Genomic DNA, 56,872 nt, shown 5'->3' on the forward strand with positions numbered 1-56,872 from the left:
TAACCGCATGCATGAGCAGGATGTTGCGGCAGCCGTGGTGCATTTATATCAGCAGGTGGCAGATGGCAAGGCCTTACCCGGCCATTGCATACTGACCGATGGCATACCTGCGACGCAACATGAGGTATTGCAGTGGCTGGCTGCGCAGCAGCAATTGCCAGCACCAGCGACGCCGCCGTTACAGCCGCAATCCGGCAAGCGCATCCGTAACCGTTTTTTACAACACACAGGGTTCAAGCCGCAATTTGCCGATTATCAGGCGGGCTACGCATCCATTTTATCCAGCCTGAAGTAATGTCTATGACCAACCTAAAAAAAACACGGACGTGGCAATCGGTATGGGGCAGCTTGCTGGTGGCCGGGCTTGCGGTTTCTGGGCACCTGAGCAGTGCTGAGGATGCGGACGGCTTTCAGATGTGGGTCGCCGCCATGCGCCAGGAGGCGCTGGCGTTGCATGTGGCGCCAGCGGCGGTGGATGCAACGCTCAATCAGGTGACTTTTTTGCCGCGCTTGATTGAACTAGACCGCAAACAGCCGGAATTTGTCACCAGTTTTTCTGCCTATGTAAACCGCCGCATCAACCCGCGTGTGGTGGCTAAAGGCAAGCAGATGGCGGAGGACTACCAGGGTGTACTTTATGTGGTCGAAGAGTTGTATCAAGTGCCGCGCGAGGTGCTGGTGGCTTTTTGGGGGCTGGAAACCAACTTTGGCGGTTTTATGGGCGATATCCCATTGGCTTCTGCCTTGGCTACGCTTTCTTATGAAGGGCGACGAGCCGAGTTTTTCAAGCGCGAGCTATTAAATCTGATGCGCGTGGTCGAGCGCGAACAGCGCTATGATAGCCCGGTGGTGGGTTCATGGGCGGGTGCAACCGGGCATATGCAATTTATGCCATCGACCTTGCTCAAATATGGTGTGGATGCAGATGCTGATGGCAAAATCGATATCTGGAATTCTTACCCGGATGTGTTCAGTTCGGCGGCAAACTATCTGTCACAGGCAGGTTGGCAGCCAGGCAAGCCGATCAGTATCCAGGTGGCGTTGCCAGCCGGGTTTGATTACAGCCAGGCGCAATGGCAGCTGAACAAGCCAGTCAGTGAGTGGGTAAAAGCGGGTGTTACGGGTGTGCCCGATAGCGCGCTGGGCTTGCCGCAGGCCGCTATTTTGTTGCCGCAAGGCTATGATGGCCCGGCGTATATGGTGTTCCCGAATTTTGATGTGATCATGCAGTGGAACCGCTCCATTAATTATGCGCTCAGTGTCAGTTTACTGAGTCAGCAGCTGCGTCAGGACACCTACACGCTGATGATGCCGCCGGAACCACCTGCCCTGAGTTACCAGCAGATGTGGTCTTTGCAGGAGGCGCTGAATGCCAAAGGCTTTGATTGTGGGGCGCCAGATGGCTTCCCGGGCGCGAAAACACAAGCGGCTATCCGGCGCTATCAGGCCAGCAAGGGTTTGCCGCAAGATGGCTATGCCGGCGCGGATATTTTTAGCCGTTTGACTGCGCAAGTGCAGTCAGCGCAGTAACCACCTGTTTAGAAAGCTACAAGCTTTTAAAACGCTAGCGGGTTTTAAACCAGCCGGTGACGCTGACACGTGGCAAACTAGCTGGTAATACCTCGTGCCAGAATCTGGCAGATAAGAACAACACCAGTCTGCCCGCGGTCGGCAATATATCAATGTGTCTGGCGTCCTTTGATGGTGTTTGTGCGTGTTCATCCAGGTATAAGCGCAACGCGCCGCCAGCATCTGCTGGCCAGTCATTATTTAAATAAATAATCGAGGTCAGTGTTCTAGCGCCAGGTGTTGCCTGCGCGCGGTGTTGGTGAAACTGGTCTATATGCGTGGCATAACCGCATGAGCCTGCCGGATAAATGGCAAAGTGCGTTTCAAAACTGTTCAGCCCCATCATTAGTTGCCGGTTGACGGCTTGTTGCACTTCGGCCAGCAGTGCCAGGTAGTCCTGGATGGCAGCGTGTGGGTCGCTGGCTTCCAGCCAGGCAATCTGGTCGCCACGCAGCCTGGGGTTGCTGATGGCTGACTGGCTGGTGCCCGCCTGGTGCATTAGGCCTTGTTGTTGCTGATCAAGGGCGATGGTGCGCAGGTTTTGAGTCAGCTCGGCAGGTAAAAACTGGTCGATCACACAATAGTGCTGCTCAGCCAAGGTGTTAATGATGGTTTCCAGCATGCTGTCAGTGAGCATGGCAGGGTAGTGGGTCGTGCTTGTCATGCACATATTATAAGCGCGATACCATTGCCTAACCGATGGCTTTCGGATAGAATGCGCAACCTTATTGATTCGCAGCAACTGCTGCGCAATACAATAGTCGCGTAGCTCAGCTGGTTAGAGCACCACCTTGACATGGTGGGGGTCGATGGTTCGAGTCCATTCGCGACTACCAACATTTAAAAAAGCCACCAGAATCTCTGGTGGCTTTTTGTTTTTTCTGGACTGTTACGCTGAGGCGGTCAAATAGCTGCTGGAGGTGTCCTGATCCAGCCCATAGGTTTTAATCAACTTGGCCACTTGTTCCAGGGCATTGTTTTGCTGGGTGCTGCTGGACTGATTGCTACTATCGCTGTTTTGGCTTTGTTGATATTCCATTGCTTCTTGCTGGGTGACCTTGCCATCGCCATTCGTATCGGCAGCCTCAAAATTACTGGCGACATTGTTCAGCAGTTCAGACAATTTGCTGTCGTCGGTGGAAGAAGCCATTTCCTGCATCTGGTCCTGCGTGAGGCCTGTATCTTCCTCGTCTCCGCCACGAGGTGGCGGCGGGCCGCCTGCACCACCGGGTGGTGGCGGCATGCCTTGGGCGCCACCAGCCTGGTTGCTGGCACTTTGCAATTGTTTGAACAGATTTTCAATGCCTTGTGACAGCTCGCTTTTGGTAATTTTACTGTCACCATCCGTGTCCATACTGCTCACCAGGTCGCTGACCTCGCTACTGGTTTGATCGTCGGTCGAGCCGCCCAATGCTTTACTTAAGGTTGTGGCGTCTATCGAGCCCTGGTTTGAGGTGTCCAGTTTGCTGAAAATGTTGCTGCTGATCTGGCTGCTTACGCTGCTTAAACTGATGCTTGTCATGCTGATTCTCCCTTTGTTTTGAGCCTTAACATGTGTCCTGGCAGGCGCATGTGCCAGTCAACTGGTTTAACGTCAGGGCGGCGCGTGACTGAATGCAGGTTTTGTATCGGAGTGTATCGCTTTGTATCAGCATCTTTAATGCGGCTGCGTTCGGTTTCTGATTGCGGAATTTTCGTGCGCTGTGAGATAATCGAGGTTTGACCAAAATCAGGTGCCATGTGCTTGTTTTATTTGGTTGTTTAATGTTTAAGAGAGAGAGTCATGCCTGTAATCCGCTTGCCTGATGGGTCGTCCAGAAGTTTTGAACAGCCGGTGACCGTGGCCGATGTTGCGTTGAATATTGGTGCTGGCCTGGCGAAAGCCGCGCTGGCGGGTAAGGTCACGTATTCAGGTCAGGAAGCTAAACTGGTCGATACCAGTCATCTGATTGAGCAGGATGTGGACCTCGCCATCATTACCGATAAGAACGATGAAGGTCTGGAAGTGATTCGTCACTCCACCGCTCACTTGCTGGCTTATGCGGTGAAAGAGCTGTTCCCGGATGCGCAAGTGACCATCGGCCCTGTCATCGATAATGGCTTTTACTACGACTTTAGCTACAAGCGCCCCTTTACGCCAGACGACCTGGCGGCCATTGAAAAGAAAATGGCCGAGCTGGCAAAAAAAGACGAGAAAGTCGAGCGCAAGGTGTTGCCGCGTGATGAAGCCGTAGCTTACTTCAAGAGCATTAACGAACATTATAAAGCCGAAATTATTGCCAGCATTCCGAGCAATGAAGACGTGTCTTTATACTCTGAAGGTAATTTCACCGACTTGTGCCGTGGCCCGCACGTGCCGAATACTGGCAAGCTCAAGGCCTTTAAATTAATGAAACTGGCGGGTGCTTACTGGCGCGGTGACAGCAATAACGAAATGTTGCAGCGTGTCTATGGCACGGCTTGGCGCAATAAAGATGAGCTAGAAGCTTACCTGCATATGCTGGAAGAGGCTGAGAAGCGCGACCACCGCAAATTGGGCAAGCAACTCGATTTTTACCATATGCAGGAAGATGCGCCTGGGATGGTGTTCTGGCATCCGCGCGGTTGGGTGATCTGGCAAGAAGTTGAGCAGTACATGCGTGCCAAATTTAAAGAGTACGATTACCAGGAAGTGCGCACACCGACTGTACTCGATAAAACCCTGTGGGAAAAATCTGGCCACTGGCAAAACTACCGTGACAATATGTTTGTCACCCAGTCGGAAAGCCGTGATTACGCGGTGAAGCCGATGAACTGTCCTGGTCATATCCAGATTTTTAATAGCAGTCTGCACAGCTATCGCGACTTGCCATTGCGTTTGGCGGAGTTTGGCTCTTGCCACCGTAATGAGCCGTCCGGCTCTTTGCATGGTTTGATGCGCGTGCGCGGTTTTACCCAGGATGATGCCCATATTTTCTGTATGGAGTCACAAGTCGAGGCTGAAGTGGCCGACTTTATCAAGATGCTGTATGAAGTGTACAAAGACTTTGGTTTTGACGATGTGATCGTCAAATTATCTACCCGCCCGGAAAAGCGCGTGGGCACGGAAGAAGCCTGGGATATGGCGGAAACCGCCTTGGCCAACGCCATTAAAGCCAATGGCCTGGAGTTTGAATACCAGCCGGGTGAGGGTGCGTTTTATGGCCCGAAAATCGAGTTTACGCTCAAAGATTCGCTGGGGCGTATGTGGCAGTGCGGTACTATTCAGCTCGATCCTAACCTGCCTGAGCGCCTGGGTGCGGAGTATGTCGCTGAAGACAATACGCGTCAGCGCCCAATTATGTTGCACCGCGCCATTGTCGGTTCGATGGAGCGTTTTTTGGGTATTTTGATCGAAAACTTTGCCGGTGCGATGCCGGTCTGGTTGTCACCTGTGCAGGTCATGGTGCTCAATATTTCTGATGGCCAAGCCGATTATGTGCGCCAAGTGGTTGAAAAATTGAAGAAAAATGGCATTCGATGCGATTTTGACTTGAGAAATGAGAAGATTACCTATAAAATACGCGAACATAGTTTGCAAAAGTTGCCATACCTGATCGTGGTGGGCGACAAAGAAATGCAAAATGGTCATGTGGCCGTACGTACCAGAAAAGGTGAAGATCTGGGTGTGATGTCGGTAGAAGCGTTTGTAGCGCACATACAGCAAGACATCCAAAACCGGGTCTAATTTCGGGTATTCGTGCGGCTTTGTTTATTGTTAGGGGATTGTTATAGCTCAAGATAAAGATACACGCATCAATGGCGACATTACTGCGCCACAAGTGCGTTTGATTGGTGTAGATGGCGAACCGTTAGGTGTGATGACTCTGAGAGAGGCCTTTGCCAAAGCGGAAGAAGCTGATATTGATATTGTTGAAATTGCACCAAATGCCGCACCGCCAGTGTGCCGTTTGATGGATTATGGCAAGTTCAAATACGCCGAGAGCAAGCGTCTGCATGAGCAAAAACTGAAACAAAAACAGGTGCAGATTAAAGAGGTCAAATTCAGACCTGGCACCGATGACGGCGATTACAATATTAAATTGCGCAACATCATCCGCTTTTTGGGTGATGGCGATAAAGCAAAGATTACCTTGCGCTTCCGTGGTCGCGAGATTACGCACCAGGAATTTGGTTTGGCTTTGTTAAAACGTCTTGAGGCAGATTTAACAGAGCATGCATTGGTGGAGCAATATCCTAAAATGGAAGGCCGCCAGATGGTGATGGTCTTGGCGCCAGCGAAGAAAGCTGTGCCGGTGGCCAAAAAGGCTGAAAAAGCAGCACCAAGCGAAGAATAAGGTTTTAAGTAGTACAACAGTTTTTTTGGAGTAATACGGCTAAATTGGCTGCCTAGTTACTCTTTATTTAACCTCTAAGGAGAAAAAAATGCCAAAGATGAAGACAAAGAGCAGCGCGAAAAAGCGCTTCAAGTTCTTGGGTAACGGTAAAGTGAAGCGTACACACTCTCACTTACGCCACATCCTGACCAAGAAAACCACCAAGCAAAAGCGTAAGCTGCGCGGTACTTCCATTATTTCTGCGACTGACGTGAAACGCGTCCGCGCAATGATGCCAACACAATAAGGAGACCGACATGCCTAGAGTAAAACGTGGTGTCATCGCACGCGCTAAACACAAAAAAGTTTTAAATGCTGCTAAGGGTTACCGTGGTCGTCGTAAGAACGTCTACCGTGTTGCCAAACAGGCGGTAATGAAAGCCGGTCAATACGCATACCGTGACCGTCGTCAGAAAAAACGTCAATTCCGCGCACTGTGGATTGCCCGTATCAACGCGGCAGCCCGTGAAGCTGGTTTGACATACAGCCGTTTCATGAACGGTCTGAAAAAATCTGCGGTTGAAGTTGACCGTAAAGTACTGGCTGATCTGGCCGTGTTCGACAAAGCTGCTTTTGCCAAATTCGTAGAATTGGCTAAAACAGGTTTAAGCGCCTAATCAGACCTACCAAAAAAAGAGGCTGCGGCCTCTTTTTTTATTTTAATGTTACTTAAAACTTGAAGAATACGCACGATGGCTGATCTCAATCACTTAATCGCAGAAGCTGCACAAGACTTTGCGGCTTGTCATGATGTTCCTGCACTGGAAAATGCCAAGGCCAAATACCTGGGCAAATCTGGCGCGCTGACCGAAGCCTTGAAAGGGCTGGGTAAATTGACTGCTGAAGAGCGTCCTGCAGCCGGAGCGGCGATTAATGTGGTTAAACAAGCCGTTGAGCAGGCCTTGAATGACCGTCGTGACAGTATTTTGGCTGCTGCGCAGGCCAAACAACTGGCAAGTGAAACCATTGATGTGACCTTGCCCGCGCGTGCCCAATCCGCCGGTGGTTTGCATCCGGTGACATTGACCTTACGCCGTGTAGAAGAGCTGTTTCATTCGATTGGTTTCAGTGTGGCGGATGGCCCTGAAATCGAAACCGATTTTTATAACTTCACGGCGCTGAATATTCCGGATAACCATCCGGCGCGTGCGATGCACGATACCTTTTACATTGATAGCGGTAATGACAGCATGGAGCACGTATTGCGTACCCATACCTCGCCGGTGCAAGTGCATTACATGGAAAATAATACGCCACCGCTCAAAATTATTGCGCCAGGTCGCGTGTACCGTGTCGACTCCGATGCCACACACTCGCCGATGTTCCACCAGGTAGAAGGCTTGTGGGTAGACGAGCAAATCAGCTTTGCCAACCTTAAAGGCGTAGTGCAGGACTTTTTACAGAAATTCTTTGAGCGTGATGATCTTACCGTGCGTTTCCGCCCGTCGTTCTTCCCGTTTACCGAACCTTCAGCTGAAATGGATATGAGCTGGAATGGCGGCTGGCTGGAGATTGGCGGCTGTGGCATGGTGCACCCTGAGGTGCTCAAGCACGTGAATATCGATAGCGAAAAATACCGAGGCTTTGCCTTTGGCCTGGGGGTGGAACGCCTGGCCATGTTGCGCTACGGGGTGAATGACCTGCGTCATTTCTTTAATAATGACCTGCGCTTTTTGCAGCAGTTTATTAAATAATTCAATCGCCAGATCACTTTAAATACCGAATTTATACAGGGTTAGACACATATGCAGTTCTCCGAACAATGGTTACGTTCCATGGTGAATCCATCACTGGATACCGCGCAACTTGGTCACGCATTGACCATGGCCGGTCTGGAAGTGGAAGAGTTAACCCCGGTTGCGCCGGCGTTTAGCCATGTAGTGGTGGCCGAGATTCTGGAAGCAGCCAAACACCCGGATGCAGATCGCTTGCAAGTGTGCAAAGTGAAGGTGGGTGAAGAGGTGCTGCAAATTGTCTGTGGCGCTTCTAATGCACGCGTGGGTATCAAAATACCATGTGCGCTGGTAGGCGCTGAGCTGCCTGGCATTCAGATCAAACAGGCCAAAGTACGTGGTGTAGAGTCTTTTGGTATGTTGTGTTCTGCCAAAGAGCTGGGCATTGCGCCCGAAGCCAATGGCATTCTGGAATTGCCAGCAGATGCCCCGGTGGGTCAGGATATTCGCGAATACCTGGACTTGAATGACAGCACTTATACGTTAAAACTGACGCCTAACCGTGCCGATTGTTTAAGCATTCTAGGCATCGCCCGCGATGTAGTAGCGATGACCGGTGCACCAATCACGACGCCTGAGATTGCAGCGGCGACGATTAGCAGCAAGCTGACCAAAGCGGTCAGCCTGAATGCTGCAGAAGCTTGTCCTGCTTATTATGGCCGTGTCATTGAGGGTGTGAATGCACAAGCCAACACGCCTGACTGGATGGTGCGCCGTTTAGAGCGTAGCGGCATCCGCAGCATCAGTGCACTGGTCGATATCACCAACTATGTGCTGCTTGAACTGGGGCAGCCTATGCATGCGTTTGACCATGCGCTGTTGCAAGGTGATGTAGCCGTACGTTTTGCCAACGCTGGTGAAAAGCTGGCCTTGCTCAATGACACAGAAGTAACTTTAAAGGCGGATGACCTGGTGATTGCCGATGGCAATGGACCGGTTGCCTTGGCGGGGGTGATGGGCGGTAAACCTACTTCTGTTACCGATGCTACACAAGCTATCTTCCTGGAAAGCGCTTTCTTTACGCCAGACGTCATGGCAGGTAAAGCGCGCCGTTTGGGCTTGAGCACGGACTCCTCTTACCGTTTTGAACGCGGTGTGGACTTTGGCAACACCTTGAATGCGCTGGAACGTGCGACAGCATTGGTGCTGGAGATTTGTGGTGGTCAGGCTGGTGCTGTGACCGCGGTGACTGCACAACTACCTGTGCGCAAGCAAGTTGCGTTGCGTCATGCTTATCTGCTGTCGATTCTGGGCATAGACGTTAGCCTGGCGCAAGTGGGTCAGTTACTGACGCAATTGGGGTTTGTGTATACCGAGGCTAACGGTGTGTTTAATGTGAGCGCACCTAGCTTCCGTTTTGATATTGCACGCGAAGAAGACCTGATTGAGGAAGTTGCACGCCTGCATGGCTACGAGCATATCCCGGCGCTCACACCAGTCGCTTCGCAAGGCATGCTGGTCGCGCCTGAGGCTACTCGCAGCAAGCACTGGTTGCGCGATGTGATGGTGAACAATGGTTACCAGGAAGTGGTGACTTACAGCTTTGTCGATGCTAGCTGGGAGCGTGATTTATATGGCAATAGCCAGCCGATTGCGTTGAAAAACCCAATTGCCAGCAACCTGAGTGTGATGCGCTCTGGTTTGTGGGGCGGATTGCTGGATGCGCTGGATTACAACCTCAAGCGCCAGCAAACGCGTGCCATGTTGTTTGAGTTAGGCGCACGCTATGAAAAGGGTGCGCAAGGCTTTGTGGAAACATTGACTTTGTCCGGCCTGGTCTACGGCAGTGTGCAGCCTGAACAATGGGCTGCAGAGGCTCGCGCTTTTGATTTTTACGATGCCAAAGCACATGTGGAGGCGCTATTTGCGCAACCGGTGCACTTTGCTGTTGAGCAACATCCTGCTTTGCATCCAGGCCAGTCTGCCCGCATTTACCTGGGTGACAAAGCGGTCGGTTGGTTAGGTAAATTGCATCCACAATGGCAGCAGCAATATGGATTAACCAGTGCCTGTTACCTGTTTGAGTTGGATGCCGATGCGGCATTGGCAACCCAGGTGCCTGCCTATAGCGAGGTCAGCAAATTCCTGCCGGTTCGTCGAGATTTAGCGATGGTCGTTGAGCAATCTGTATCAGCTCAAGCGATGATTGATGCGGTGATGAATGAGAACATTTCTCAGCTAAAACAGGTGAAATTGTTCGATGTTTATCATGGTAAAGGTGTGCCCGAAAACAAAAAAAGCCTTGCATTTCTTGTACTTATGCAAGATACTTGCAAGACAATGGTCGATGAGGAAGTGGATACGATCGTGGCACGAATCCTCAACAACTGGTCATCCAAATTTGCTGCGTCACTCAGATAATATCATTGGGATAGTCATCGGATAACACCAAGGATAACAGTTGATACAACACAAGCATCTCGCATAATAAGAAGGTTCAGGGGATCGTTAATGACACTCACAAAAGCTGACTTGGCCGATTTGTTGTTTGAACAAGTCGGGCTGAATAAGCGTGAAGCCAAGGACATGGTGGAAGCGTTTTTTGAAGAAGTTCGCAACGCGCTGGAGCAGGGCGATAGCGTCAAGCTGTCCGGTTTTGGTAACTTTGAACTGCGTACAAAATCCGAGCGCCCAGGCCGTAATCCAAAAACTGGCGAAGAAATCCCAATTTCTGCACGCCGTGTAGTGACTTTTCACGCCAGTCAAAAATTAAAATTACGCGTAGAAGAACACTACGCAGAACAACCATTACAAGCACAAGCCTAATCTGACTCCCAAACATGATAGAAACGCAAAAAGTCGCCTTGCCGCCTATCCCTGCCAAACGCTATTTCACCATCGGTGAGGTGAGCGAGTTGTGCGGAGTCAAGCCGCACGTACTGCGTTACTGGGAGCAAGAATTCACCCAACTGAAACCGGTCAAGCGCCGTGGTAACCGCCGTTACTACCAGCATCATGAAGTTTTGCTGATTCGCAAAATTCGTGAGTTGCTTTATGAGCAAGGGTTTACCATCAGCGGTGCGCGCAATCGCCTGGATGGTGTTGAGGAAAAGATAGAGAAACCACGCTCTGGCAGCGATGTTTCCAGTTCTGTGGCCGCTAATACGCAGTCACTCATCGCTGAAGAAGCTAAACTGCCAGTGGTTGATGTTGCCGCGCTCAGAGAGCAAATTCAGCAGGTACTTCAATTGCTTAAAGCGCCCGCCTAAAGCGTCTGCCAGGCTTATAAAACCGCATATTCTGCTTAGCGAATATGCGGTTTTGTTTTATAATGCAGCCTTCTTTTCGAGCAGGTTCCTGCTCGAGTCTAACGTCGGGGCGTAGCGCAGCCTGGTAGCGCACTTGCATGGGGTGCAAGGGGTCGTGTGTTCGAATCACACCGTTCCGACCAATCAAACAATTCACACGCTTCCAAGTTTTAAGCTCAAGCAGCTACGCTCATTACATCTTCGACTTCTTTCTCTTCTGTCATCGGTTTGGCTGCAAACGGATGACGAACCCTGTGTTCCATTTCTAATACTTGTTCAGCCGTTGGTAGATTAGTGACTGCACGGCGAATAGCGAGTTTGGTTGCCTGATAGTTCCAGTCCTGGATTTTCTGCTGGTCTTTGGCTTCCCAATGAATAAACACGCCTACGCACACAAATACATTGTCTGCTTCCGCGAGTGGAATCATGCCGTCGCGTACACTGTCGACCACCGCTGATGCTACGCCGTATTGCGCCGGACCAAACATTTGCACGGCTTGCTGGGCGTGTTTGATATCCACTTTGTTAAACATGACGGTAGGTGGTTTGGTCATCAGGTTGGGAGCGACAACTGAGAGTAGGGCGTTGTCGCCCGGTTTTTGGTTGGTTAGCGCAATACAGAATGCTGTTTCTGCGGCGCTACCGCGAGGACCTATAATTAGGTCAATGTGGGCGACTTCATTGCCTTCGCCGACGAGTGCTTCGCCAACCATGACGCGGTTGATTTTTCTGTTGCTCATGATGTTCCGTCCTTTCTTTCGTATCTACCTGTTAGGCAGATTTCTCAAGGAATACACATCTTCTGTTATTAGTTTAGAGCTTAAATTGGATGCAATGTTCCATGCAACGGGCAATGTTGAAACCGTGCCTGTGTGTGTAACAGGCACGGTGTTGAAGGTAGGGCTAGAAGCTCAGGTCGGGGACGATGCTGGCAGCTTGTTGTTGAGGATGTATCGTGCCGATATGGCGTGCCAGTGCCTCGCTCAGTGGCATGGGGCGGTTTAAATAGAAGCCTTGGGCGTAAGCAACCCCCATGCCTTTCAGGCAGTCTAGTGTGGCTTCATCTTCGACATATTCGGCAATGGTCTGGATTTCCATCGATTGCGCCACACTTTGGATGGCTTTGGCCATCGCCAGGTCAACTTTGTTGCTGGTGATGTCTTTGACGTAAGCGCCATCCATTTTCAGGAAGTTGACTGGTAAGTGCTTCAAGTAACTGAATGATGACATGCCGCTACCAAAGTCGTCGAGCATGAAGCGTGTGCCCATTTTTTGCAGTTCTTTAATCAGCTTGATCGTATTGTCGATGTTAATGATGGCCGAGGTTTCTGTGACCTCGAAGCAGACATGGCTAGGGGAGATATCATAGGTTTCAAAGCAGTTTTGGATATAAGGCAGCAGTTGGGCGTCGCCTAATGACATGCCTGACAAGTTAATGCTGACGATGAAAGGATTCACGCTGGACTGCATCTTGAACAGCGGTTGCAGTGCCATAAAGGCATGCTGAATCACCCAACGGTCTATCTTGGTCATGAGGTTATAACGCTCTGCGGAGGGCAGGAACTCAGCCGGGGGGATGATGCCGCCGTGCTCGTCGCGTTTGCGAATCAGGATTTCGTAGAAGGGGGGTAATTCTTTTTGTTGCAGCGGGAAGATGCCCTGACAGTAAAGTACAAAGTCGTTGTGCTCAATGGCTTCGTTAATGCGGAGCACCCATTCCATTTCAACATGGCGTTTGAGTAAAACGTCGTCTTCAGGATGGAACAGGTGAATCTGATTGCGGCCATTGTCTTTTGCCACGTAGCAGGCTGCGTCGGCATGGCGGGTGATTTCACCCACATCTTTTAAAGCAGTGGTGATTTCGACAATACCAATACTGATGCCGGTCTGGAACAAGCGACCTTCATGCATGAAGCGGAAAGTCTCAACCATTTGCCGCAGCTGCGCAGCAATTTCAATGGCTTTTTCGACCTGGCAATAACTGAGTAGCAGACCGAACTCGTCACCACCCAGGCGCGCAAACGTGTCTTCTGCACGGATGCGCTGGCTGAGGATCATACTGATCTGGCGCAGCATTTCGTCCCCGGCCAGGTGGCCGCAGGTGTCGTTAATAACGCGGAACTGGTCAAGATCCATGTAACAGAATACATGATTGGCGCGGTGTTGTTTGACGTCCTGCAACGCTTGTTGCAGCCGTCTTTCCAGCTCCTGCCGATTAACCAGGCCGGTTAAGGCATCGTGGCGCGCCTGGTAGCGCAGCTGCGCTTGCGCGTCTTGAATGCGGTGACGCATATCGGCTTCGACATGCTGCATATCTCTTGATATTTGATTAATCGTACTTTGCAGAGACTGGATTTCCGGCAGGGTATTTTTGCCCTGGCTGACTTGTTGGCTACCGATGACAAAGCGTTTGAGGGCTGAGGTCATGTCACGAATCGGCTGGCTGATTGAGCGGCTCACCCAGCTGACGAGGATGGAACATAGTATCAGTGCCAGCGTAATGTAGCCTACGTTTTTAATAAATGCCTGGCGATGGTCCTCAATCAGAGAGGCTTTGTCGATGGCGACAAACACATAGCCCAGCAAACGATGCGTAGATTCAGTGGAAAATACCTTGACCATGGTGATGTCATGCGTGTTTTGCTGCATGACCATGGTGTCTTGCTGTGGCAATGTTTCGTTAATGCTGAAAGAGGTGCCCAGATTGGCGATGGTGTGATTATCGGCATCGGCAATAATCAGGGATAAATAGGGTTCCCGGTTGAGCTGGCTGGCTTTGAGCAAGCGGCCGATATAGTCCTGGCCATGTAACTCGGTTTGATTGTGTATTACCGCTGACAGGAATTTTGCGGTGGTCAGGGCATGCTGGCTGAGTTTGTCTTCTTCGTGTTGCAGTTGTTCTTTAAAGTCGAACAACAACAGAATACAGGAGAGCGCGAATACTGGTCCGATCACGAATAACAGTAATCTGGACTGGATACTTAAGTTTTGGAAAAAGTGCATGGATTCCAGGATGTCTGTTTAAATTGAATCAGCAGGCATATACACAGTCTGGCAGCAGCGCCATAGATTCCGATTCATGACATCCCCCCAGATTTCGTGTATAAGTCGCAATGATTATAACAGTAACAATTTTGCCAGCATGTAGCTTAAATGCGTCTAATTGTTAAGTTTCTTTATCATCAACCTAGTGTATTTGTTTTCTCATGATACAGCAAATTTATATCACAGATTACCTGTCGGATGCCGCTGCCCAGCCTGTTGAGATGATTCAGTCACTGATTGCACAATGCCCTGTGTTGTTAAAAGCGCAATGGAAAGTCAGCCCGTTGCCGCCGCTTAAAACATTGTTCGATGTGCTGACTGAGGCGAGGCGCGCACAGGCGAGTGCGCCTGTATCGGCGGTGCTGTCTGCCAGGCAACACTGGCCGGTGCGCCCGGCATTTTGCCTGCTGCCAGTGCATCTTGGCATGCGACGTGATACGTTTAGTTTGCAGGCGGTGGTGCCGTTGGCAGCAGAGGTCTACGCTGCTTTGACGACGCGCTTGCAAACACACTTCTCTGATGATTTTGTCATACAGCAGGATGTCAGTCAGCGATTCTGGTGGATACAGCCGCTGCGCGATATGCAGGTGCAATGCGCATGGCCGCAGGATTGTTTGTATCAGCAGGCCTTTCAATGGCAACCGCAAGGGCCGGATGCAGCCGTGATCAGGCAGTGGACTAATGAAATGCAAATGTTACTGCATCAGGCCGCACACGCCCCTGAATTAAGTGCCTGGCCAACTGAGTTAAACAGTTTATGGTTCGCCAGTGTTGGCGATATCCCGGCCTGGCAACCTGCTGCAGCGCTGATTGCGGGGCAAGGTGAGGTATTTGCCGGGCTGGAAGCCTGCGCATTGCCAGCCATAAGGCCATTGGCGCTGGCCGCGATGTTGGCAGAGGCGCGCACTCAGCAGGCGGTATGGATCGCAGATGCGTGGCAAACGTGTGATTGGCCTGCGCTATCAGACGCCTTACAAGCCGGTCGTATTTCAGCTTTGAAACTAGTATTGCCGTTTGCCGAGCGCAGCGTTGAAGTGCATTATAAAAAACAATTACGTTGGCAGTTCTGGCGCAAAACACCCACCCTGGAAACCTTATTGCAACAACTTGAAGCCACGCTGATGAAAGCCAGCTAACTGACCGTTGTGCATGACTCACAATGAACACAAGATGAAAATTCACCAACGCGCTTATTCCGACACCACCTTTGCCGCGCTGCAGGCGCAAGGCTTGCCTCCTTTGCTGGCCAGGTTGCTGGCCGCGAGGGCGGTCACTGCCGAGGACTGGTTGTTGCAGGAGATGCCGCATTTGCTTAAGCCAGATGCCTTGACTGGCGCTGCTGACATGGCGCGGCAACTGGCTGATGCTATTGCGCAAAAGAAACGACTTTTAATTGTTGGTGATTATGATGCAGATGGCGCCACAGCCACCGCTGTCGCCATGCGCGGTTTACGTATGATGGGCGCGGTGGTTGATTTTCTGGTGCCTAACCGATTTGAATATGGGTATGGCCTGACGCCTGAAATTGTGGCGCTGGCGGCGCAGCAGCAACCAGACATTATTCTGACTGTTGATAACGGCATTGCCAGCATTGATGGTGTAGCTGCGGCCAAGGCACTGGGCTTGCAGGTGCTCATTACCGACCACCACTTGCCTGCCGAGCAAACCCCAGCCGCAGATGGCATCGTGAACCCGAATCAGCGAGGGTGTGATTTCCCCAGCAAACACCTGGCAGGCGTAGGGGTGATGTTTTATGTGCTGATTGCCTTGCGTGCCGAGCTCAAGCAACGCGGGCAAGTCAGTGATGAGGGCGTACATTTGGGCAGCTTGCTCGACCTGGTGGCATTAGGCACCGTGGCCGATCTGGTGAAGCTGGATGCCAATAACCGTATCCTGGTCAGGCAAGGGCTCAAACGGATCCGCCAGGGCCAGGCCAGCCCGGGCATCCTGGCTATTTTAAAACTGGCAGGGCGTGATTTCTTGCAAGTCAACGCGCAGGATTTAGGCTTTTACGTAGGGCCTCGTCTCAATGCGGCGGGCAGACTGGATGATATGACCATAGGTATCCGTTGCCTGCTGGCAGAAACACCACAAGAGGCGATGCAATATGCGCAAAAACTGCATGTGCTCAACGCCGAACGCAAGCAGATTGAAGCCGAAATGCAATGGGATGCGATGGCCGACCTGACGCAGGATTTTCGTGATGACCAATATACCATCAGCGTTTTTCAGCCGGACTGGCATCAAGGCGTGATCGGTATTCTGGCTTCGCGCATCAAAGAGCGATTTCACCGGCCGGTGATTGCGTTTGCTGATGCTGGTGATGGATTGATCAAGGGCTCTGGCCGCTCAATTGCCGGTCTGCATCTGCGTGATGCCCTGGATCTGGTCACCAAGCAGCAGCCCGACCTGATTATCAAGTTTGGCGGCCACGCCATGGCTGCAGGCCTGAGCATCCGCGCTGATGATTTTGCGCGCTTTCAGCAAACTTTTGAGCAAGTGGTGCAAAGCCTGATTGATACCGAAACCTTGCAGGAAGTGCTGGAAACAGATGGTGCATTGGCGGCGCAAGAGATGACCATGCAAACCGCAGAAGCCATCGCGCATCAGGTCTGGGGGCAAGGTTTTCCACAACCGGTGTTTTATGACACCTTTCAAGTGCTGCAGCAAAAAGTGTTGGGTGAAAAACACTTGAAGTTACGCTTGCAAAAACACAATCAGCAATTCGATGCCATTTATTTTCAACATGCCGAGTTTTTGCCAGAGCAGGTAGAGATCGCTTATGCCTTGCAGGTGAACGAGTTCAATGGCGCACGCAATTTGCAGTTGCAGGTGGTGCATGCCGTGACGACTTGAGTGCGCTAATTACATTTAGCCTTAGAGTCCACGCCCTAAATACGGTAAAATACAGCCTTCATTCAAGAGGTTAAGCATGGCTCGCCCATTTAAATCCCCCAAAGCCACTTCTGCGGCACGTCCACCCAAAGCGCCACCAGCCGCACCGGTAGAGGCTGGAGATGCTGAGGCACCAGCCGCATCGCGTTCTGGTCAGCGCTTACACAAATTGCTGGCACTGGCAGGCTTTGGCTCACGCCGCGATATGGAAACGCTAATCGAGAGTGGCCGTATCACGATTAATGGCCAGGTAGCCCAGGTTGGGGCGGTGGTGGATGAGCATGATATTGTCCGCTTGGATAGCCGTATTTTGCACTTGCCGTTTGAGGCCGAATTGCCGCAGGTATTGCTCTACCACAAACCAGAAGGTGAATTGGTCAGCCAGGATGACCCAGAAGGTCGCGCCACGGTATTCGATAAGTTGCCACGCATCAAACAAGGTAAATGGATTGCCATTGGCCGTCTGGATATGAACACCAGCGGCTTGTTGATTTTTACCAACTCTGGCGAACTGGCAAACCGTTTCATGCATCCGCGCTATGAAGTAGAGCGTGAGTACGCAGTGCGTATTCTGGGCGAGCTGAATCCTGAGCAGATGTCACAACTGACGCAAGGCATAGAGCTGGAAGATGGCCCGGCCAACTTTGAGAGCATTTATGCCAGCGGTGGCGAAGGTGCCAACAAATGGTACCAGGTGGTGATTAAAGAGGGGCGTAACCGCGAGGTGCGCCGTTTATTCGAAGCTTTCCATTTGCCGGTCAGCCGCTTGATGCGCGTGCGTTTTGGCCCGGTGGCGCTGCCACCCCGCCTCAAGCGTGGCACCATGCTCAAGCTGGAGCAAAAACAAGTGGTGGCTTTGCTGGAATGGGCTGGTTTGCCTGTGCCACGTAAACCGCTCAAACAATTGAGCCCGCATGAAAAAGACCGTGCGACCCGTGTATTCGTGCCTAAAGTCCGCAAACAACGCCGTAGTTTACTGGAGTCTGCAAATGCACCTGCTACGCCTGAGCAGCGTCCGGCGCGTGCACCAACCGCGAACCGCCGGATTCGTCAGGATGCAGATTTGAAACAGGCTTCTATGCAGAATGCGCGCGTCAATACTGGCGCTAAAAAACGTAGTGACCGCAATCGTGGCCGCGGATAAACATTCCAATGGCTTTGATTGTTACCAATAAAAAAGCACTTCTTAACGAAGTGCTTTTTTTATAAAGCGCATCGCTTTACTCTGCGTTGTTTGGCTCGCCTTGTAGCCCTGCTTCAAGCAAGTCTTCCTTGGTCAGCATAAACACAAACTGGTCGCCGGCACTGGTATCCAGCCAGGTGAATGGCAAATCTGGATAAGCGTCATGAAGTGCATCGCGGTTATGGCCGATTTCCACCACTAATATACCGCCATCATTGAGATATTCAGCCGCTTGTGTGAGCAGGGTATGGGTGTGGTCGAGTCCGGCAACGCCGCTGCCCAATGCCAGTTGCGGCTCCTGACGATATTCTGCGGGCAGTTCTGCCATGCTGGGTGCGTCAACATATGGTGGATTGCTGATGATTACATCGTATTTACGGCCTTTGAGTGCCGTAAACATATCGGATTGCACGGCCTGCACCTGGTGCTCTAGCCCGTAACGCTTGATATTGATATTGCTGACATCTATCGCATCTGGCGAGATGTCCACCACATCAATATGCGCGTTAGGGAAGGTTTCTGCCAGCAGGACACCCAGGCAGCCAGAGCCGGTACAAATATCTGCGGCTGACTCCACCATTTCCGGAAACTCTACCCATGGTTGCAAACCGTCTTCCAGCAGTTCGGCAATAAATGAGCGCGGCACAATCACACGCTCATCTACGTAAAATTTAAAGCCACGCAACCAGGCTTCATTCACCAGGTAGGCAGTTGGCGTATGCTCGGTGACACGTTTTTCAATCAAGGTCGCCAGATGCTGGCTTTCTTCTGTGGTCAAACGCGCATCGAAAAAGTTATCCAGCGTATCATGCGGTAAATGCAGTGCGCTCATGACCAGCCAGACGGCTTCGTCGTAGCTGTTATCGGTACCATGCCCGTAAAAAATGTCAGAGTTCTCAAAACGGCTTACAGCATAACGTAGCCAGTCGCGAATAGTGTGTAAGTTGCTTGTCATATTATTTGAGTAACAATAATTCCATGGTGCGTTTGTAGGTTTCTTTGAGCGGCTCAATGTCTGCTACTGCTACACATTCGTTTAATTTATGGATGGTCGCGTTGAGCGGGCCAAACTCGATCACTTCTTTGCAAATGTCGGCAATAAAGCGGCCATCCGAGGTGCCGCCTGTGGTGGATAGTTCCGGGGTCACGCCATAACTTTGCGTAATGGCCTGGCTGATGGCTTCGACCAGCTGGCCGCGTGGTGTGATATAGGATTGGTTATGTTCCCATTCCAGTGTGTAATCGAAGCCGTGGCTATCTAAAATGGCATGCACCCGTGAGCGCAGGCTTTGTTCCGAACTGCCCTGGCCATCTACTACCGGGCAATAGCGGAAATTAAACAGGATTTCGACTTCGCCGGGCACCACGTTCGTCGCACCGGTGCCGCCATTCATGTTGGAGATTTGCCATGAGGTGGGCGGGAAGTATTCGTTGCCGTTGTCCCACACGGTTTCCACCATGTCTTTGATCGCGGGCGCGGCCAAATGAATCGGGTTTTTGACCAGGTGCGGGTAGGCAATGTGGCCCTGTATGCCTTTAACTGTGAGTTTGCCAGACAATGAGCCGCGACGGCCGTTCTTGATCATGTCGCCGACCACTTTGTTACTGGTCGGTTCGCCAACGATACAGTAATCGAATGTTTCGCCACGGGCCTGCAAAGCTTCAACCACTTTGACCGTGCCCTCAATGGCAATGCCTTCTTCATCTGAGGTAATTAACAGGCCGATGGAGCCTAGATGGTCAGGATGCTCTGCAACAAACTCTTCTATGCTGGTAATAAACGCCGCCAGCGAGGTTTTCATATCCGCCGCGCCGCGTGCATACAGCATGCCGTCTTTAATCGTCGGCTCAAATGGCGGTGTATGCCACTGATCCAGCGGGCCGGTCGGTACCACATCGGTGTGGCCGGCAAATACAATCAGCGGGCCGGTCGTGCCACGGCGGGCGTAAAAGTTATCTACCTGACCAAAACGCATGCGCTCAATCTTGAATCCTAAGGGCTCCAGGCGAGCAATCATGGCTTCCTGACAGTCGGCATCTTCCGGCGTCAGCGAGCGGCGTTTCAGGAGGTCAATGGCAAGGTCCAGTGTTTTTGACATAGGCTTATTCTTTGGCAAATAGTTGGGCGTAGTCGGCTTCATTAAAACCGAGTGCGATGATTTTGTCGTTATTCACGATGATAGGGCGCTTGATTACCGAGGTTTTTTCTTGCATCAAGACCTGCGCAGAGGCAGCATCCACAACCGCATTTTTTTCGGCTTCAGTCAGGTTGCGCCAGGTCATACCGCTACGGTTGACCAGTTTTTCCCATGGTTGTTGTTGCAGCCAGGATTGCGCGGTGGCATTGTCCAGCCCCAGTTTTTTAAAATCGTGGAATTCATAGGCAATGGCGTGTTGTTGCAGCCAGTCGCGGGCTTTTTTGACGGTATTGCAATTAGGGATGCCGTACAGTTTCATGGCGGGGCTAATCAGGTAAAAACCTTATTTTACCAGCCCGCGGTGGCGGTGTTGCAATTTATTGTTGCAGCAGGGCTGGCTTTAAAACAGGCTTTGCGTGGTCGACTTCAACTGCAGTTCGCTAAAGACATCAAACAGGAATTTTTGCTCGACCGGCTTGGAGAACAGGAAACCCTGCATTTGGTCGCAGCCAATGCTGAGTAGGGCCTTGCGCTGATCTTCGTCTTCCACGCCTTCTGCGACGACATTTAAATCCAGCGCGTGCGCCAGTTTGACAATGGCCTCTACTATTAACAAGGCCGTATTAGACGCCGCTACACCCTTAGTCAGGGTGCGGTCGAGTTTGACTTCGCTGATTTCCAGGTCTTGTAGATGCGTGAGGCTGAAGGGGTGCAGGCCAAAGTCATCCAGCGAGATTTTGAGGCCTTGCTGCTTAAAGTGGCGCAAGGTTTCTTGAAACTGCGCCTGGTGATGGATGGCATTGGTTTCTGAGACTTCGAGTATCAGGTTGCGTGCTTCGACCTCATGTTGCTCAAGAATCGACTGGATGAGCGAACTCAGTTGTTTGTTGCGGAATTGCTGGTTAGACATATTGACTGAAATACTCAGGTCTATGCCACGGTCACGCGCCTGTTTGATGGTGCTGCAGGCTTGCGAAATCACCCAGGCGTTGATTTCTTCAATCATGCCAAAGCGTTCAGCGGCTTCGATGAAACTGTTGGGCGACAATAGCCCACGTGTCGGATGCTGCCAGCGTAACAAGGCTTCTGCGCCGTGGACGATACGGGTCAGGGCGTCGACTTTGGGTTGAAATAGCAGCCTGAATTCCTGCTCGGTAATCGCGCGCTTGAGCTCCACCCGTGTTTGCTGCATTTCATCTGAAGCCTGCTCGATTTCAGCATCAAAGAAACGGTACTGGTTTTTGCCGTTTTCCTTGGCTTTATACATGGCCGCGTCAGCATTCAATTTGAGTTTTTGCAGGTTGCCGTCCTGCGGGTACATGGAGACGCCAATCGAGCACGAGATTTCAATGACGTGGTCTTCAATAATAAAGATTTCACGCAGTGCATCCACAATACGCTGGATTACCGTCACGACGCTTTGATGATTTTCGATCTCGCTAAGGACAGCAATAAACTCGTCACCACCAGCGCGCGCCACATAATCGCAATTGCGGATGGCATTACTGATGCGCTTGGAGACTTCAATCAGCAGCAGGTCACCGATATGGTGACCAAACTGGTCGTTGACCGGTTTGAAGTGGTCGAGATCGATATAGGCCAAGGCTAGTGATTCGCCATTACGGTCGCAACGCTTGGCACTGATAATGAGATGCTGATTGAGCGCGTCGCGGTTAGGCAGGTGCGTGAGCGGGTCATAGGCCAGAAACTTTTTGTTCACGGTCTGCGTGTTGCGGAATGTCAGTTTGCTTTGGGCAATATCTACATTGCGTTCATAGAAAATCACCAGGATAAATGAGGTGATAAACAGCAGCACCGGCACCAGCACCAGCAACAACATCAGGTAGTTCCCTGTCTGGTCAGTCGGCTGGCTGAGCAGCATATTGTTATGCACAATGCTGAGGTTAATGGCAGTGTGTGAGGCGAGGAAACCCAGCGCAATTTCGACCGAGAACATCCATTTCAGGCGCTGCAGTGCTTTGCCTTCGTAGCCCTTGAGCCAGAGGATGGTCACAATCGCCAGTGCTGAAGTCAGGCAGGCGAGAAACAGCGCAAATAATGCGGTCCAGGTATCAATGTGGATATTGATGGCGCCCGCACTGATCTGAAAGAAGTAGGAAAGCAAGTAGCCGCTGACGCCTGCCGCCAGGGAGGCATAGAGCAAGTCGCGCAGGGGCAGTTTCTTTTTGTTAACGGTTTTGAGTAAAGACAGCGACAGCAGGTAAGCGCACAGCAGGCTGCCGATAAAATCGACTGGGTGCTGGGTGATTTTGGGGAAGTTATCTGCAGCGAGTTGGTAACCGGCATGCAGCAGGAAAATGCCGCCAGCAGCGAGTGCAGAATACTTTTTAAGTAAGGCATCATGATCTTTAGTCGCTGCCAGACGCAGGTTATCGACGAGCTTAAATGCAAAAAAACATCCAATGACACTGGATGTGAATAGCAGCAAAATAAGCATGTGAGTTGGGATCATAAAAATTGCACGGTCATTGTGATTGTTAGTGGTGTGACTCTACTGCGTTTTGTTTCTTGCCTGCTAATTCTCCGTCCTGTAACACTTTCAATAAAATAAAACGATGCTCGACAACCCTATATCGAATATCGTTAGCTGAGAATCACTCTTAATATCGACCTGTCATCCACATAACTTGAGCGGACAAAGTCGTTTTCAGGAGTGACTCCCGCTATGCTTGGTGTTTAAGCCTTAAACGCCGCGCAACAATTCGTTGATACCTACTTTACCCAAGGTTTTGGCGTCGACTTTTTTCACGATCACTGCGCAGTACAAGCTGTATTTGCCATCGCTGGAAGGCAGGTTGCCTGAAACCACGACAGAGCCAGCTGGTACGCGGCCAAAGTGGATTTCGCCGGTTTCGCGGTCATAAATCTTGGTTGACTGGCCAATATAAACACCCATGGAGATCACGCAGTTGTCTTCAACCACCACGCCTTCAACCACTTCTGAGCGCGCGCCCACAAAGCAGTTATCACCAATAATGGTTGGGCCGGCCTGCACTGGTTCCAGCACGCCGCCAATGCCTACGCCGCCGGACAAGTGTACGTTTTTACCAATTTGTGCACAGGAACCGACAGTTGCCCAGGTGTCTACCATGGTTCCTTCACCCACATAGGCGCCGATGTTGACGTAAGAAGGCATCAATACTGCATTTTTAGCAATGAATGAGCCTTTGCGCACGATGGCATTAGGCACGACGCGGAAGCCGCCTGCCTTGAAATCTTCTTCAGTGTAGTTGGCAAATTTTGGATCTACTTTGTCAAAGTAGCGTGTCACGCCATCGTCCATCAGGTAGTTGTCTTTCAGGCGGAAAGACAGCAACACTGCTTTTTTAATCCACTGATGGGTTTCCCATTGCTGCGTATCGCCAATACGGGTGGCAACGCGCAATTTACCTGCATCCAGGTCATCCAGCACAGAAGCCACGGTGGCTTTGATATCGGCAGGGGCATTGGCCGGGTTGATGTTGGCGCGGTCTTCAAAAGCCGCTTCAATAATGCTTTGACGTGGATCCATGATGTTCTCTTGTTCGATGAAATAATTCGGTTAAATAACTGTGAAACCCGAAATTTTAACCTAATTTTGGCGGGTCAGGGGCTGCGGATCGCTGACAGCCCCTGCCAAGCGGTATTTATTTGTTTTTGGCTGCGAGATACAGCGGCATGACTTTAGGTGTTAATGCCTGCAGGTCTTTGATGCGGTTTTCGCTGGAAGGATGGGTGCTTAAGAATTCAGGTGGCGCTTCCTTGTTCGCTGCCATCATTTTTTTCCACAAGCTCACCGCCGCTTCCGGGTTGTAACCCGCACGTGCGGCCAGCTCCAGGCCCATGCGATCTGCTTCGCGTTCCTGCTCGCGACCATTCGGCAGTGAGAATAGCAACTGGCTGCCCATGCCAGCGCCCTGTGCGGCCATGCTGCCGGCGGTGCCGCCGATGACTGAGGCGAGTGCCTGCAAGCCAAACTGTTGTACATAGGCTTGTGACATGCGCTCGCGGCCATGTTCACGCAAAGCATGGGCAATTTCGTGGCCAATCACTGCGGCCAGTTCATCATCTGTGGCATTCAGCTTCTCGGCCAGGCCAGAAAACACCATGATTTTGCCGCCAGGCATGCAATAGGCGTTGAGCTGGTCATTTTTTTCAACATTGACCTCCCATTTCCATTTGGCAGCATCTGGCCTGAAAACGCCGACCTGGGCAATCAGGCGGTTGGAAATGGTGGTCACGCGATGCAATAATGGTTTATCTGCATTCAGCGTACTTTTCTTTTGTGCATCCTGCAGGGTTTGCGTATAAGACTGCGCAGACATTTTGTCCACGGTGGCGGAGGGGAGCAGTAATAACTGGCTACGTTGCACGCCAGAGACGCTGTTGTTGGTGGTGCTGGCACAGGCGCTGAGCAATGCACACATCACGGCGACTGAAATGGTTTTTATATTGAGCATATTTTTTCCTCACACGTTGCAGTTATGCAGTTATCGCATGAGCTGCATGATTCGTTGACAGCTGACCAAGTGAAGGTATTGGGTCAGTTAACAAAGTGCATTTTACGCTCAGACTGTTAACTTTTGTTTATGGTCTGCCATTTAAATTTTAACTTGTGAGCCCAGTTCCACTACGCGGTTAGGTGGCAATTTAAATTGGTTGGTGATGGTTTCTGCGGTGCGGAACAAACCAATAAAAATCTTTTTGCGCCAGAAAGCCATGCCTGGCTTGTCTGAGGCAAACAGGATTTCCTTGCCGATAAAGAATGAGGTATCCATGGTATCCAGGCTAAGGCCAAACGTCTCCGTCAACACCAGATCGCGCGGCAGGTCAGGTTCATCCATGTAACCATAGCGCAAGGTGACACGATAAAAACCGTAAGGTAATACCTCCACCGCAACGCGTTCTTCCTTGCTGGTGTAAGGGTAATCTTCAAAACGCACGGTCAGGATGACCATGGTTTCGTGCAATACCTTGTTGTGCTTGAGGTTGTGCAGCAGGGCATGTGGCACACCGTCCGGGTTGGGTGTCATGAACACGCCCGCGCCATTGACGCGTGCTGGTGGGTGCGCACCGATGGCTTGAATAAACGGAATCAGTTCCATGGACTCGGATTTGAGGATGCCATATAACAGCCTACGGCCAGTTTTCCAGGTGCGCATCAGGGTGAAAATAATCAGGCCTATCAGCAGGGGTACCCAGCCACCATCCGGAATCTTGAGGATGTTGGCGGCAAAGAAGGACAGGTCAATGACCAGGAACAGTGTAATCAGGCAGGCAGTTTTCAGCTTGCTCCAGCCCCACAGGTGGTGGAAAACCACGGCTGCCAGCAGGGTGGTGATCACCATATCACCTGTCACTGCAATGCCATAAGCGGCGGCCAGGTCACCTGAACTGCCAAAAATAATCACCAAGCCCATCACGGCTACCATCAGACCCCAGTTGACGCGCGGCATATACACCTGGCCCTCGGTTTTTTCTGAGGTGTGCGCAACGTGCATGCGTGGAATAAAGCCGAGTTGCAGCGCCTGGCGCGACACTGAAAACGCACCGGTAATCACGGCTTGCGAAGCAATCACGGTCGCCAGTGTAGCCAGGATAATTAACGGGAACAATGCCCAGTCCGGTGCCAGGTGATAAAACGGGTTTTGAATCGATTCCGGCTCGGCCAGGATCAATGCACCTTGCCCAAAGTAGTTGCAGATCAGTGCGGGTAATACAAACAGGAACCACGCCAGGCGAATGGGCTTGCGGCCAAAGTGACCCATGTCGGCGTACAGTGCTTCGGCACCTGTCACCGCCAACACGACTGCGCCTAGCGCAATAAAGGCAATTTTCGGTTGGGTATAAAAAAACAGGAAGGCGTAGGCGGGGCTTAATGCTTTGAGGATTTCGGGGTGGTGATTGATGTTAATGACACCAAGAATTCCTAACACAGCAAACCAGGTCAGCATGATCGGCCCGAAAAATGCACCGACGACGGCGGTGCCCTTGCTTTGTGCCCAGAACAGCACGAATAGCACGCAAAGGGTAATGGGGACGATCCAGCTATCCAGTTGCGGTGCGGCGACTTCCAGCCCTTCCACCGCGGACAGCACCGAAATGGCCGGGGTAATCATGCCATCCGCGTAGAACATGCAGGCACCGACAATACCTAGCATCATAATGCGCTTTCGCTGTTCAGGCTCGCCACCGGCATAACGGCTGGCCAGTGACAGCAAGGCCATGATGCCGCCTTCGCCGCGGTTATCAGCGCGCATAATAAACGCGACATACTTGAAAGAAACGATCAGCAATAATGCCCAGGTGATCAATGACAAAATGCCATAGACATTGTCTTGAGTCAGTAGCAGCGGGTGATGGCCTACTGCGAAGACTTCTTTCATGGTGTAAAGGGGACTGGTGCCAATATCCCCGAAAACGACGCCTAGCGCGGCGAGTGCCATGGTGTGGAGCGCCGTTTGCTGATTTTTTGTATGGTCCATTGTGTGAACAGCTGAAGACAAGCAATTATTATCGGTTAATTCTAAAACTTCACCAATGACTTTGGCACAAATAATCTGCGCTGGGAGGCTTTTGTGGCCGATTGCATGAAAAGCTTACTGGTCAGATATCTTGTTTTTTTCAACCACAACCTGAGCCTGGCCATGATGCAGCGTTAATTGCAGGCTTTCACCCGTTGTGAGCTGGCTGGCGTCCGTCACGGCGCGGCCATCCTGTTTTTGTACAATGGCGTAGCCACGTGCCAGCACCTGGTGCGGGTTAAGTTGTTGCAAGCTGGTGGCTAAATATTCCAGCCTGCGGTGGCGTGCTTGCAAATACTGCTGCATGCCTAGTTTTAAGCGATGTTGCCATTGTTGCAATGCCTGTTTCTGTTGTTGCAATTGCTGTGCAGGCGAAATCAGGCGGCGGGACAGGTAGTCCAGCGTTTGCGCGTGTTGGCGCAGCAATGATTGCATGGCACGCATCAGGCGTTGTTGTGTTTGCAATACTTGCTGGCGTAATTGTGATTGATCCGGGCAGGCCAGTTCGGCCGCTGCGGTCGGCGTGGCTGCGCGCAGGTCTGCCACAAAATCGGCAATGGTAAAGTCAGTTTCATGGCCCACACCACTGATGGTCGGCAAGCGGCAGGCCGCCAGTGCACGTGCCACTATTTCTTCGTTAAAAGACCATAAATCTTCAATACTGCCGCCACCGCGGCAAACCAGTAAAGTATCGACTTCCTGACGCTGGTCAGCCAGTTGTATGGCTTGCGCAATCAGCTCGGCCGAGCCTTTGCCTTGCACCGGCGTCGGGTAAATGATTACACCCATGCCGGGATAACGCCTGCGGATGGCCGTGAGTACATCACGCAAGGCGGCTGCATCGGGCGAAGTCACCACGCCTATGCGTTGCGGGTTGGCCGGAATCGCTTTTTTGCGTGACTGGTCAAACAGGCCTTCGGCTTGCAAGCGTTGTTTGAGTTGCTCAAACGCTTCATACAGCCTGCCCATGCCCGCTGGCTGCATAAACTCTATGGTTAACTGAAAGTCACCACGCGCCTCATACAGCGTGACCGTCGCCCGTGCTTCAATCAGGTCGCCTTCGCGCGGTATGCTGCCCACCAGGCTGTTACGGCCTTTAAACATGACACAGCGCACCTGCGCACGGTCATCCTTGAGCGAAAAATACCAGTGGCCGCTGGCGGCACGCGTGAAATTGGAGATTTCGCCGCTGATCCAGAATAGCGGAAAGCTGGTTTCCAGCAGTTCTTTCGTCAGTCGCGTTAAATCGCTGACATTCAAGATTTGTTTAAAAGGCGTCGATAACAAGTTGGTCATAGCCACGCATTATCCAACAGCCGGTCACTCTTTGGCTATGTTGCCTGTGTAAATACCGGCAAATGGCGATGTCGGGCACTTTGTGCGCGCAAATGTGTCATTAATAAAAACAAAATAAAGTATGGATAGACTGAATAGTCATGCTTTGCTGACGGTGCTTGAATGTTGCTAAACATATATCACGATGATCTGCGTCGCCTGTTATTGCGCTACCTGTTACGTAGTGCAGCTTTGGGTTATGTATTGTGGGCCATATCCTCACATGCTGAGGAGATGGTGGCATCCCCTGTGGCCGAGGTCGAACAAGCTGCGCCCAGCGAGCCATTCGCTAGCTATAGCCGTGAACAATCCACCTTAAAAAATGACGCTTACAAGCAGTTTGTTAAATTGCAGGTCAGCCTGGCCGCAGGCACTAAAAATAGTTTGGGGCTGAGTAGCTATGAGCAGGCGCACGCGCATTATTGCGCGCTGGCCGGTGAGTCACGCGACCCGGACGCGCAGTTTGCTATGGGCTGGTTTTATAGCATGGGCAAAGGGGTGGAGGTGAATCATGATATTGCCGCCCGTTTTTTCAGCCTGGCAGCCATACAAGGGCACCGCGATGCCCGGGAATGGCTGGATAAAGAACCGGGCAATGCCGAGTTGGCCGTATTGCCAGCCTGTATGCACAAACAAGGTAATTCTGCGGCGGAAGTGTTGTTCCGCAAGCGTGGCCCGATTTACCAACTGGTGAAAAAGCATGCGCCGGTCTATGGCGTCGATGTGGATTTTGCCATGGCGGTCATTGCCGTGGAATCAGGGTTTAACCCCAAAGCTACTTCACGCAAAAAGGCACAGGGCCTGATGCAATTGTTGCCGGATACGCAAGCCAGATTTCATGTGAAGGATGCCTATGATCCTGAGCAAAACATCAAGGGGGGATTGTCTTATTTGCGTTGGCTGATCACTTACTTTAAAGGCGATGTCGAGCTGGTGGCTGCCGCCTACAATGCGGGTGAAAACGCAGTGCAGCGGCATCAGGGGATTCCGCCATATCCAGAAACGCGTGATTATGTGAAACGCATTGCCCGCTATTACAAAAAGAAACATCACGAAGTGAAGCAACGGTCTGCCATGCAGCAGGCGGAGATGATCCCGGCCGCATCCTGATTAAAAACAAGGGAACGATCTTGCTTCTGGCAGCATCATAAGCGCGTTATCTATTACAATTTCAGTTTTATTCAACGCGCAGGAGTTTGCAATGTGTCAGTGGTTTAAAGGTCGTGGTGGCTATGTGCTCGGTTTTCTGGCTGGTTTCGGCATTGTGGCACTGGCCTTGTTTATACAGGTGCAAAACCAGTTGGAGCCCTGCCCATTGTGTATTTCGCAGCGCATGGTGTTTATGGGCCTGGGCATATTGTTTTTGCTGCATGCATTTATTTCTCCCAAGTCATGGCTGCATGCTGGATTTGCGCTGCTTGAGGTGTTGACCGCACTCGGTGGGGCTGGTGTCGCTATTCGTCACTGGTGGCTGCAAGCGCATAAAGACGACATTATCGCTGACTGCGGTGTCGGCTTTGATTACATGTTTGAAAATTTTCCGCTCAAAAAAGCCCTGACGCTGGTGTTCCGTGGCACAGGCGATTGTGCCGCAATCGACTGGACATTTCTCGGCCTGACCTTGCCGCAACTGGGTTTGATCAGCTTTGTATTGTTTGGTGCCTATGCGGTATTTCTGTTCCGCGCGCGAGCTTAATACTTAAGCAGCCTGTTTAGGTTGCTTTTTGATTAGTCACGCCAAAAGGAATGTGTACTGAAGGCACCACTTCAGAGGCTGTTTTTAAATGCCCGGACTGATCATCGAAGAAAATGTGCGGTCTTAATACCGCCAGGACTTTGCTTTTTTCAATGCCACCCAGAAAGAACGCGTCATTCGCCATCACCCCCCAACTTTTTAGTGTGTTCATGGCGCGTTCATGTGCTGGCGCATCCCGCGCTGTCACAATCGAAACTCTCAAGCGGTTTTTGTAAGAGGGATCCAGTTTTTTCTTTTCTTCCTCGGCGGATTGAATGGCGGAAACACGCACAAGCAATTGCTGTAATGGGCCGGGGTTATGAGGCTGCATGACATTCATTGCTTCGTGCGCTTTGAATTCGTTCACGTCTTTTCTGGCCTGAAAAACGGTTTCAGACTCATCGTCTACCAATACACCATCAAAGTCGAAGGCAATGCGTAATGCAGCATCCTCTTCGTCATCAATCATTGCTGAGTTCATGACATGGCCAGCAGGCATGTTCAGGCGAATGGCAGAATCAACATCCTCTTTGTTTCCCGAGAGAAAGAGCGATATGTTGAGCGCAGGAATGAATTTGTACGGCGCTTGGCCTTGCATGAAGATGGCTCTCGTCATGCCGATATTGTAATGCTCTATAGACTTCATGACTCTCAGGCCTGTATCAGGGTCATTTTTTGATAGCAATATCACTTCAACCAACGGGTCATCTGGGTGGGGGCTCAGATCATTGAGGGAGAGCAGCCGTTTGATAAATGAAAATGCAATGCCTTTGGGCAGCGGGTTGTGAAGGTTGTTCTCTTGAAACTTACGGTAAAGCGCTTCACCGTCTCGTTTGAATATTTCGTCAGAGTCTGACAAATCAAACATCGCACTCGATGCGACGCCTATCACTAATCTGTTTTCTAGGGTGTATGCCATGATGGTTGAGCGTTAAAGGGGTTATCTATTGGTGACGTCTGACATGGCTGATTGCTTTGAAATCGCCTCATGCCACTCTTTAAACTGTGCGTCGCATAGTTGTTCTGCCTGTTGTGACAGCGTTTCATGTGGCGTATTGGCGGCGCGTAGCTTGGCCGTTTCGCGTTTCAAGCAGCCCAGGTATTTGGCTTTGGCGTAAATCTCTTCGGTTTGCATGCTGGCAATCGCCTGGTCGGCCTGGTTGAGTGACTGGCACAGTGGGGCTGATTGCGATGCGCCTTGCCAGGTGTTTTTTTGCATATGAATCACATTAGCAATGTCTTGCCCGCGCTTGTGGATCCAGTCTTCGAGGATCTCGTTACCGCAGCTCTCGCTTTGGCAACGCATCACGCTCTTGAGCAGCCAGGCGGCTTGTTTGGTCATGCGCTCTTCCGAAATGCCACAGTTGTGAATCACGTCATGTGAGCGTGAGAAATACAGCTTGTAATTGGCACGCCAGGTGGCGTGGCTGGCGCAGGCAACTTTGCGCAAAGGATTGCCTGGCGCGCAGTTTTCAGCTTGCAGGATTTGCAAGCGCTCAGGTGCGCGGTTGCCCACCCGGCGACAAGCCAGTGAGATGGCTTGGCCATAAGCCTGTGTGACGCCCCAGAAGGATAAACGTGCCTGGGCAAATTCCGGGCTACTTTTGAGCGCATGATTGTTTTTCCAGTCCATGCTTTCTGAGGTTTGGCTGGCGTTGTGAAATACGGTTTCGCGGTCTACCTCCAGCGAAAACTCGCTACAGGACGCCTGCACATATCTGGTGGCAATAGTGTCGTCATGGTCGTCAGCGCGCAGTTTGAAGAAAACCATGTCTTCATGTTGGCCAACCTGGAGCGAATCAAGGTCGATTGCTACGGTGAGAAACTTTTCCCGGCCGGGCACGGTTTGCCATTGTTCGCCCTGGCTCAGGGAGGGGAATAACAGGGATTGCAGGCAAACAACGGCAAATACAACAGCAGGGCATTTCAACATGATGAGCGATACAAAACAACAGGGTAATGGGAAGGTAGCTAAATGAGGTGATTTAATGAAATGGTTTAATCATGTGCGGCAGCATAGACACTGTTACGTCCGGCTTGTTTGGCTTCATACAGGGCCAGGTCTGCGCGTTGTAACAATTGCGACAAGTTATCGCCAGGATGCAGCACGGCGACCCCGGCGCTAATGGTGATGCTGCCTACCCCTGCCAGATGCATGGCGTTGATCTGGTGGCGCACTTTTTCTGCCAGTTGCGTGGCCTGTTTAAGCGTGGTGCGTGGTGCGTAAATAATCAATTCATCACCGCCCCAGCGCACGGTGATGTCCGAGATACGACTATGTTTTTTGATGCAACTAGCCACCGATTTGAGTACCACATCGCCCAATACATGGCCGTGGGTATCATTGATCTTTTTGAAGTGGTCGATGTCTATCAGGATCAACGCGTCAGAGATTTTTCTACGCGTAATGGCAGGCGTATGCTCTGCAAACACGGTTTCAAAGTGATGACGGTTGCTGAGTCCGGTTAAATGGTCTGTGCTGGAAAGTGTTTTCAGGTTTTCCTTTTCCACTTCCAGTGCCGTATTGGCGGCGGCTAATTGCTCGGTGCGCTGTTTCACTAGGGCTTCGAGGTCGGTATTGAGTGCTTTTAAATGGCTGGTTTGCGATTCACGCAGGCACTCGTAGTTGCGGATGATAAAGAACTGGGCCAGCAAGTAAAGGCACAGACTGAGGATGTCTAGACTGCTGTATTCCGAGGGGAAAATACCCATGGCATGGTTGCTGATCACCAATATGAGCAAGGTGGCCAGCATGTAGTAACCGGCCACGCGGCCTTTGAGGTAGAACGCCGCGGCCAGGATTAATAACAGCAGGGCACTGCGGGTGGTGGTGCCCATGCCCATAAAGAACACGGTGACAAACTGCATAAAGCACAGCCATAAGGCAATGCTGGCAATTAATTCAATATTCTTCTGGTAGCGGTAAAGCACCCACAACAAACCAAAGGCGAGAAACGCAGAAACCAGGTCGACACGACCGATGAAGGGTTGCAGGTTCCAGCGGATGATCCCCATGGACAGCGATACAATGCCGGAGAACGCAAACACATTATTCAGGAAAACGACTTTATAACGTGCGTTATCGGCTTCGCTGAGCTCTGGGAAAAGCTTGATCGGACGCAACATGACGACAAGCGCTTGGCTAATCCACTTCTTCAACATCCAGTTTCCTCGGTAATTATTGTTTTTGTGATGCAGGCAGTTTATGTAAAATTAGTACTTCACCAGCTAAATCAGGAACGACACTGGAATTTTACATATATTAAGTATCTGCGGGTATTACTTTTACGCGATTCAATTCAGAATATTTTGGGCACCAGGCCCCGTTCCGTCTGGAAAACAACAAACATCGGTCTGTTATGAAACCATATAAAACTTTGGATGACTTTGTCGGCAATACGCCACTGGTCGCTTTGCAGCGCATGAACCCTAATCCGAGCAATACCATCCTGCTCAAACTGGAAGGTAACAATCCAGCCGGTTCAGTCAAGGATAGGCCTGCCTACAGCATGATTTTGCGCGCCGAACAGCGTGGTCAGATCAAACCGGGAGATACCCTGATTGAAGCCACCAGCGGCAATACGGGGATTGCGTTAGCCATGGTGGCCGCCATGCGCGGTTATAAAATGGTGTTGGTGATGCCAGAGAACCAGTCCATCGAGCGCAGGCAAAGCATGAAGGCATATGGTGCCGAGCTGGTGTTAACCCCTAAAGACGGCAGTATGGAGCTGGCGCGTGATGTAGCGATGAAGTTACAGGCCGAGGGGGAAGGCATCGTACTCGACCAGTTTGGCAATTCAGATAATCCGCTGGCCCATTACGAAGGCACCGGCCCTGAAATCTGGCGCGATACAGCGGGTAAAGTCACGCATTTTGTGTCCAGCATGGGTACAACGGGGACCATTATGGGGACTTCGCGCTACCTCAAGGAACAAAATCCGGATATCCAGATCATCGGTGTGCAACCTGAAGAAGGGGCGCAAATCCCGGGTATCCGCAAATGGCCGGAAGAATATATGCCCTCCATTTTTGATGCCAAGCGTATTGATGAATTGCGTTACGTGAGCCAGAAGCATGCGGAAGACACCACACGCAAGCTGGCTAACACAGAAGGTATTTTTGCTGGTATTTCCAGTGGCGGCGCTTTATATACTGCGTTGCAGTTATCTAAAGAAGTTAACAATGCCGTGATTGTCACCATTGTCTGCGACCGTGGTGACCGCTACCTGTCTACCGGGGTATTTCCAGGCTGATGCGCATCTGCGGGCTGATGCTGTTGCTCTGGTCAGCGCATCTGTGCGCCATGACCGAGATCAGCCTCAGCGCGGACAGTATTTCCAGCGACCTGTTCCAGCTCGATAAACCGCATGCGGTGGTCAATTTGCACGCCCAGCAGCAGGTGCAAGTGCATGCTGATCGTTTGCAACTCGGCGATGCACGCCTGGATAACCCTAATATCCGGCTGGATATGGGCGCGCGGCCAACGCTGCTGGTGACTTCTGACCAGTTGCACATGCAACCTTACCAGGTGCGTCAGCCGAGGATATTTCTTGATTTGCGGCCACAAACCCGCCAGCCTGTATTGTCTTTTTATGCCGAGGTCAAAGCCTTGCAGGACAACGTATGGGGCACCTTTCACCTCAATTGCCAGGTGCCCGCACAGGCAGCGAGCCAAACCTGGCGTTGCGAAGATGGCTTGTATCAAGATCTGCGCTCGCATGTGCCGTTCAATGTGCTGGTCACACCCACGTGGAAGGAACAGAGCAAAGCCGGCCCCGCAGCCGGAGGAGTCGACCTGGAATTGGCGGTTCGCGAGGCCCGGTTTAGTGATGCTTCCGGCTTGCATGCAGGCGATAAATTGACCGGAAAAGTGAATCTGTCTGCGCACGAGCAAGCGGACGGCTGGCGCTGGCAGGGCGTATTTCAATGGCAGCAGGGTGAGTTGTTCTGGCAGCCGTTTTATTTTGCCGATGGCAACAAACGGTTTGAGATTCGTGGCTTTTACCACCAACCCATGGTCGATATTGAGCAGGCCACGCTGGAGTTGCAAGGGGTGGGCACCTTGCATAGCCAAAGCCGCATCAACCTCGTCAGCAAAGCATTTGAATTTTTAAAAGTCGATGCCAAAGACGTGGATTTTAACGGTGTCTACCAGGCGTTTATCCAGCCACTGATTCCACACTCGGCGTTTGGCCACTTGAATGTGTCCGGTAAGGCTGACTGGTCGTTTGAGGCCAAAGGCTTGCAGCCGCTCAAGTTTCACCTCAATATCACTGATGCCAGTGTAGAAGACCAGGCGGGTAAATTCGGCTTTAGCCACTTTAATGCCGATATTCCCTGGGATTATGATCACCCCAAGCAGATTGCCATGGGCTACCAGTCGGGCCATATTTTAAAGATCCCCCTGGGAGGAACCCGCTGGCAGGCTGAGGTTAATCGCTTTTCGATTACGGCACCGCGTTTGCAGTTGCCAATCCTGGATGGTGGCCTGGACTTTCAGGATGTTTCCGCGGCCTGGATCAATCAAAGCATGGTCTGGCATGTCAAAATGGACTTGCAGCCGATCAGTATGTCCAGTTTTAGTCAAGCACTGGATTGGCCGCTTATGCGCGGCCAGATCGCTGGCACGATCCCGCTGGTGACTTACGCTAACCATGAGCTACGCATGATGGGCGATATGCAGTTCAAATTGTTTAATGGCATGGTGGGCATGTCTGACCTGGATATTGATGACCCTTTGGGCGCGGTGCCCAAGTTACATGCCAATTTCACCATGCGTGAGATTGACCTGGGTGAAATCACGCGTACGTTCAACTTTGGTTCTATCAGCGGCAAGCTGGAAGGCGATATTAAGGATTTGCGCCTGCAAAACTGGAAACCTGTGTCCATGGATGCTTTTGTGCGCACGGCCGACGGCCCGTTCGAGAAGAAAATCTCGCAGCGTGCGGTAGAGAATATTACTGCCTTGGGCGGTGAGGGCACGGCGGCGGCCTTGCAGCGCACCTTTTTGCGCTTTTTTAAAGAGTTTGGTTACGAAAAAATTGGCCTGAGTTGCCAGTTGCGCGGCGATATTTGCAAAATGGGCGGCGTCGAACCATTGCCGGATGGCTTTGTGATCGTCAAAGGCAAAGGGGCGCCGTCGGTCAACGTCAATGGCTATACGCAATATGTCAGCTGGAAAGACGTGTTGGGGCGCATGCAGCGCGTGACGGATAGCAATAGTAAAATCATTATCGATTAAACTTGAATATATGATGAAGCACAAAACGGTTGTCAGAAAGGAAGCGGATTGAACCTGACTTTAATAAAACAGGGCTGGATGCGTACGGGGTTATTGGTACTATCGGCCACGGGCTTGAGCGCTTGTGTCACCATTAATATCTACTTTCCGGCCGCCGCCGCAGAAAAAGCGGCGGACAAAGTCATAGACGAAATCTGGCAGGTGCCTGCCGGACAATCCCCGGCGCCGAGCCAGCATTCTGCGCCGACTGCCACTCCGGTGACCCCGTCTGCAACACCGGTAACGCCGACCGTGAATCCGGAGTCAGTCCCATGATGATATTGCTACATAATTGTTCACGTCTGTTGCAACTATTTCTGCACCAGGGTTATCAGACTTTGAAGATCGGTGCGGTTTTTGGCTGCTTGGCGATGTTTTTTGCGACGTTGCCAGCCTATGCTGCGGCCGACCTGGATGTGAATACCCCCGCGGTTGCGGCAGTCAAAGCTAGTATGCAGAGCCGTCATCTACAGTTACTGCCGCACTACCAGTCTGGCGCAGTGGGTTTGACCGCAGACGGTTTTGTTGCGGTAAAAGAGGCCGGTTTGGTGCCATTGTCCCAACGTAGTGCGTTGGCCGCATTGGTCAAGGATGAAAACGCTGACCGCGCCAGGTTATATCAGGGCATGGCTGCCGCAAATGGTCACCCTGAATGGGAAGGCGAGATACAGCGTACATTTGCCCAGCGCTGGGTGGATAAAGCGCAAGCTGGCTGGTTTGTGCAGCGCGATGGACAGTGGGTACGTAAATAGGCTGGTAAAACAACAGCTTGGCTGATATTGGGAGTGTTGAGTCCTGGAGTGGCTTGCCTGATGCACAGCGATTGCCTGCTATGGCAATTCGATAAACAACGCAGTAAAAGCATCGGCTTTCAGTTTCAGGCATGGTCATTGCATACAATCTAAGTGCATGTTCCGATGAAAGGAGTCCGTTGTGGCAACTAATCTTTTCGTTCTCCCTCGCTTGGGTGAAAGTATTCATCAGCAGGATTTGGGGATTTATTACATCCTTAATCACCATACTGGCCGTGTACGTTCCTTGATACAGCTGGTGCGTGAAAATGTGCATTGGTATCTGATGCAATTGCAGCCGATTGCCGATGGCCTGGATTACCGCTGGTCAGTGATGTCACGCGCTGAGGACTGCGCACTTAAATCTGCGACCGATAAGCAAATCGCTCATTATTTTTCCAAAGCTGAATATGCAGAGCCCTATGGCGCCTGGCAAGTCATGCGTAATGCCGACTTCGGGTTTGCCAAGTTCACGCCGATGGAGGAGCCGCATGATGTCAGTTATGCGATTCTGACGTTTGATGGTGAAGAAATGCAAACGCCGATTCGCTTGCATAAGGCGCCTGCGGAGTGGCTGGAAGAAGATTCCGAAACCGATATCCTGCAGTTGGAGTTTGCCTAAACTATCGCCTGCAGCAACTACCACACGCTGGTGGTAGCTGCTTTCGAGAGGTTTGCCGTATTACGCGGTGGTGCTGACCACATTGCCCGTTGGGCCGCGGTGTTGCATGCTGCTTGATAATGCTTGCAGGAAACCACTCAGGCTGGCATTGTCGCTGCTTCCGCCCAGTGCGCTCACGAGTGACTGAAAGCTGCTTTGCAGGTCGCTGGACGTACTGTCTGAGCTGGTGTCTGTGCTTGTGCTATCGGCCGTGCTGTCATTACTCAAAGAGGCAATCAGGCTTTGCAGTTTTGACTCCATGCCATGATCACCATAAGGCGGTGGCGGAGGCATTCCTTGTGCCGCACTCGTCGCTTCTGTTTCACTTTCACTACTCTCCGTGCTGCTGGTATCGGTTGTGCCTTGTGACTGCAAGGCACTGATCAGGTTTTGTAAAAAGCTATTCAGTGCACTAGCGGCATCAGTAGTGCTATCGCTAGTCGTAGTGGTATCTGTGCCGTCCGTGCTGCTCGTTGTACTGCTGGTGCCGGACTGCCCGAAAATAGACTCCAGGCCACCTTCAATGCCCGCACTTTTTAATGCCGAGTCAATGGCACCCAGCAAGCCGCCGCCATCTTTACCCTGACCTTCGCCATCCGGTGGTGGCGGTGGAGGTTGCATGCCGTTGCGTTGACCCACCTGCGAAAACGATTGAATACTGCTGCTACTGCCTAATGAACTGATAGATGTCATGATGAGAGCTCCGTTAATTTTAATCCGTAAGTGTTTAAGGTTCAGGGCTGATGTGATTGCTCGCAATACATCGTGTTAACTGAACATCACCAGATTAAAACGTATGGCTGGTTTTTGATTGCGTGAAAAAACACAAAAAGTCTTTATAAATCATATATTTAAATGTATCAATTGATACAAATGGCGACGAATTGTATCAATTGATACATTTGACTGGTTTTGTATACACATGATGTATGAAAAAAGAAGGTTTTCTGGTGTAAGCAAGGGTGCTGTGCTATTTTAAAAAGCAATTTTTTTACGGATGCGCACATGCTAAGTTTGGTGTTTGATATTGAAACTATCCCCGATGTGGATGGAATACGTCAGTTACATGACCTGCCAGCCAGTTTGAGCGATGCGGATGTGGCGAATATTGCTTTTCACCAACGTCGTCAGCAGAATGGGACTGATTTCCTGCCACATCATTTGCAGCGCGTATGTGCGATTTCTTGCGCTTTGCGCGAGGGCAGCCAGTTTCGCGTATGGACGCTAGGCGATGAGCAGTCGAGTGAGGCGGAAATTATCCAGCGCTTTTTCGATGGCATAGAAAAATACACGCCCAATCTGGTGAGCTGGAATGGCGGTGGCTTTGACTTGCCTGTGCTGCATTACCGCGCCATGGTGCACGGCATCGCTGCGCCACGTTATTGGGATCTGGGTGAGGATGACAAAGACTTCAAATGGAATAACTATATTAGTCGATATCACATGCGCCACCTGGATTTAATGGATGTGTTAGCCATGTATAGCGGCCGCGCCAATGCGCCGCTGGATCAAATGGCCCAGTTATGCGGCTTCCCCGGTAAATTGGGCATGGATGGCAGCAAGGTGTGGCAGGCCTATTTGAACGGAGAGGTGAAGGCGATACGTGATTATTGCGAAACCGATGTCGCCAACACGCACCTGGTGTATTTGCGCTTTCTCAAAATGCGCGGTCACTTGAATGAGGCCAACTATGCCGCAGAAATCCAGTTGGTACGCGAGACCTTATCCGGTTACGGCGGTGAGCACTGGCAACAGTTTATGGCTGCCTGGGCTTGAGGTTAAACGCCTGGTTTGGCGATACTTAATATTACCGTCGATAAACCCTTGATGGCGTTTATCGACGGTTAAGGGTTTTAAGGCGTCTCAGTGGCAGGCACTTCTGGTGCTGCAGCATCTTCTACTGTGGGTTCTACAGTATCTTCATCAATCTTGTTTTTCCAGTTCAGGATCACGCGTTGGTGCTTTTTGGCGTCATGCGTAAAGCGATAACGTTGCTCGCTGCCAAGATAACTGGCAATGGCCTGGTATTTGCCGCTGGGCAGGTTTAGTAACAACCTGGGTGCAGCGTGCTCCAGCGCAAATACCGTCTGGTTTTTGCTATCGACGATGCTGATGTTAATGTCATCAATCACGCGGCCGACTTTACCTTCTGAAAACAGGAAATACAGATTGAATTGCTTTTTAAAGGACTCCATGGCGTCGACTTCTTCTGAGCCTATGCCGCCAGTGACATAGTCCACCCCGTGGGCCTCTTGCTGAATAGCCACTTCGTCAGCGAAGCAGAAGGACGATGAAAAAAGTGCTACCACCAGTGTCGTGGTTAAGCGCCATTGTTTAAGCATCACAGACTCCTTATTTTGATTGGTTTGCTGGGTGATTGTATGCCCAATTCAGGTAAAATAACAGGTTATGAGAAATAACCGTCAAAGATCGTCTAACCTGTCGTCTGCCGCCAGGGCCGCGCAGATTCCCCGCATTGCCACCATTGAATCCCTGGACCAGGAAGGTCGCGGCGTCACCCATGTTGATGGCAAGGTCATTTTTATTGAAGGCGCATTGCCATTTGAAGAGGTGAAATTCGTCTCGCATCACGTCAAAGCCACTTATGAGCTGGCGACGACGGTCGAGGTGTTGAAACAGTCCAGCCAGCGTGTGACGCCCGGCTGTGCCTATTTTGGCACTTGTGGTGGTTGCGCCATGCAGCATCTGGAGTTTTCTGCGCAGGTGGCGGCCAAGCAGCGCATGCTGGAAGCTGATTTATGGCATATCGGCCGTGTGCGTGCCGAGAAAATCCTGCCGCCGATTCAGGGCACGCCATGGCATTACCGTCACAAGGCTCGCTTGCGGGTGCGTTATGTGGAGAAAAAGGGCGGCGTGCTGGTTGGCTTTAATGAAAAAGGCACCAGTTATGTGACTTTTATGGATAGCTGTGAAGTGCTGACACAGCCAGTGTCCGACCTGATTGTGCCGTTGAAAGCACTGATCGGCCAGCTGTCTATCAAGCAGTCAGTCCCGCAGATTGAGTTGGCGGTTGGTGAAGATGCGACTGTATTGGTGTTCCGCATTATGGAAGCACTGACCGAGGCTGATATCGCTTTGCTGCAAACGTTTGAAGAAACACATGGCGCCCAGGTGTGGACGCAAACCAAGGGCCCAGATACGGTGAAGCCCTTGTTCGCACATGATGGCATGTTGCATTACAGCCTGCCTGAGTTTAACTTGCAATACCCGTTTAGCCCGATTGAGTTTACCCAGGTCAACCCGGCGATTAACCGTGTCATGATACGCCGTGCCATGCAGTTGTTGCAGCCGCAAGCCGGTGAGCGCATTGCTGACTTTTTCTGCGGCTTGGGCAACTTTACGCTGCCGATTGCACGCAGCGGGGCCAGCGTTTATGGCGTGGAAGGGTCGCAAGCGTTGGTGAAGCGCGCCGTGGAAAATGCACAGCTCAATGGTGTCAGCAATGTTGAATTTGCTGAATCTGATTTGTTCGATATGACGCCGGAGTCATTGCAGTCGCTGGGCGCGTTTGACAAGTGGCTGGTGGATCCGCCGCGTGATGGTGCGGTTGAGTTGATCAAGTCCCTGCCAGATGCAGAAGATGCCAACGCTGGCCATGCGCCATCACGTATTGTCTACGTCTCCTGTAACCCGGCGACGCTGGCGCGTGATGCGGCAATCCTGACGCAGTCCAAAGGCTATCGTTTGCAAGCGGCTGGCGTGATGAACATGTTCCCGCATACGGCGCATGTTGAATCTATCGCGATTTTTGAGAAGATTTAAGGTGATGGGCAGCATGTTAGGCCGGTTATTGCCGGGAGTGCTGCTAGCGTGGGCGTTGACTGGTTGCCAGCCGTCGAACGAGCCGCGTTCGTTGGTGTTTGCTGTGGCGCAGGCGCCGGTGAATTTGGATCCGCGTTATGCGACGGATGCGGCTTCTGAGCGCATTAATCGCCTGATTTACCAGCGCCTGGTGGAGTTCGATAGCCGCTCGCGCGAAGTGCCTGGGCTGGCGACCTGGCAGATGCGCGATGCGACGCATTACCGCTTCCAGTTGTACCAGCCTGCCATATTTCACGATGGCCAGCGGCTGACGGCTGCGGATGTGAAAGCGACTTACGATAGCCTGTTGCAACTCAAGGACTCACCGCACACGGCGGAATTCAAGCATATCCAGCAGATTACAACGCTGGATGCCAACACCATCGATTTTGAACTTAGCCGCCCGGATCCGCACTTTGCTGCGCGTTTGATGGTTGGTATTTTGCCCGCACGGCTGATTGCGGCTGGACATGACTTTGGCCATGCGCCGGTAGGGAGCGGGCCGTTTAAGCTGGATCGCTGGCAATCGGCATTGCAGTTGCAGCGCTTAAGTGATGGTCTCAAGGTGCGCTTTGACGAAGTCAAAGACCCCAATGTGCGGGTGCTCAAACTCAAACGCGGCGAAGCTGATTTGATCCAGGGGGACTTGCCGCCAGAGCTGGTCAAATATCTGCAGAAACAGCCTAATGTCACGGTGAAAACTGGGGTAGGTGCTAATTACTCTTATCTTGGTTTGAATGTGCAGGCCGATTTCCTGCGTGATGTGCGGGTCAGGCGCGCGATTGCCTACGCGATTGATACCCAGGCGATTATCGATAAAGTCATGGTTAGCCATAGCCGCCAGGCCAGTGCGCTGTTGCCGCCTGAGCATTATGCTGGCAATGCGGCCTTGCAGCCTTATCCCTATCAACCGGCACTGGCCAGGCAATTATTGCAGTCTGCAGGCATTAAGTTGCCACTGACGCTGACTTATAAAACCAGCACCGATCCGCAGCGCGTGCGGCTAGCGACGATTTTGCAGGCGCAAATGCAGGAGGCGGGCATCGACCTGCAAATCAAGAGCCTGGATTGGGGCACCTTTTTTGCCGATGTGCAAAAAGGTAATTTTCAGTTGTATGGCCTGACCTGGGTTGGCATTAAAACACCGGAGATTTACAGCCAGGTATTTGCTTCTCACAGCTTGCCGCCACAAGGGTTTAACCGTGGCCGCTATCAGGATGGCGTGCTGGATCAACTGTTGGAAAAAGAGGATTGGCCAGCGGTGACGCAGCGCATTCATAGCCAATTGCCAGTGATCCCGCTATGGTATGAGGGGCAGTTTGTTGCTTACCGCGATACTATTGCGGCTTATCAGCCGATGGCAGATGGCAATCTGGATGGTCTGTCACAAGTGGTTTTTAAACCGGTCAAAGAATAATGTTCACCCTCACGGGTTGACGCCAAACCAGTGACCGATCAGTGCCGTGGCTGCCATGGCGAGTGCGCCCCAAACGACGACACGACTGACACTTTTCACGATGCTAGCGCCACCAGTGCGCGCAGCCACGATTCCCAGTAAGGCTAGAAATGGTAGAGTGCTCACCGTTAACCAGGTTTGTGCTTGTGTATGCGGTGCCAGCCAGGCCGTGATCAGTGGCAAGATGGCACCACTGGCAAAGGCCAGCGCTGAGGCCAGCGCAGCCTGTAGTGGTTGCGCCTGGTTGATATCGTGCAAGCCCAGCTCATCACGTGCATGCGCAGACAAAGAATCATGTTGTGATAGCGCTTGCGCCACTTGCTGGGCCAACTCAGGCGATAGGCCGCGCTGGATATAAATACCAGTCAGCTCACGCAGTTCGCTTTCCGGATTTTCCTTTAACTCTTCGGCTTCACGTGCGAGGTCTGCCTGCTCGATATCCGTTTGTGAGCTCACTGACACATACTCACCTGCGGCCATGGATAGCGCACCAGCGACCAGTCCGGCGACGCCAGTCGTCAGCAAGGCCTGGTGGCTGGCCCCTGCGGCAGCCACGCCCATCAGCAGGCTGGCGGTAGAAATAATGCCATCGTTAGCGCCTAACACGGCCGCGCGCAACCAGCCACTGCGTTGTAAAAAATGTAATTCGTGATGTGCCATGCAATTACCCTGAGTCTAACGATGAATAAAATAACTAAGCGAGTGAATCGGATTTTAATAGAATTTTTATTGCCAGAGACCGTGTTGTATCAAATCTCCGTCTATCACGGGCAAATCGCTTAGAATAATGGTTATGCATATTGAGATTTCTATCCCGGCGCAAACACTGACACTGTTTGATGACAATGGCGGACAAGTGACGCGCTATGACGTTTCTACCGCAGCCAATGGTGTCGGTTGTATTAAAAACAGTGGCTGTACACCACTGGGCGCACATATTATTCGCGCCAAAATCGGTGGCGGTGCGGCGGCAAATACGGTGTTTGTCGGCAGGCGCGCTACTGGTGAAATATTTACGCCAGATTTAAAGTTGCAGTTCCCTGACCGCGACTGGATTTTAACCCGCATTCTTTGGCTGAGCGGTACTGAGCCCGGCAAAAACCGCCTGGGTAATGTTGATACCATGCAACGCTATATCTATATCCACGGCACGCCAGACGCGACCCAGTTGGGCGTCCCTGGTTCGCATGGCTGCGTGCGCATGCGTAATGCGGACCTGATCGAGTTGTTCGAGCAGGTGCCCGTCGGTACCACCGTTAACATTTGCGAGGCGGATGATTAAGCGCTTTGCCACACTATTGCCCGTGGTCTTCGGGGTGCTATGCCTGACCTTCGCCTTGCTGCATCTGGTGCCGGGCGACCCGGTCGATGTCATGCTGGGCGAGTCTGCCAGTGCTGCTGACCGCACTGCACTGAAAGCACAACTGGGGCTGGATCAGCCTGTGCTGGTGCAGTTTGGGCAATACGTCATGCATTTGCTGCAAGGGGATTTTGGTACCTCTATCCATACCCAAACCCCAATCTCGCAACTGTTATGGCAGGCTTACCCGGCCACGTTATTGCTGGCCGTGGTTGCATTAGCGATAGGGCTGTCTATCGGTATTCCATTGGGCATCTGGTCTGCCCTCAAGGCCGGGCACTGGCAGGATGTGATGATCACCATGTTGAGTATCCGTCTGGCGGCGATGCCTGCGTTCTGGCTGGGGCCGGTGTTGATGCTGGTGTTTGCGGTTTGGCTAGGCTGGTTGCCGGTGAGTGGTATGGCCAGCGCTACCAGTATCGTGTTGCCAGCAATGACGTTGGGACTAGGCTTAAGCGCCATTTTGACGCGCATGACCCGTACCAGCCTGCTTGAAGTATTGAATGAGGATTACATCCGTACTGCCCGTGCCAAAGGCTTGAGTGAACGGCAAGTATTATTGAAACACGCTTTGCGTGCAGCCTTGTTGCCATTGGTCACCATTGTCGGTTTGCAAATGGGTAGTTTGCTGGCAGGCGCTGTGATTACTGAAACCATTTTCAGTTGGAACGGTATTGGCCGTTTGCTGGTAGACAGCATTGAAAAACGCGATTACCCGGTGACGCAGGCCTGCGTGCTGGTGGTGGCGTTGAGCTATGTGCTGATTAACCAGGCGACAGACGTGGTGTATCGCTGGCTGGATCCGCGCACGCGGGGCACGCAATGAAAACTTTTGCGTTGCTCGCCCTGGGGTTTTGGCTGCTGGTCGTGATGCTGGGCCATGCGATTGGCTTGAATCCGAACCAGATTGACCTCAATGCCATTCTGCAATGGCCTAGCCTGCAACACTGGCTGGGCACTGATGATCTGGGTCGCGATATTCTGGCGCGCGTGATTCGCGGGGTGGAGGTTTCCTTCCTGGTCACAGTGGTAGTGACAGCCGTGACCATGACCATAGGCCTGAGCATAGGCCTGGTGGCAGGGTATAAAGGCGGCAGGCTGGATCATGCGCTGATGCAAGTCACCAATATTTTTCTGGCATTCCCGGGAATGTTACTGGCGATTGCGTTTGCAGCCGTGCTGGGCGCTGGAATCAATAACCTGATTCTTGCATTATGCCTTACTGGTTGGGTCACTTATGCCAGGTTGTCGCGTGGTCAGGCACTGGCGTTACGGCAACGCATGCATGTGCTGGCCGCCGAGTCCCTGGGGGCGAGTAGCATGCGCGTGATGTTGCTGCATATCTTGCCATTGCTGATTTCCATTTTGCTGGTAGAAGCAGCTTACAGCATGGCCAGCGTGATGATTGCCGAAGCGTCATTGTCGTTTCTCGGCCTGGGCATACAGGCGCCCGATGCCTCGTGGGGCGCCATGTTGCGTGACGCTGTGCGCTTTATGCTGGTGGCACCACATTATGTGCTCACTGTCGGCGTATGCATGATGAGTTTGATCCTCGCCATTAACCTGGGTGGTGACGTGCTGCGTGACAAACTGGATGTACGTAGCGAGGCAAGAGGATGATAAAAGGGCGCGCATGAGAAAACAGTATCGGTATTACGACCTGATCATGGCAGCTTTTGCCGCGGTGCTGGTCTGTTCCAACATTATTGGTCCCGGCAAAATTACCGAGATACATGTGCCGTTACTGGGTGCACTGACCTTTGGCGCCGGTATCATGTTTTTCCCCATCAGCTTTATTTTTGGCGACATCCTGACCGAGGTCTATGGCTACGCTGCCTCACGCCGCGTGATCTGGACCGGCTTTATCTGCCTGGCTTTTGCCAGCCTCATGGCCTGGGTGATTGTAGCCTTGCCGCCAGCGCCAGAGTGGCATGATCAGGCGGCCTATCAATCGGTATTCGGCTCTACGGCGCGTATCGCCATTGCCTCGCTGGTCTCGTTTGTGGCTGGCGAGTTCGTCAATTCGTTTGTGCTGGCCAAAATGAAAATCCTCACCCGGGGTCGCTGGTTGTGGAGCCGCACCATAGGGTCGACCATTTTCGGCGAAGCGGTTGATACCATCCTGTTTTTTCCACTGGCCTTTTATGGCTCGGGCGAATTCCCGGATGCCATGATGCCGCAAATCGTGCTGGCGCAATTTACCGCCAAATTATTGGTAGAGGTCGCCTTCACGCCCGTGACCTACAAAATAGTCGCTTTTCTCAAACGCGTAGAAAATGAAGATTATTACGATACACACACCGACTTTAGCCCGTTTAAGCTTTAAACTGGCCACATTTAACAATCTCTCATTATCGGAACCCCATTGAACCTGATTAACTGGTACGAACAAAAAAAAACGCAAGCCGCTGACTGGCAATCTGAAGCAGGTAACCCACCGCCGAAAGCGGTGGTGATTGCGGATGATACGACCAAAGCGGATGAGGCGTACCGCCTGGCTTGCGAGGGCACGGCTTTGCTCTATCGCGGCGACTTTCAAAATGCCAAACAATTATTGCAGGCCATTACGCGCCGCGTCGACCGCAAACCGGTTAAACCTGCAGCGACCATGCTCGAAGCTTTTCATCAGCATCGCGCGCGCCAGATTGGCCGTGCCAATATCACGAATAAAGTATTGATTGAACTCAAGCACGGTGATTGCGATTTGCCTCGCGCCCCTGATGTGAAAGCTGCGGTGCAAGGCGCGTTGATTGTGGACGAAAAAACCGACAAACTGCCCGCAAGGCTGGTGCTTTCATTGCGTGAGTTGCTGGGCATGGTGGGCGCGCATGAATGGCGTAAAAAAGGCGTGCAGATTCATGCGCTCAATGCCAGTATCCACGCTTATTACGGGGTGTATTCTCCTGTGCGTGGTGAGTATCTTGATCTCATAGATCAGGCCCCTCTTAACAGCCCGCAAATTGCCTGGGATATCGGTACTGGTACGGGGGTGATTGCGGCCATTTTGGTGGCACGCGGCGTGAAACAGGTGCTTGCCACAGACAATAATCCACGCGCATTAGCGTGTGCTGCAGAGAATGTGCAACGCTTGAATATGCAAACCAATATTCAGGTCCTGCCAGCCGATTTGTTCCCGGAAGGGCAAGCTGACCTGATTGTCTGTAACCCCCCCTGGTTGCCCGCGAAGGCCAATGCGCCGATTGAGCATGCGGTATATGACCCGGATAGTCGTATGCTGAAAGGGTTTTTAAGTGGTTTGAAAACACATTTAACACCCAATGGCGAGGCATGGCTGGTGATGTCGGATTTAGCCGAGCATATTGGCTTGCGTCAGCCTAAGGCATTGACCACTTGGATTGATGAGGCGGGTTTGCAGGTTGTTGAAAAGCTGGATATCGCGCCTAAACATGCCAAGGCCAGTGATCAGTCCGACCCTTTGTATGAGGCACGTGCCAAAGAAATCACCAGTCTTTATCGATTAAAATGTGCTTGAAATTTGAACAATAGGAATATGTTATGTCTTTAGGTCCCGTCATGCTGGATGTGGTTGGCAAAGAGTTATCTGCCGACGACATCCGCCGTTTGCAACATCCGCTGGTAGGCGGGGTGATTTTGTTTGCGCGTAACTTTGAGAGTTGCGAGCAGCTTAAAGCACTCACCGCCAGTATTCATGCCGTGCGTCAGCCGCCGTTGTTAATTGCAGTCGATCATGAAGGTGGTCGCGTGCAACGCTTCAGGGAGGGTTTTACCAAGATTCCACCCATGCGTGAGTTTGGGCATATCTGGGATAAAAATCCACGCAAGGCCAAAGAGTTGGCGGTAGAGGCGGGTTACGTGTTGGGCGCCGAGTTGCGTGCGCATGGTGTGGATTTCAGTTTTACGCCGGTGCTCGATATGGATTATGGCGATAGCCTGGTGATTGGCGACCGCGCGTTTCATAAAGACCCGCAAGCCATTAATGAGCTGGCCTTTAGCTTGATGCAAGGTCTGAAAAAGGCCGGGATGGCGGCGGTGGGCAAGCATTTTCCCGGCCACGGCTTTGTGGTGGCGGATTCGCATGTGAGTATCCCGGTGGATGAGCGTGAATTTGACCAGATTGCGCAGAACGACATGCAGCCCTTTGTGCGCATGATAGATGAAGGACTGCACGCAGTGATGCCGGCGCATGTGATCTACCCTAAAGTAGACGAGAAGCCAGCAGGCTTCTCACCACGTTGGTTGCAAAAAGTATTGCGCGAGCGCCTGGGTTTTAACGGTGTGATTTTCAGCGATGACCTGAGTATGGAAGGCGCAACTGTCGCAGGTGACGTGACTGCACGCACGCTGGCGGCACTCAATGCCGGTTGCGATATGGTGTTGCTATGCAATCGCCCTGATTTGGCGGATGAATTACTGGCAAACCTGGACTGGAAAATCTCTGCACAAAGCATCGCGCGCCTGGCACGCATGCATGGCGGGCACCATCCAAGTGACATGGTTGGTTTACGTGAATCGGCTTATTACGTGGACGCAGTTAAGCGCGTAGCCATGGTCGGCCAAAAAGAGCCGGATTTGTTTGCTTGACCGGGATGCGATACGGTAAGCTCTCAAATAATTGATATCAATTTTTAATACGCATTCTTTGGTATTCACTATGAAATGGATCGTTTTAGGGGTATTTTTAGCATCGGTCAGTTATGTGCACTTTCGCGGCAAGGTGCGGCATCGCTTTTACCGCCAGGTGTTTGACCATTCCGGCATCGTGTCGCCGTTTAATGTGTTCTTGTACCTGTTTTCAAAAGCGCCAACCACGCCTTATTTATCGGTGAATGAATTTCCTGAATTGAAATTGATTACAGATCGCTGGCAAGAGATTCGTGAAGAGGCTTTGCACGTGCGTGAGCAGGAGCGCATTGCCGCCGCACAAACCAATAACGACGCCGGGTTTAACTCATTTTTTAAAACTGGCTGGAAGCGTTTTTACCTCAAATGGTATGACGCACATCACCCGTCAGCCAGTATTTATTGCCCGAAAACCGTGGCACTGCTGCAAAGTATTCCTAGCGTGAAAGCGGCCATGTTTGCCGAGTTGCCGCCGGGCGCGCATCTGCGTCCGCACCGTGATCCTTATGCAGGCTCATTGCGTTTTCACTTGGGACTGGCGACGCCGAACAATGACCAGTGTTTTATCCGCGTGGATGGCGAAGACTATAGCTGGCGCGATGGCCAGGCGGTGATGTTTGACGAAACCTATATCCACGAAGCCTATAACAAAACCGATGAAACGCGTGTGATTCTGTTTTGCGATATTGAACGCCCCATGCGTTATGGCTGGGCGCAAGCGGTGAACCGCTTTTTGGCCAACACCATAGTCACCGCTGCCAGTTCACCGAATGAAGCAGGCGACCAGACGGGTGTGATCAACCGCCTGTTCCACTATGCCTGGGTGGTCGGCCAATATCGCCGCCGCTTTAAAAAATGGAACAAGAATGTGTATCAAATCACCCGCATTCTATTGATTGCATTGGTGTGTTACGCCATCTGGAAGTTGTAGCGCAGGGTAATGTTCACGCAAATGTCATGTGAAAAACTTGAAACTTTGTGCGTTTGCCATTATCTTAATCCTAACAAATCATAAAGTTTTATCGTAGAGAGGAAGAAACACTATGTCAGATATGCAAGTTTTAGGTCGCGAGAGTAATGTATCAGCGGCGCAAAATCGCGTGCTGCGTAATACATATGCTTTGCTCGGCTTGAGTATGGTGCCAACCGTGATTGGTGCTTATGTCGGCATGCAAATGAATTTTGGCTTTATGGCCGCGCATCCATTTATCTTTGCCATTGGTTTTATGGCCGTGATGTTCGGTATGTTTAAACTCATTGCCGTGAACCAGAACAGCGGTGTAGGCGTGTGGTTGTTGCTGGCCATGACCTTTGTGTTTGGCGTGATGCTGGGTCCTATCCTGCAATTTGCACTGCATTTGCGTAATGGTGCTGAAATTGTGGGCCTGGCTGCTGCTGGCACGGGTATTACTTTCCTCAGCCTGGCTGCGATTGGTTCTTCCCCTGCACGTGATTTCAGCGGTATGGGCAAGTTCCTCATGATCGGCCTGATCCTGGCGATTGTGGCTGGTTTGGCTAATATGTTCTTCCAGATTCCAGCCTTGTCACTGGCGATTTCCGGCGTCTCCGTACTGATTTTCTCAGGCTACATTTTGTATGACGTGAACCAGATCGTACGTGGCGGCCAAACTAACTACGTGATGGCAACCCTGAACCTGTACCTGGATATCTACAACCTGTTTGTGAACCTGTTGAATATCTTGCTGGCTTTGTTGGGTAACCGCGACTAAGCATCGGTTAAAATTCAAATAAAAAACCCGCCAATCGGCGGGTTTTTTATTGGCCCGTTTGGGGTATTGCATTAAATACATATCAGGCATACAGTGGTCATTCTAATTTTTACAACGGTTGAGAAGGGGGATGTATGTCATTAGTAACAAAAACTTTGTGTGCGGTTGCTGTGTGTGGCGCATTATCAGCACCTGCTCAGTCCGCAGTGATTTTTTCAGATAATTTTGATAGTTATACCGCTGGTTTAAATGTGACTGATTTTGCTGGTAACTGGACCGTGACTAACGGCACAGTCGATGTGATTGGTAATGGCTATTTTGATTTCTATCCAGGTAATGGCCTATATATCGATTTGGACGGCAGTACAAGTGACGCCGGTGACTTTAGCTCCAAGGCCCTGAATGTGGCTGCCGGGACTTATACACTGGAGTTTGTCTTGTCTGGCAGTACACGTGGTGAGTCAAATACAGTGGACGTCAGTTTTGGTAGCTATAGCGAAACTTTTAACCTGACCTCGAATGCGCCTGTCACTACTTATACGCGTACCGTTAACTTTGCGTCTAACTCATTGGCGTCGGTTGTATTTAAAAACGGTGGTGGCGACAACATGGGAGCATTGCTGTTCAATGTTTCAGTCGCTACTGTGCCTGAAGCCGAAACTGCAGCCATGATGCTGGCTGGTCTGGGGATTATGGGCTCCATTGTGCGTCGCCGTAAGTCTCGTTGATTTAAAACTGGTTGTTAAGATAAAAAAGCCCGCCAAACGCGGGCTTTTTTATTTTCGCAATATCTATTACCCGGAAAATATCTTGTTTGGTATGGTTTATTGCAGCCAGAACGGCTGTGTTCAGCCAAAAAAAGTGGTTGTAAAGATGAATTAATTTTTAAGTTGCTGATTATATTGATCTAATTGTCTAGGTAGAAATGGTTTGATTTTTGCAACTTTCCTCCCCGGAGGGAAGTATGTTAAATAAAAAAATAAAATCAGTGTTGTTTCTGATAGCTTATTCTGGGGTTGCAATCGCTGCAGATGTGAATGAAAAGACCGCGAATAATAAACCGGCGGCTGTGGACTCTCAAACAACCATAGAACTCGATGAGGTGGTGGTTAAGGCGAAGCGTCGCCGAATCATTACGCCTTTACCAGGCGTTCCAATTGATAAAGCCACTGCAACAACAAATATTCAAAGTGCAACTTCCAAAGAAATTGAGGAAAGTAAAGCACTCAATGTCACCGACTTCATGAATAGTAATATGCAGTCGGTCACGGTTAACGACTATACAGGTAACCCATTTCAACAGGATTTGAATTTCCGCGGATTTACCGCATCTCCTCAGATTGGAACACCGCAAGGTATTTCGGTATATCTTGATGGCGTTCGTGTAAATGAGGCATTTGGGGATGTCATGAATTGGGACTTGATTCCGATGAATGCCGTTGAAAGCTTGAATATGATTCCTGGTTCAAATCCATTGTTCGGGTTAAATACCTTGGGCGGGGCGCTAGCAATTCGAACCAAAGATGGCTTTAAAGATAACTATCTTAGAGCACAATATTTGGCCGGCTCATGGGGGAGGGAACAGGCACAATTCTCTAATGGTATTAATAATGGAACAGTAGCGCTGTTTACAGCTTATAACCATTTCAAGGAGGATGGCTGGCGGGATAACTCACCTAGTAATTTACGCCAGCTGTTTAATAAGGGAACGCTGCGTTTGGAAAAAGGAGAGCTTAGTTTTTCTGCGATAAATATTGATACAGATTTAGTCGGTAATGGAATGCTCCCCTACGAAATGGCTGAGCAGGATAGAAAGCAGGTCTTTACTTCTCCCGATGAGGTTAAAAATTCACTAGGGCATTACAACCTCAGTGGTAGCTGGTACGTTAATGATGTGCTGACGCTTTCGGCGATGGGCTATAAGAGGCGCATGACACAATCTGCAGTCGGCGCTGATGTATACGATGCGTACTACGCGGCCCAGCAAGTCTGGGATCCGATTAATTATCCTGGTGCTGATAGGATCAATGGCATATTTAATTATATGGATCTCAACCAGAAAAGCCAGGGTTACACGCTACAAGCGGCGCTGGATTTTGAGAAGCACCAAATGGTATTTGGAGCCTCCAGAGATTCGAATGATATACGATTTCTTCAGTCTCAGTTATTAGGTGAAATCAATCAAGATCACGAAGTGACTCCGGTGAATAATCCCGTGTTTGATCCTGTGTTTGATTTTGCGGTATATCGAAAAATTCTAAGAAATAATTTGACTGGTTCAAGCCGCACGAAGAGTATTTTTCTTTTCGATACCTGGTCACCTACTGATAATTTGCATGTCAGTCTTGGTGCACGTTGGAATTGGACGAATGTTAAAAACTACCTGGAATCCGAGGTGGGTAAGGATCCCTATAACTATGTTCCCACTGATCTTCAAAAGTTAAGGTGTGCTTTACCAGGAGAACCGGCTCAAACTAAAGGGTTGTTTACATGCAGTAGCGGAGATTATGACTATCGCAGTTTCAATCCTTCCTTGGGGGTGACATGGGAATTTAAAGAAAATATTTCTGCTTATACCAACGTCAGCAGAGGCGCCAGAGCCCCTACGGTGATTGAGCTTGGATGTGCTAACGATAAAACCAAAGATAACACGGTCGGTAGTACGAATTATCAGCAAGGATGCTCTATTCCTACATCACTTTCGGCTGACCCTTATTTGAAGCAAGTCCGATCTACGGCGTATGAATTTGGCTTTCGAGGCGCAGATACCGATCTGGATTGGAATATTGGACTATTCAGGACCGATCTAACTGATGATATTTTGTTTGTGCCACTTGGACGTAAGAACCGTGGGGTATTTGATAACTTTGGTGCTACTTTGCGGCAAGGGGTGGAGATGGGTATCAAATGGGCTTGGGGCGATGATAAATTTAGTGTGAATTACACCTTAATGAAGGCTACCTTCGAGTCACCTGCACGCTTAGTGAATCCTGCAAATAGTAGTAATGGTCAAAATTCCAATGGTGTAAATGCGCAAGCTTACGTTGACATAAAGCCGGGGGATGAGTTGCCCGGAATGCCAAATCACATTGTGCAAGCGAATTGGAACCATAGATTTAATGATAAGTTTGATGCCACCTTGTCGATGATAATGCATTCATCTTCTTATGTAAGAGGTAATGAAAATAATGAGCATCAACCAAGAGACAAGGAAGGTATTGAGTTTTACGATTACATAGGGAATGGCAGTATCCCTGGGTATGCTGTATTTAATCTACGTGCTAATTACAAGGTGAGCCCGGGTATCAATATGTTTGTGAAAGTTGATAATATTTTTGATCGTGAATATTCAACGGCTGGCAACTTGGCATTAACGCCATTTAATGCTGCAGGTCGATTTATGTCTGGCACAAATCAGGCTGCTTCAGAGTGGAATAACACAACATTTATAGGGCCTGGGGCTCCGCGGGCTGTTTGGATAGGACTTTCCTTGGACTGGAATTGGAAAAATAAAACGTTCAAAGATTGATATGCTTTAAAACACATCACCAGCCTAGCGCTGGTTTTTTTTTGGTGGGAAACAGCCATGTGGTGGTTTATTTCAACCGTTTTACATTCCTCAAAATAGCTGATGCTTTTCTTTCAACGCCAGAGTTAATGTATCTTAGTTTGGCGTGAGTTTTTGTAACCTAAATTTATCTTTTAAAAACATTGGCTTAGTTTGCATGTTTTCAATTGTTCACATTCTTGTAGGTGAGGGGAAAGTCACGTATATGCTGGCATAGCTTTTGCAAACTCCTTAGAACTAAGCTGCCAATGAAGGACAGAGTTAAAGAGTGCAGCGCTAAGTGTTTAGTTATCTGGCCATGACAGATAACCAGGGATTTAAACACATGGTTTTTAAACTAAGGAGATGAGTGATGAAGTTGAAAGCAATAGTGCTAGCTGGAATGCTTGCTTTTGGAGTGAATAGCTCTTATGCAGGTAGTTTTGTGAGCTTGACGCAAGGTGTTGGTGGGGATTTATCCCTGGCAAATGGTGGATTGAAAAACGGGATCAATAACCCTAACAGAGATATCTTTTATATCGAGAACTTAACCTCTACTACATATTTAAGTGGTTATGAATATGGTTCAGATGCTGGTGTGGTCGCAACGGCTTTGAATTACAGAACTTTTGCAACTACGGCTGGTAACCCAACCATTTCAACAGGGACATTAACCTTGGTTGACTGGCGTGTGACTGAGAATGTGACTTTGTTGCCAGGCGTGGCGCAAGGTACTGTATTTGATTTTGTTTATCGCGACAGCGCAGACGGTAAGTTGGTTTTTGGTACACGTTATTTGAACGTTGTGGATAACGACCAGGAAATTAACTATTTGTACCGTCAGGGCGCTGGTGACAACCCTTCAGTTGCATGGACTTTCCTATCTGACTATGACTTGCGTATGTACCAGGCAGGTCAGACCAATGATTTTACATATGATCCAGTTGTTGATTTCACCAACGGCATCATTCGCCAGAAGGCTGATATCAGTGTTTCAGAAGGAAACCCATGGTCTGGTTTATATCTGGTTAAGACCGATGCAGTTAACTACGGTTTAGGCGCTAATGCCATTGGCTACTATCAGGCTGGTGAAGAAGGTCAGTCTATCGTAGGTGGATTTATGTCGGGCTTTATTGCGACACCAGTGCCTGAGCCAGAAAATTATGCATTATTGATGGCGGGTTTGGGTATTGTTGGCGCTGCAGCGCGCAAACGTAAAACAAAATAATGGCGTAAACATTAATACTATACATGCCATGAAAAAAAGAGCGGGGAGCAAAAGCAACCCCGCCATCTAACTAACTTTATTTGTGAGGAAATAATACTATGAAAGCTACTATCTGGAAACAATCTTTGGCTGTTGCTGCAATCACCTTTGCTGCTGCGGGTTCTGCATATGCAGGCGACTTTACAACTATTTTGAACAATGGTGCACGTACTGCTGGTAGCACCAATAATCCAGAGACTGATGCATTCTTTATCGAAGGTTTGCCAGCGTCATGGACGTTAAAAAACTCTGTGACTACAGCGGTTTATTCGCCTGTTGCTGGTAACACAAGCCAAGTTGTAGGCTCATTTGTTGATTCTGTTTGGTATGAAAGCGCAACCAATTCATACATTATTGGTACCTATTTCCAGCTGACTAATGATGATTACGGCATTACCGAAATTAACTCTATTTTGCGTACTGGTTTTGCTGATTACACTGGTAATTTGTCAGCAGCATGGACATATGCGTCTGACATTTATGCTGGTGCGGAAGACGGCTACCGTTTGCGCGATCCTTCACGTTCTGACTATATCGCATCTTACAATGCGACTACAGCCGGTACCGGTGCATACTTTGATGCGGATAAAGTAGCTATTCGTACCGATGTAAGCATGGGCGAAGATAATCCTAACAGTGGTTTGTATCTGATTAAGTTTAGTGCTGACAACGTAGTTGTAGAGTGGACATCTAATGCTGTTCACATTGTTCAAGGTGCCTCTACAAATGAAGGTGGTCGCATTCGTCAGGATATGTGGCTGAGCGGCTTTGCTGTGACTCAAGTACCAGAAGCCGAAACTTACGCCATGTTCATGGCTGGTCTGGGTTTGATGGGCGCTGTTGTTCGCCGTCGTAAAATGGCTGATTAATTCTAGCCAATAGAAAAAACAAACCCGCCATCGGCGGGTTTGTTTTTTTGTGGTGTCCGTGCCTTAAGTTTTTGTTTTTTCCAGTCTGCGTTGCCTGAAAAAGTCACTCAACGCTGCGCCGCATTCCACGGCTAGTACACCGCGAATCACTTCGCAATGGTGATTCAGCTTTTGTTCAGCCATCAAGTTCACCACACTGCCACAACAGCCGGTTTTGGGGTCGCTGGCGCCATACACTAAGCGTGCGATGCGGGCGTGCTGGATGGCGCCGCTGCACATGGCGCAAGGCTCCAGTGTCACGTAAAGCGTGCAGTCGACCAGGCGGTAGTTACCCAAATGCTGGGCTGCTGCACGCATGGCTTGAATTTCAGCATGCGCAGTTGGGTCACTCAGGCTGATCGGTGCATTGCGGCCTTGGCCGATGACCATGCCGTCTTTGACTACCACGGCGCCCACCGGCACTTCGCCCAGGCTGGCAGCTTCTGTAGCCAGCGCCATGGCCATGCGCATAAAGTCTTCGTCTTGCATTGGGTTATCTGCTACTGTTTTTATCGGCCAGGCGAATCAGGATATACACCAGGCTCATGGTAAATGCGCCAGCCAGCCAGATGCCAATTTCTGCGTAGGTGGGGGTGGCATCTTGCACGGGTAACACAATCAGTTTGCGCAAAAACATCACCAGCACGACTTCAATAAAAGTTTCCACCAGCAGTTTATGGCCACGCAA

Annotated in this window: 55 protein-coding genes and 2 tRNA genes (2 of these 57 only partly in view); 37 read left to right on the plus strand and 20 right to left on the minus strand. The window is 50.8% G+C overall.

The window, feature by feature from the left end; genetic code table 11:
• Together ACIDE9_RS01190 and ACIDE9_RS01195 are read left to right on the plus strand one after the other, a co-directional pair.
• Positions 1-295, plus strand: partial view of a hypothetical protein gene (locus ACIDE9_RS01190; RefSeq protein WP_411992092.1) — the final stretch only. It extends 536 nt beyond the left edge of the window; the window shows 295 of its 831 coding nt (coding positions 537-831); its start codon lies beyond the left edge, outside the window; it ends in the stop codon at positions 293-295.
• A 5-nt stretch (positions 296-300) separates the two neighbouring features.
• A complete protein-coding gene (locus tag ACIDE9_RS01195) occupies positions 301-1,530 on the plus strand; it encodes a lytic murein transglycosylase (RefSeq protein WP_411992094.1) in 1,230 nt (409 codons plus the stop codon).
• A gap of 34 nt (positions 1,531-1,564) precedes the next feature.
• Here the strand turns inward: ACIDE9_RS01195 and ACIDE9_RS01200 are convergent, their stop codons facing one another.
• On the minus strand, positions 1,565-2,233 hold the full coding sequence (locus ACIDE9_RS01200) for a 2OG-Fe(II) oxygenase (RefSeq protein ID WP_411992096.1): 669 nt from the start codon (positions 2,231-2,233) through the stop codon (positions 1,565-1,567).
• A 95-nt stretch (positions 2,234-2,328) separates the two neighbouring features.
• On the opposite strand from ACIDE9_RS01200, the gene ACIDE9_RS01205 reads away from it, so the two are divergent.
• Positions 2,329-2,405: transfer RNA gene (locus ACIDE9_RS01205), tRNA-Val, on the plus strand.
• A 53-nt stretch (positions 2,406-2,458) separates the two neighbouring features.
• Here the strand turns inward: ACIDE9_RS01205 and ACIDE9_RS01210 are convergent.
• Positions 2,459-3,091 (minus strand): EF-hand domain-containing protein, encoded by a 633-nt coding sequence (locus tag ACIDE9_RS01210; RefSeq protein ID WP_411992098.1) that lies wholly within the window; start codon positions 3,089-3,091, stop codon positions 2,459-2,461.
• A 261-nt stretch (positions 3,092-3,352) separates the two neighbouring features.
• On the opposite strand from ACIDE9_RS01210, the gene thrS reads away from it, so the two are divergent.
• From thrS to ACIDE9_RS01255, 9 genes are all read left to right on the plus strand, one after another.
• Positions 3,353-5,275, plus strand: coding sequence for a threonine--tRNA ligase (thrS, locus tag ACIDE9_RS01215; RefSeq protein WP_411992100.1), 1,923 nt, complete (start codon positions 3,353-3,355; stop codon positions 5,273-5,275).
• Positions 5,276-5,318: 43 nt separating this feature from the next.
• Complete coding sequence (infC, locus tag ACIDE9_RS01220) at positions 5,319-5,885, plus strand: translation initiation factor IF-3 (RefSeq protein ID WP_370583243.1); 567 nt, start codon at positions 5,319-5,321, stop codon at positions 5,883-5,885.
• 88 nt (positions 5,886-5,973) lie between these two features.
• Positions 5,974-6,171: a 50S ribosomal protein L35 gene (rpmI, locus tag ACIDE9_RS01225; protein WP_019881750.1), complete on the plus strand. Its 198-nt coding sequence runs from the start codon at positions 5,974-5,976 to the stop codon at positions 6,169-6,171.
• A gap of 10 nt (positions 6,172-6,181) precedes the next feature.
• Positions 6,182-6,541, plus strand: a complete 360-nt coding sequence (gene rplT / locus ACIDE9_RS01230) for a 50S ribosomal protein L20 (RefSeq protein WP_018985785.1) — start codon at positions 6,182-6,184, stop codon at positions 6,539-6,541.
• Between the two features lie 75 nt (positions 6,542-6,616).
• Entirely contained in the window at positions 6,617-7,618 is a 1,002-nt protein-coding gene (gene pheS, locus ACIDE9_RS01235) for a phenylalanine--tRNA ligase subunit alpha (RefSeq protein WP_411992103.1), read from the plus strand.
• Positions 7,619-7,669: 51 nt separating this feature from the next.
• Positions 7,670-10,018 (plus strand): phenylalanine--tRNA ligase subunit beta, encoded by a 2,349-nt coding sequence (gene pheT, locus ACIDE9_RS01240; RefSeq protein ID WP_411992105.1) that lies wholly within the window; start codon positions 7,670-7,672, stop codon positions 10,016-10,018.
• Between the two features lie 90 nt (positions 10,019-10,108).
• The gene (locus ACIDE9_RS01245; RefSeq protein ID WP_018985782.1) at positions 10,109-10,423 is read left to right on the plus strand and encodes an integration host factor subunit alpha; all 315 of its coding nucleotides are present in this window, start codon (positions 10,109-10,111) and stop codon (positions 10,421-10,423) included.
• A gap of 14 nt (positions 10,424-10,437) precedes the next feature.
• Positions 10,438-10,866, plus strand: a complete 429-nt coding sequence (locus ACIDE9_RS01250; RefSeq protein WP_411992108.1) for a MerR family transcriptional regulator — start codon at positions 10,438-10,440, stop codon at positions 10,864-10,866.
• Between the two features lie 105 nt (positions 10,867-10,971).
• Positions 10,972-11,048 (plus strand) — tRNA-Pro (locus tag ACIDE9_RS01255).
• A 33-nt stretch (positions 11,049-11,081) separates the two neighbouring features.
• Here ACIDE9_RS01255 and fae read toward each other — a convergent pair.
• Together fae and ACIDE9_RS01265 are read right to left on the minus strand one after the other, a co-directional pair.
• On the minus strand, positions 11,082-11,645 hold the full coding sequence (gene fae, locus ACIDE9_RS01260; RefSeq protein WP_411992110.1) for a formaldehyde-activating enzyme: 564 nt from the start codon (positions 11,643-11,645) through the stop codon (positions 11,082-11,084).
• 163 nt (positions 11,646-11,808) lie between these two features.
• Positions 11,809-13,908: an EAL domain-containing protein gene (locus tag ACIDE9_RS01265; RefSeq protein WP_411992112.1), complete on the minus strand. Its 2,100-nt coding sequence runs from the start codon at positions 13,906-13,908 to the stop codon at positions 11,809-11,811.
• A gap of 203 nt (positions 13,909-14,111) precedes the next feature.
• Between ACIDE9_RS01265 and ACIDE9_RS01270 the strand changes: the two genes are divergently transcribed.
• The 3 genes from ACIDE9_RS01270 (at position 14,112) to rluB (ending at position 17,989) form a co-directional block, all read left to right on the plus strand.
• Positions 14,112-15,086, plus strand: coding sequence for a hypothetical protein (locus tag ACIDE9_RS01270; protein WP_411992114.1), 975 nt, complete (start codon positions 14,112-14,114; stop codon positions 15,084-15,086).
• A gap of 34 nt (positions 15,087-15,120) precedes the next feature.
• Positions 15,121-16,806: a single-stranded-DNA-specific exonuclease RecJ gene (gene recJ, locus ACIDE9_RS01275; RefSeq protein ID WP_411992116.1), complete on the plus strand. Its 1,686-nt coding sequence runs from the start codon at positions 15,121-15,123 to the stop codon at positions 16,804-16,806.
• A gap of 76 nt (positions 16,807-16,882) precedes the next feature.
• Entirely contained in the window at positions 16,883-17,989 is a 1,107-nt protein-coding gene (gene rluB / locus ACIDE9_RS01280; RefSeq protein WP_411992118.1) for a 23S rRNA pseudouridine(2605) synthase RluB, read from the plus strand.
• 76 nt (positions 17,990-18,065) lie between these two features.
• On the opposite strand, the gene prmB is transcribed toward rluB, so the two are convergent.
• From prmB to xseA, 8 genes are all read right to left on the minus strand, one after another.
• The gene (gene prmB, locus ACIDE9_RS01285; protein ID WP_194753140.1) at positions 18,066-18,983 is read right to left on the minus strand and encodes a 50S ribosomal protein L3 N(5)-glutamine methyltransferase; all 918 of its coding nucleotides are present in this window, start codon (positions 18,981-18,983) and stop codon (positions 18,066-18,068) included.
• 1 nt (position 18,984) lies between these two features.
• A complete protein-coding gene (gene dapE, locus ACIDE9_RS01290) occupies positions 18,985-20,127 on the minus strand; it encodes a succinyl-diaminopimelate desuccinylase (protein WP_411992120.1) in 1,143 nt (380 codons plus the stop codon).
• 4 nt (positions 20,128-20,131) lie between these two features.
• Positions 20,132-20,485: an ArsC family reductase gene (locus tag ACIDE9_RS01295; RefSeq protein WP_411992122.1), complete on the minus strand. Its 354-nt coding sequence runs from the start codon at positions 20,483-20,485 to the stop codon at positions 20,132-20,134.
• A gap of 81 nt (positions 20,486-20,566) precedes the next feature.
• Complete coding sequence (locus tag ACIDE9_RS01300; RefSeq protein ID WP_411992124.1) at positions 20,567-22,624, minus strand: putative bifunctional diguanylate cyclase/phosphodiesterase; 2,058 nt, start codon at positions 22,622-22,624, stop codon at positions 20,567-20,569.
• A 246-nt stretch (positions 22,625-22,870) separates the two neighbouring features.
• Positions 22,871-23,698, minus strand: a complete 828-nt coding sequence (dapD, locus tag ACIDE9_RS01305; protein ID WP_019881766.1) for a 2,3,4,5-tetrahydropyridine-2,6-dicarboxylate N-succinyltransferase — start codon at positions 23,696-23,698, stop codon at positions 22,871-22,873.
• Positions 23,699-23,813: 115 nt separating this feature from the next.
• Entirely contained in the window at positions 23,814-24,626 is an 813-nt protein-coding gene (locus tag ACIDE9_RS01310) for a M48 family metallopeptidase (protein WP_194753145.1), read from the minus strand.
• Between the two features lie 141 nt (positions 24,627-24,767).
• Entirely contained in the window at positions 24,768-26,651 is a 1,884-nt protein-coding gene (locus tag ACIDE9_RS01315) for a potassium transporter Kup (RefSeq protein ID WP_194753146.1), read from the minus strand.
• A 114-nt stretch (positions 26,652-26,765) separates the two neighbouring features.
• Positions 26,766-27,986, minus strand: a complete 1,221-nt coding sequence (xseA, locus tag ACIDE9_RS01320; protein WP_411992397.1) for an exodeoxyribonuclease VII large subunit — start codon at positions 27,984-27,986, stop codon at positions 26,766-26,768.
• Positions 27,987-28,148: 162 nt separating this feature from the next.
• Here xseA and ACIDE9_RS01325 point away from each other — a divergent pair, with 162 nt between their 5' ends.
• On the plus strand, positions 28,149-29,135 hold the full coding sequence (locus ACIDE9_RS01325; RefSeq protein WP_411992127.1) for a lytic transglycosylase domain-containing protein: 987 nt from the start codon (positions 28,149-28,151) through the stop codon (positions 29,133-29,135).
• 91 nt (positions 29,136-29,226) lie between these two features.
• Complete coding sequence (locus tag ACIDE9_RS01330; protein WP_411992129.1) at positions 29,227-29,721, plus strand: disulfide bond formation protein B; 495 nt, start codon at positions 29,227-29,229, stop codon at positions 29,719-29,721.
• Positions 29,722-29,737: 16 nt separating this feature from the next.
• Here ACIDE9_RS01330 and ACIDE9_RS01335 read toward each other — a convergent pair whose 3' ends face one another.
• From ACIDE9_RS01335 to ACIDE9_RS01345, 3 genes are all read right to left on the minus strand, one after another.
• Complete coding sequence (locus ACIDE9_RS01335) at positions 29,738-30,679, minus strand: 5'-nucleotidase (RefSeq protein WP_029512336.1); 942 nt, start codon at positions 30,677-30,679, stop codon at positions 29,738-29,740.
• A 21-nt stretch (positions 30,680-30,700) separates the two neighbouring features.
• Positions 30,701-31,693 carry a hypothetical protein gene (locus tag ACIDE9_RS01340; protein WP_411992132.1) on the minus strand — a complete coding sequence of 331 codons (993 nt, stop codon included), beginning with the start codon at positions 31,691-31,693 and terminating at the stop codon, positions 30,701-30,703.
• 65 nt (positions 31,694-31,758) lie between these two features.
• On the minus strand, positions 31,759-32,922 hold the full coding sequence (locus tag ACIDE9_RS01345; protein WP_411992133.1) for a GGDEF domain-containing protein: 1,164 nt from the start codon (positions 32,920-32,922) through the stop codon (positions 31,759-31,761).
• A gap of 197 nt (positions 32,923-33,119) precedes the next feature.
• Here ACIDE9_RS01345 and cysM point away from each other — a divergent pair, with 197 nt between their 5' ends.
• The 5 genes from cysM (at position 33,120) to ACIDE9_RS01370 (ending at position 37,453) form a co-directional block, all read left to right on the plus strand.
• Positions 33,120-34,013 carry a cysteine synthase CysM gene (cysM, locus tag ACIDE9_RS01350; RefSeq protein ID WP_194753149.1) on the plus strand — a complete coding sequence of 298 codons (894 nt, stop codon included), beginning with the start codon at positions 33,120-33,122 and terminating at the stop codon, positions 34,011-34,013.
• The gene (locus tag ACIDE9_RS01355; protein WP_411992135.1) at positions 34,013-36,001 is read left to right on the plus strand and encodes a hypothetical protein; all 1,989 of its coding nucleotides are present in this window, start codon (positions 34,013-34,015) and stop codon (positions 35,999-36,001) included. Before cysM ends, ACIDE9_RS01355 begins: the two co-directional genes overlap by 1 nt.
• A gap of 78 nt (positions 36,002-36,079) precedes the next feature.
• Positions 36,080-36,316: a hypothetical protein gene (locus tag ACIDE9_RS01360; protein WP_411992137.1), complete on the plus strand. Its 237-nt coding sequence runs from the start codon at positions 36,080-36,082 to the stop codon at positions 36,314-36,316.
• Positions 36,313-36,792 (plus strand): YdbL family protein, encoded by a 480-nt coding sequence (locus ACIDE9_RS01365; RefSeq protein ID WP_411992138.1) that lies wholly within the window; start codon positions 36,313-36,315, stop codon positions 36,790-36,792. Before ACIDE9_RS01360 ends, ACIDE9_RS01365 begins: the two co-directional genes overlap by 4 nt.
• A 181-nt stretch (positions 36,793-36,973) precedes the next feature.
• On the plus strand, positions 36,974-37,453 hold the full coding sequence (locus ACIDE9_RS01370; protein ID WP_194740818.1) for a hypothetical protein: 480 nt from the start codon (positions 36,974-36,976) through the stop codon (positions 37,451-37,453).
• Positions 37,454-37,513: 60 nt separating this feature from the next.
• Here the strand turns inward: ACIDE9_RS01370 and ACIDE9_RS01375 are convergent, their stop codons facing one another.
• The gene (locus ACIDE9_RS01375) at positions 37,514-38,185 is read right to left on the minus strand and encodes a hypothetical protein (protein ID WP_411992140.1); all 672 of its coding nucleotides are present in this window, start codon (positions 38,183-38,185) and stop codon (positions 37,514-37,516) included.
• 312 nt (positions 38,186-38,497) lie between these two features.
• Here ACIDE9_RS01375 and ACIDE9_RS01380 point away from each other — a divergent pair, with 312 nt between their 5' ends.
• A complete protein-coding gene (locus tag ACIDE9_RS01380) occupies positions 38,498-39,268 on the plus strand; it encodes a 3'-5' exonuclease (protein WP_194753153.1) in 771 nt (256 codons plus the stop codon).
• A 77-nt stretch (positions 39,269-39,345) separates the two neighbouring features.
• Here the strand turns inward: ACIDE9_RS01380 and ACIDE9_RS01385 are convergent, their stop codons facing one another.
• Positions 39,346-39,834, minus strand: a complete 489-nt coding sequence (locus ACIDE9_RS01385; RefSeq protein ID WP_024929750.1) for a hypothetical protein — start codon at positions 39,832-39,834, stop codon at positions 39,346-39,348.
• A 67-nt stretch (positions 39,835-39,901) separates the two neighbouring features.
• Between ACIDE9_RS01385 and rlmD the strand changes: the two genes are divergently transcribed.
• Both rlmD and ACIDE9_RS01395 read left to right on the plus strand, forming a co-directional pair.
• Complete coding sequence (gene rlmD / locus ACIDE9_RS01390; protein WP_411992143.1) at positions 39,902-41,275, plus strand: 23S rRNA (uracil(1939)-C(5))-methyltransferase RlmD; 1,374 nt, start codon at positions 39,902-39,904, stop codon at positions 41,273-41,275.
• Positions 41,276-41,288: 13 nt separating this feature from the next.
• Positions 41,289-42,731 carry an ABC transporter substrate-binding protein gene (locus ACIDE9_RS01395; RefSeq protein WP_411992145.1) on the plus strand — a complete coding sequence of 481 codons (1,443 nt, stop codon included), beginning with the start codon at positions 41,289-41,291 and terminating at the stop codon, positions 42,729-42,731.
• A 9-nt stretch (positions 42,732-42,740) separates the two neighbouring features.
• Here the strand turns inward: ACIDE9_RS01395 and ACIDE9_RS01400 are convergent, their stop codons facing one another.
• Positions 42,741-43,430, minus strand: coding sequence for a VIT1/CCC1 transporter family protein (locus ACIDE9_RS01400; RefSeq protein ID WP_411992147.1), 690 nt, complete (start codon positions 43,428-43,430; stop codon positions 42,741-42,743).
• Between the two features lie 133 nt (positions 43,431-43,563).
• On the opposite strand from ACIDE9_RS01400, the gene ACIDE9_RS01405 reads away from it, so the two are divergent.
• The 12 genes from ACIDE9_RS01405 (at position 43,564) to ACIDE9_RS01460 (ending at position 56,145) form a co-directional block, all read left to right on the plus strand.
• Entirely contained in the window at positions 43,564-44,052 is a 489-nt protein-coding gene (locus ACIDE9_RS01405; protein ID WP_411992149.1) for a L,D-transpeptidase family protein, read from the plus strand.
• Positions 44,045-44,956, plus strand: coding sequence for a nickel ABC transporter permease (gene nikB / locus ACIDE9_RS01410; RefSeq protein WP_411992151.1), 912 nt, complete (start codon positions 44,045-44,047; stop codon positions 44,954-44,956). Before ACIDE9_RS01405 ends, nikB begins: the two co-directional genes overlap by 8 nt.
• Positions 44,953-45,750: an ABC transporter permease gene (locus ACIDE9_RS01415; protein WP_411992153.1), complete on the plus strand. Its 798-nt coding sequence runs from the start codon at positions 44,953-44,955 to the stop codon at positions 45,748-45,750. The genes nikB and ACIDE9_RS01415 overlap by 4 nt, the downstream gene beginning before the upstream one ends.
• Positions 45,751-45,763: 13 nt before the next feature.
• A complete protein-coding gene (locus ACIDE9_RS01420) occupies positions 45,764-46,456 on the plus strand; it encodes a queuosine precursor transporter (protein ID WP_411992155.1) in 693 nt (230 codons plus the stop codon).
• A 39-nt stretch (positions 46,457-46,495) separates the two neighbouring features.
• The gene (locus ACIDE9_RS01425; protein ID WP_411992157.1) at positions 46,496-47,623 is read left to right on the plus strand and encodes a methyltransferase; all 1,128 of its coding nucleotides are present in this window, start codon (positions 46,496-46,498) and stop codon (positions 47,621-47,623) included.
• A 23-nt stretch (positions 47,624-47,646) separates the two neighbouring features.
• Positions 47,647-48,693, plus strand: a complete 1,047-nt coding sequence (gene nagZ / locus ACIDE9_RS01430) for a beta-N-acetylhexosaminidase (RefSeq protein WP_411992159.1) — start codon at positions 47,647-47,649, stop codon at positions 48,691-48,693.
• Positions 48,694-48,763: 70 nt separating this feature from the next.
• The gene (lpxO, locus tag ACIDE9_RS01435) at positions 48,764-49,663 is read left to right on the plus strand and encodes a lipid A hydroxylase LpxO (protein ID WP_194740831.1); all 900 of its coding nucleotides are present in this window, start codon (positions 48,764-48,766) and stop codon (positions 49,661-49,663) included.
• Positions 49,664-49,775: 112 nt separating this feature from the next.
• The gene (locus tag ACIDE9_RS01440) at positions 49,776-50,462 is read left to right on the plus strand and encodes a Bax inhibitor-1 family protein (protein WP_194753165.1); all 687 of its coding nucleotides are present in this window, start codon (positions 49,776-49,778) and stop codon (positions 50,460-50,462) included.
• Positions 50,463-50,596: 134 nt separating this feature from the next.
• Positions 50,597-51,190, plus strand: a complete 594-nt coding sequence (locus ACIDE9_RS01445; protein WP_194753166.1) for a PEP-CTERM sorting domain-containing protein — start codon at positions 50,597-50,599, stop codon at positions 51,188-51,190.
• Positions 51,191-51,426: 236 nt separating this feature from the next.
• Positions 51,427-53,991, plus strand: coding sequence for a TonB-dependent receptor (locus ACIDE9_RS01450; protein WP_411992162.1), 2,565 nt, complete (start codon positions 51,427-51,429; stop codon positions 53,989-53,991).
• Between the two features lie 391 nt (positions 53,992-54,382).
• Positions 54,383-55,237 carry a PEP-CTERM sorting domain-containing protein gene (locus ACIDE9_RS01455; protein ID WP_411992164.1) on the plus strand — a complete coding sequence of 285 codons (855 nt, stop codon included), beginning with the start codon at positions 54,383-54,385 and terminating at the stop codon, positions 55,235-55,237.
• A gap of 98 nt (positions 55,238-55,335) precedes the next feature.
• Positions 55,336-56,145 (plus strand): PEP-CTERM sorting domain-containing protein, encoded by an 810-nt coding sequence (locus ACIDE9_RS01460; RefSeq protein ID WP_411992166.1) that lies wholly within the window; start codon positions 55,336-55,338, stop codon positions 56,143-56,145.
• Between the two features lie 63 nt (positions 56,146-56,208).
• Here ACIDE9_RS01460 and tadA read toward each other — a convergent pair whose 3' ends face one another.
• On the minus strand, positions 56,209-56,673 hold the full coding sequence (gene tadA / locus ACIDE9_RS01465) for a tRNA adenosine(34) deaminase TadA (RefSeq protein WP_411992167.1): 465 nt from the start codon (positions 56,671-56,673) through the stop codon (positions 56,209-56,211).
• Positions 56,674-56,677: 4 nt separating this feature from the next.
• Positions 56,678-56,872 carry the 3' portion of a phosphate-starvation-inducible PsiE family protein gene (locus ACIDE9_RS01470; RefSeq protein WP_194753171.1) on the minus strand. It continues 261 nt past the right edge of the window, so the window shows 195 of its 456 coding nt (coding positions 262-456); its start codon lies beyond the right edge, outside the window — the gene reads right to left on this strand; the stop codon is at positions 56,678-56,680.

Origin of the sequence: Methylophilus sp. 'Pure River' (assembly GCF_046765995.1) — a bacterium.
In the GTDB taxonomy this organism is placed as follows: domain Bacteria; phylum Pseudomonadota; class Gammaproteobacteria; order Burkholderiales; family Methylophilaceae; genus Methylophilus.

Excerpts from the sequence above, each read along its gene's own strand:
- ACIDE9_RS01195 (WP_411992094.1), top strand. The coding sequence starts at position 301 with ATGACCAACCTAAAAAAAACACGGACGTGGCAATCGGTATGGGGCAGC.
- ACIDE9_RS01200 (WP_411992096.1), bottom strand. The coding sequence starts at position 2,233 with ATGACAAGCACGACCCACTACCCTGCCATGCTCACTGACAGCATGCTG.
- ACIDE9_RS01210 (WP_411992098.1), bottom strand. The coding sequence starts at position 3,091 with ATGACAAGCATCAGTTTAAGCAGCGTAAGCAGCCAGATCAGCAGCAAC.
- thrS (WP_411992100.1), top strand. The coding sequence starts at position 3,353 with ATGCCTGTAATCCGCTTGCCTGATGGGTCGTCCAGAAGTTTTGAACAG.
- rpmI (WP_019881750.1), top strand. The coding sequence starts at position 5,974 with ATGCCAAAGATGAAGACAAAGAGCAGCGCGAAAAAGCGCTTCAAGTTC.
- rplT (WP_018985785.1), top strand. The coding sequence starts at position 6,182 with ATGCCTAGAGTAAAACGTGGTGTCATCGCACGCGCTAAACACAAAAAA.
- pheS (WP_411992103.1), top strand. The coding sequence starts at position 6,617 with ATGGCTGATCTCAATCACTTAATCGCAGAAGCTGCACAAGACTTTGCG.
- pheT (WP_411992105.1), top strand. The coding sequence starts at position 7,670 with ATGCAGTTCTCCGAACAATGGTTACGTTCCATGGTGAATCCATCACTG.
- ACIDE9_RS01245 (WP_018985782.1), top strand. The coding sequence starts at position 10,109 with ATGACACTCACAAAAGCTGACTTGGCCGATTTGTTGTTTGAACAAGTC.
- ACIDE9_RS01250 (WP_411992108.1), top strand. The coding sequence starts at position 10,438 with ATGATAGAAACGCAAAAAGTCGCCTTGCCGCCTATCCCTGCCAAACGC.
- fae (WP_411992110.1), bottom strand. The coding sequence starts at position 11,645 with ATGAGCAACAGAAAAATCAACCGCGTCATGGTTGGCGAAGCACTCGTC.
- ACIDE9_RS01265 (WP_411992112.1), bottom strand. The coding sequence starts at position 13,908 with ATGCACTTTTTCCAAAACTTAAGTATCCAGTCCAGATTACTGTTATTC.
- ACIDE9_RS01270 (WP_411992114.1), top strand. The coding sequence starts at position 14,112 with ATGATACAGCAAATTTATATCACAGATTACCTGTCGGATGCCGCTGCC.
- recJ (WP_411992116.1), top strand. The coding sequence starts at position 15,121 with ATGAAAATTCACCAACGCGCTTATTCCGACACCACCTTTGCCGCGCTG.
- rluB (WP_411992118.1), top strand. The coding sequence starts at position 16,883 with ATGGCTCGCCCATTTAAATCCCCCAAAGCCACTTCTGCGGCACGTCCA.
- prmB (WP_194753140.1), bottom strand. The coding sequence starts at position 18,983 with ATGACAAGCAACTTACACACTATTCGCGACTGGCTACGTTATGCTGTA.
- dapE (WP_411992120.1), bottom strand. The coding sequence starts at position 20,127 with ATGTCAAAAACACTGGACCTTGCCATTGACCTCCTGAAACGCCGCTCG.
- ACIDE9_RS01295 (WP_411992122.1), bottom strand. The coding sequence starts at position 20,485 with ATGAAACTGTACGGCATCCCTAATTGCAATACCGTCAAAAAAGCCCGC.
- ACIDE9_RS01300 (WP_411992124.1), bottom strand. The coding sequence starts at position 22,624 with ATGCTTATTTTGCTGCTATTCACATCCAGTGTCATTGGATGTTTTTTT.
- dapD (WP_019881766.1), bottom strand. The coding sequence starts at position 23,698 with ATGGATCCACGTCAAAGCATTATTGAAGCGGCTTTTGAAGACCGCGCC.
- ACIDE9_RS01310 (WP_194753145.1), bottom strand. The coding sequence starts at position 24,626 with ATGCTCAATATAAAAACCATTTCAGTCGCCGTGATGTGTGCATTGCTC.
- ACIDE9_RS01315 (WP_194753146.1), bottom strand. The coding sequence starts at position 26,651 with ATGGACCATACAAAAAATCAGCAAACGGCGCTCCACACCATGGCACTC.
- xseA (WP_411992397.1), bottom strand. The coding sequence starts at position 27,986 with ATGACCAACTTGTTATCGACGCCTTTTAAACAAATCTTGAATGTCAGC.
- ACIDE9_RS01325 (WP_411992127.1), top strand. The coding sequence starts at position 28,149 with ATGTTGCTAAACATATATCACGATGATCTGCGTCGCCTGTTATTGCGC.
- ACIDE9_RS01330 (WP_411992129.1), top strand. The coding sequence starts at position 29,227 with ATGTGTCAGTGGTTTAAAGGTCGTGGTGGCTATGTGCTCGGTTTTCTG.
- ACIDE9_RS01335 (WP_029512336.1), bottom strand. The coding sequence starts at position 30,679 with ATGGCATACACCCTAGAAAACAGATTAGTGATAGGCGTCGCATCGAGT.
- ACIDE9_RS01340 (WP_411992132.1), bottom strand. The coding sequence starts at position 31,693 with ATGTTGAAATGCCCTGCTGTTGTATTTGCCGTTGTTTGCCTGCAATCC.
- ACIDE9_RS01345 (WP_411992133.1), bottom strand. The coding sequence starts at position 32,922 with ATGTTGAAGAAGTGGATTAGCCAAGCGCTTGTCGTCATGTTGCGTCCG.
- cysM (WP_194753149.1), top strand. The coding sequence starts at position 33,120 with ATGAAACCATATAAAACTTTGGATGACTTTGTCGGCAATACGCCACTG.
- ACIDE9_RS01355 (WP_411992135.1), top strand. The coding sequence starts at position 34,013 with ATGCGCATCTGCGGGCTGATGCTGTTGCTCTGGTCAGCGCATCTGTGC.
- ACIDE9_RS01360 (WP_411992137.1), top strand. The coding sequence starts at position 36,080 with ATGCGTACGGGGTTATTGGTACTATCGGCCACGGGCTTGAGCGCTTGT.
- ACIDE9_RS01365 (WP_411992138.1), top strand. The coding sequence starts at position 36,313 with ATGATGATATTGCTACATAATTGTTCACGTCTGTTGCAACTATTTCTG.
- ACIDE9_RS01375 (WP_411992140.1), bottom strand. The coding sequence starts at position 38,185 with ATGACATCTATCAGTTCATTAGGCAGTAGCAGCAGTATTCAATCGTTT.
- ACIDE9_RS01380 (WP_194753153.1), top strand. The coding sequence starts at position 38,498 with ATGCTAAGTTTGGTGTTTGATATTGAAACTATCCCCGATGTGGATGGA.
- ACIDE9_RS01385 (WP_024929750.1), bottom strand. The coding sequence starts at position 39,834 with ATGCTTAAACAATGGCGCTTAACCACGACACTGGTGGTAGCACTTTTT.
- rlmD (WP_411992143.1), top strand. The coding sequence starts at position 39,902 with ATGAGAAATAACCGTCAAAGATCGTCTAACCTGTCGTCTGCCGCCAGG.
- ACIDE9_RS01395 (WP_411992145.1), top strand. The coding sequence starts at position 41,289 with ATGTTAGGCCGGTTATTGCCGGGAGTGCTGCTAGCGTGGGCGTTGACT.
- ACIDE9_RS01400 (WP_411992147.1), bottom strand. The coding sequence starts at position 43,430 with ATGGCACATCACGAATTACATTTTTTACAACGCAGTGGCTGGTTGCGC.
- ACIDE9_RS01405 (WP_411992149.1), top strand. The coding sequence starts at position 43,564 with ATGCATATTGAGATTTCTATCCCGGCGCAAACACTGACACTGTTTGAT.
- nikB (WP_411992151.1), top strand. The coding sequence starts at position 44,045 with ATGATTAAGCGCTTTGCCACACTATTGCCCGTGGTCTTCGGGGTGCTA.
- ACIDE9_RS01415 (WP_411992153.1), top strand. The coding sequence starts at position 44,953 with ATGAAAACTTTTGCGTTGCTCGCCCTGGGGTTTTGGCTGCTGGTCGTG.
- ACIDE9_RS01420 (WP_411992155.1), top strand. The coding sequence starts at position 45,764 with ATGAGAAAACAGTATCGGTATTACGACCTGATCATGGCAGCTTTTGCC.
- nagZ (WP_411992159.1), top strand. The coding sequence starts at position 47,647 with ATGTCTTTAGGTCCCGTCATGCTGGATGTGGTTGGCAAAGAGTTATCT.
- lpxO (WP_194740831.1), top strand. The coding sequence starts at position 48,764 with ATGAAATGGATCGTTTTAGGGGTATTTTTAGCATCGGTCAGTTATGTG.
- ACIDE9_RS01440 (WP_194753165.1), top strand. The coding sequence starts at position 49,776 with ATGTCAGATATGCAAGTTTTAGGTCGCGAGAGTAATGTATCAGCGGCG.
- ACIDE9_RS01445 (WP_194753166.1), top strand. The coding sequence starts at position 50,597 with ATGTCATTAGTAACAAAAACTTTGTGTGCGGTTGCTGTGTGTGGCGCA.
- ACIDE9_RS01450 (WP_411992162.1), top strand. The coding sequence starts at position 51,427 with ATGTTAAATAAAAAAATAAAATCAGTGTTGTTTCTGATAGCTTATTCT.
- ACIDE9_RS01455 (WP_411992164.1), top strand. The coding sequence starts at position 54,383 with ATGAAGTTGAAAGCAATAGTGCTAGCTGGAATGCTTGCTTTTGGAGTG.
- ACIDE9_RS01460 (WP_411992166.1), top strand. The coding sequence starts at position 55,336 with ATGAAAGCTACTATCTGGAAACAATCTTTGGCTGTTGCTGCAATCACC.
- tadA (WP_411992167.1), bottom strand. The coding sequence starts at position 56,673 with ATGCAAGACGAAGACTTTATGCGCATGGCCATGGCGCTGGCTACAGAA.